General features: G+C 66.0%; 59 protein-coding genes (1 of these 59 only partly in view). 50 read left to right on the forward strand and 9 right to left on the reverse strand.

Annotated features, from left to right (window positions below; genetic code table 11):
• Positions 1-72: 72 nt before the first annotated feature.
• Together dhaL and BM075_RS07195 are read right to left on the reverse strand one after the other, a co-directional pair.
• Entirely contained in the window at positions 73-1,839 is a 1,767-nt protein-coding gene (dhaL, locus tag BM075_RS07190; protein WP_093359998.1) for a dihydroxyacetone kinase subunit DhaL, read from the reverse strand.
• Between the two features lie 38 nt (positions 1,840-1,877).
• Entirely contained in the window at positions 1,878-2,693 is an 816-nt protein-coding gene (locus BM075_RS07195) for a sugar phosphate isomerase/epimerase family protein (protein WP_093359999.1), read from the reverse strand.
• A 237-nt stretch (positions 2,694-2,930) separates the two neighbouring features.
• Between BM075_RS07195 and BM075_RS07200 the strand changes: the two genes are divergently transcribed.
• From BM075_RS07200 to BM075_RS07225, 6 genes are all read left to right on the forward strand, one after another.
• Positions 2,931-3,785 carry a transketolase gene (locus BM075_RS07200; RefSeq protein ID WP_093360000.1) on the forward strand — a complete coding sequence of 285 codons (855 nt, stop codon included), beginning with the start codon at positions 2,931-2,933 and terminating at the stop codon, positions 3,783-3,785.
• The gene (locus BM075_RS07205; protein WP_093360001.1) at positions 3,782-4,810 is read left to right on the forward strand and encodes a transketolase family protein; all 1,029 of its coding nucleotides are present in this window, start codon (positions 3,782-3,784) and stop codon (positions 4,808-4,810) included. Before BM075_RS07200 ends, BM075_RS07205 begins: the two co-directional genes overlap by 4 nt.
• Before the next feature lie 30 nt (positions 4,811-4,840).
• Entirely contained in the window at positions 4,841-5,593 is a 753-nt protein-coding gene (locus BM075_RS07210) for an SDR family NAD(P)-dependent oxidoreductase (RefSeq protein ID WP_093360002.1), read from the forward strand.
• Positions 5,594-5,696: 103 nt separating this feature from the next.
• Positions 5,697-6,668 carry a TRAP transporter substrate-binding protein gene (locus BM075_RS07215; protein ID WP_245758770.1) on the forward strand — a complete coding sequence of 324 codons (972 nt, stop codon included), beginning with the start codon at positions 5,697-5,699 and terminating at the stop codon, positions 6,666-6,668.
• Positions 6,665-7,237 carry a TRAP transporter small permease gene (locus tag BM075_RS07220; RefSeq protein WP_093360003.1) on the forward strand — a complete coding sequence of 191 codons (573 nt, stop codon included), beginning with the start codon at positions 6,665-6,667 and terminating at the stop codon, positions 7,235-7,237. Before BM075_RS07215 ends, BM075_RS07220 begins: the two co-directional genes overlap by 4 nt.
• 12 nt (positions 7,238-7,249) lie before the next feature.
• Positions 7,250-8,506, forward strand: a complete 1,257-nt coding sequence (locus tag BM075_RS07225; protein WP_093360004.1) for a TRAP transporter large permease — start codon at positions 7,250-7,252, stop codon at positions 8,504-8,506.
• Here BM075_RS07225 and BM075_RS07230 read toward each other — a convergent pair.
• A complete protein-coding gene (locus BM075_RS07230) occupies positions 8,500-9,516 on the reverse strand; it encodes a LysR family transcriptional regulator (protein WP_093360005.1) in 1,017 nt (338 codons plus the stop codon). The two genes, BM075_RS07225 and BM075_RS07230, sit on opposite strands and share 7 nt — an antisense overlap.
• 235 nt (positions 9,517-9,751) lie before the next feature.
• Between BM075_RS07230 and BM075_RS07235 the strand changes: the two genes are divergently transcribed.
• The 40 genes from BM075_RS07235 to BM075_RS07430 all read left to right on the forward strand — a co-directional run bounded on the left by BM075_RS07235 (position 9,752) and on the right by BM075_RS07430 (position 47,397).
• Positions 9,752-10,765: an ABC transporter substrate-binding protein gene (locus BM075_RS07235; protein WP_093360006.1), complete on the forward strand. Its 1,014-nt coding sequence runs from the start codon at positions 9,752-9,754 to the stop codon at positions 10,763-10,765.
• A 4-nt stretch (positions 10,766-10,769) separates the two neighbouring features.
• Complete coding sequence (locus BM075_RS07240; protein ID WP_093360007.1) at positions 10,770-11,549, forward strand: ABC transporter permease; 780 nt, start codon at positions 10,770-10,772, stop codon at positions 11,547-11,549.
• A complete protein-coding gene (locus BM075_RS07245; RefSeq protein WP_093360008.1) occupies positions 11,546-12,280 on the forward strand; it encodes an ABC transporter ATP-binding protein in 735 nt (244 codons plus the stop codon). The genes BM075_RS07240 and BM075_RS07245 overlap by 4 nt, the downstream gene beginning before the upstream one ends.
• A gap of 292 nt (positions 12,281-12,572) precedes the next feature.
• Positions 12,573-14,570, forward strand: coding sequence for an FAD-dependent oxidoreductase (locus tag BM075_RS07250; protein WP_093360009.1), 1,998 nt, complete (start codon positions 12,573-12,575; stop codon positions 14,568-14,570).
• 1 nt (position 14,571) lies between these two features.
• Entirely contained in the window at positions 14,572-16,428 is a 1,857-nt protein-coding gene (locus BM075_RS07255; protein ID WP_093360010.1) for a [FeFe] hydrogenase, group A, read from the forward strand.
• A gap of 124 nt (positions 16,429-16,552) precedes the next feature.
• The gene (locus BM075_RS07260) at positions 16,553-17,050 is read left to right on the forward strand and encodes a TRAP transporter small permease subunit (RefSeq protein ID WP_143089833.1); all 498 of its coding nucleotides are present in this window, start codon (positions 16,553-16,555) and stop codon (positions 17,048-17,050) included.
• On the forward strand, positions 17,043-18,659 hold the full coding sequence (locus tag BM075_RS07265) for a TRAP transporter large permease (RefSeq protein ID WP_245758771.1): 1,617 nt from the start codon (positions 17,043-17,045) through the stop codon (positions 18,657-18,659). Before BM075_RS07260 ends, BM075_RS07265 begins: the two co-directional genes overlap by 8 nt.
• 48 nt (positions 18,660-18,707) lie before the next feature.
• A complete protein-coding gene (locus tag BM075_RS07270) occupies positions 18,708-19,772 on the forward strand; it encodes a TRAP transporter substrate-binding protein (RefSeq protein WP_093360012.1) in 1,065 nt (354 codons plus the stop codon).
• Positions 19,773-20,194: 422 nt separating this feature from the next.
• Positions 20,195-21,946, forward strand: a complete 1,752-nt coding sequence (gene nifA / locus BM075_RS07275) for a nif-specific transcriptional activator NifA (RefSeq protein ID WP_093360013.1) — start codon at positions 20,195-20,197, stop codon at positions 21,944-21,946.
• 252 nt (positions 21,947-22,198) lie between these two features.
• A complete protein-coding gene (nifB, locus tag BM075_RS07280; RefSeq protein WP_093360014.1) occupies positions 22,199-23,686 on the forward strand; it encodes a nitrogenase cofactor biosynthesis protein NifB in 1,488 nt (495 codons plus the stop codon).
• Positions 23,687-23,713: 27 nt separating this feature from the next.
• On the forward strand, positions 23,714-23,908 hold the full coding sequence (locus BM075_RS07285; RefSeq protein WP_093360015.1) for a 4Fe-4S binding protein: 195 nt from the start codon (positions 23,714-23,716) through the stop codon (positions 23,906-23,908).
• A 4-nt stretch (positions 23,909-23,912) separates the two neighbouring features.
• Positions 23,913-24,680: a 4Fe4S-binding leucine-rich repeat protein gene (locus BM075_RS07290; RefSeq protein ID WP_093360016.1), complete on the forward strand. Its 768-nt coding sequence runs from the start codon at positions 23,913-23,915 to the stop codon at positions 24,678-24,680.
• Complete coding sequence (locus BM075_RS07295) at positions 24,667-24,960, forward strand: nitrogen fixation protein NifZ (RefSeq protein ID WP_093360017.1); 294 nt, start codon at positions 24,667-24,669, stop codon at positions 24,958-24,960. The genes BM075_RS07290 and BM075_RS07295 overlap by 14 nt, the downstream gene beginning before the upstream one ends.
• Positions 24,957-25,169: a putative nitrogen fixation protein NifT gene (gene nifT, locus BM075_RS07300; RefSeq protein ID WP_093360018.1), complete on the forward strand. Its 213-nt coding sequence runs from the start codon at positions 24,957-24,959 to the stop codon at positions 25,167-25,169. Before BM075_RS07295 ends, nifT begins: the two co-directional genes overlap by 4 nt.
• A gap of 5 nt (positions 25,170-25,174) precedes the next feature.
• Entirely contained in the window at positions 25,175-26,002 is an 828-nt protein-coding gene (locus BM075_RS07305) for an SIR2 family NAD-dependent protein deacylase (protein WP_093360019.1), read from the forward strand.
• A gap of 14 nt (positions 26,003-26,016) precedes the next feature.
• A complete protein-coding gene (locus BM075_RS07310) occupies positions 26,017-26,418 on the forward strand; it encodes a hypothetical protein (RefSeq protein ID WP_218152828.1) in 402 nt (133 codons plus the stop codon).
• Positions 26,419-26,610: 192 nt separating this feature from the next.
• Positions 26,611-27,495 carry a nitrogenase iron protein gene (gene nifH, locus BM075_RS07315; RefSeq protein ID WP_093360020.1) on the forward strand — a complete coding sequence of 295 codons (885 nt, stop codon included), beginning with the start codon at positions 26,611-26,613 and terminating at the stop codon, positions 27,493-27,495.
• 70 nt (positions 27,496-27,565) lie between these two features.
• Positions 27,566-29,065 carry a nitrogenase molybdenum-iron protein alpha chain gene (gene nifD, locus BM075_RS07320; protein ID WP_093360021.1) on the forward strand — a complete coding sequence of 500 codons (1,500 nt, stop codon included), beginning with the start codon at positions 27,566-27,568 and terminating at the stop codon, positions 29,063-29,065.
• 132 nt (positions 29,066-29,197) lie between these two features.
• Entirely contained in the window at positions 29,198-30,742 is a 1,545-nt protein-coding gene (nifK, locus tag BM075_RS07325) for a nitrogenase molybdenum-iron protein subunit beta (RefSeq protein WP_093360022.1), read from the forward strand.
• A 259-nt stretch (positions 30,743-31,001) separates the two neighbouring features.
• Positions 31,002-31,742, forward strand: a complete 741-nt coding sequence (locus tag BM075_RS07330; RefSeq protein ID WP_245758772.1) for a sulfite exporter TauE/SafE family protein — start codon at positions 31,002-31,004, stop codon at positions 31,740-31,742.
• Positions 31,743-31,917: 175 nt separating this feature from the next.
• A complete protein-coding gene (gene nifE / locus BM075_RS07335; RefSeq protein ID WP_093360023.1) occupies positions 31,918-33,483 on the forward strand; it encodes a nitrogenase iron-molybdenum cofactor biosynthesis protein NifE in 1,566 nt (521 codons plus the stop codon).
• A 1-nt stretch (position 33,484) separates the two neighbouring features.
• The gene (gene nifN / locus BM075_RS07340; protein ID WP_093360024.1) at positions 33,485-34,876 is read left to right on the forward strand and encodes a nitrogenase iron-molybdenum cofactor biosynthesis protein NifN; all 1,392 of its coding nucleotides are present in this window, start codon (positions 33,485-33,487) and stop codon (positions 34,874-34,876) included.
• Entirely contained in the window at positions 34,851-35,339 is a 489-nt protein-coding gene (nifX, locus tag BM075_RS07345) for a nitrogen fixation protein NifX (protein WP_093360025.1), read from the forward strand. The genes nifN and nifX overlap by 26 nt, the downstream gene beginning before the upstream one ends.
• Positions 35,336-35,806 (forward strand): NifX-associated nitrogen fixation protein, encoded by a 471-nt coding sequence (locus BM075_RS07350; protein ID WP_093360026.1) that lies wholly within the window; start codon positions 35,336-35,338, stop codon positions 35,804-35,806. Before nifX ends, BM075_RS07350 begins: the two co-directional genes overlap by 4 nt.
• Before the next feature lie 139 nt (positions 35,807-35,945).
• Positions 35,946-36,152, forward strand: a complete 207-nt coding sequence (locus BM075_RS07355) for a CCE_0567 family metalloprotein (protein WP_093360027.1) — start codon at positions 35,946-35,948, stop codon at positions 36,150-36,152.
• A gap of 3 nt (positions 36,153-36,155) precedes the next feature.
• The gene (gene fdxB, locus BM075_RS07360; protein ID WP_093360028.1) at positions 36,156-36,452 is read left to right on the forward strand and encodes a ferredoxin III, nif-specific; all 297 of its coding nucleotides are present in this window, start codon (positions 36,156-36,158) and stop codon (positions 36,450-36,452) included.
• The gene (locus tag BM075_RS07365; RefSeq protein WP_093360029.1) at positions 36,436-36,984 is read left to right on the forward strand and encodes a nitrogen fixation protein NifQ; all 549 of its coding nucleotides are present in this window, start codon (positions 36,436-36,438) and stop codon (positions 36,982-36,984) included. Before fdxB ends, BM075_RS07365 begins: the two co-directional genes overlap by 17 nt.
• Positions 36,985-37,131: 147 nt before the next feature.
• The gene (locus BM075_RS07370; RefSeq protein WP_093360030.1) at positions 37,132-37,608 is read left to right on the forward strand and encodes a hypothetical protein; all 477 of its coding nucleotides are present in this window, start codon (positions 37,132-37,134) and stop codon (positions 37,606-37,608) included.
• Between the two features lie 212 nt (positions 37,609-37,820).
• Entirely contained in the window at positions 37,821-38,141 is a 321-nt protein-coding gene (locus BM075_RS07375) for a HesB/IscA family protein (RefSeq protein ID WP_093360031.1), read from the forward strand.
• A 12-nt stretch (positions 38,142-38,153) separates the two neighbouring features.
• Entirely contained in the window at positions 38,154-39,188 is a 1,035-nt protein-coding gene (gene nifU, locus BM075_RS25095) for a Fe-S cluster assembly protein NifU (RefSeq protein WP_093360032.1), read from the forward strand.
• A 10-nt stretch (positions 39,189-39,198) separates the two neighbouring features.
• Positions 39,199-40,404, forward strand: a complete 1,206-nt coding sequence (nifS, locus tag BM075_RS07385; RefSeq protein WP_093360033.1) for a cysteine desulfurase NifS — start codon at positions 39,199-39,201, stop codon at positions 40,402-40,404.
• Positions 40,405-40,414: 10 nt separating this feature from the next.
• Complete coding sequence (gene nifV / locus BM075_RS07390) at positions 40,415-41,605, forward strand: homocitrate synthase (protein ID WP_093360034.1); 1,191 nt, start codon at positions 40,415-40,417, stop codon at positions 41,603-41,605.
• On the forward strand, positions 41,602-42,315 hold the full coding sequence (gene cysE / locus BM075_RS07395) for a serine O-acetyltransferase (RefSeq protein ID WP_093360035.1): 714 nt from the start codon (positions 41,602-41,604) through the stop codon (positions 42,313-42,315). Before nifV ends, cysE begins: the two co-directional genes overlap by 4 nt.
• A 28-nt stretch (positions 42,316-42,343) precedes the next feature.
• Positions 42,344-42,691: a nitrogenase stabilizing/protective protein NifW gene (gene nifW, locus BM075_RS07400; RefSeq protein WP_093360036.1), complete on the forward strand. Its 348-nt coding sequence runs from the start codon at positions 42,344-42,346 to the stop codon at positions 42,689-42,691.
• Positions 42,692-42,715: 24 nt separating this feature from the next.
• Positions 42,716-43,504, forward strand: coding sequence for a molybdate ABC transporter substrate-binding protein (gene modA, locus BM075_RS07405; protein ID WP_093360037.1), 789 nt, complete (start codon positions 42,716-42,718; stop codon positions 43,502-43,504).
• Entirely contained in the window at positions 43,501-44,196 is a 696-nt protein-coding gene (gene modB / locus BM075_RS07410) for a molybdate ABC transporter permease subunit (protein WP_093360038.1), read from the forward strand. Before modA ends, modB begins: the two co-directional genes overlap by 4 nt.
• The gene (locus BM075_RS07415) at positions 44,193-44,891 is read left to right on the forward strand and encodes an ATP-binding cassette domain-containing protein (protein ID WP_093360039.1); all 699 of its coding nucleotides are present in this window, start codon (positions 44,193-44,195) and stop codon (positions 44,889-44,891) included. Before modB ends, BM075_RS07415 begins: the two co-directional genes overlap by 4 nt.
• Positions 44,892-44,926: 35 nt before the next feature.
• Positions 44,927-46,204 carry an RNA polymerase factor sigma-54 gene (rpoN, locus tag BM075_RS07420; RefSeq protein WP_093360040.1) on the forward strand — a complete coding sequence of 426 codons (1,278 nt, stop codon included), beginning with the start codon at positions 44,927-44,929 and terminating at the stop codon, positions 46,202-46,204.
• Positions 46,205-46,419: 215 nt separating this feature from the next.
• Complete coding sequence (locus BM075_RS07425) at positions 46,420-46,788, forward strand: 2Fe-2S iron-sulfur cluster-binding protein (RefSeq protein ID WP_093360041.1); 369 nt, start codon at positions 46,420-46,422, stop codon at positions 46,786-46,788.
• Between the two features lie 69 nt (positions 46,789-46,857).
• The gene (locus BM075_RS07430) at positions 46,858-47,397 is read left to right on the forward strand and encodes a peroxiredoxin (protein WP_093360042.1); all 540 of its coding nucleotides are present in this window, start codon (positions 46,858-46,860) and stop codon (positions 47,395-47,397) included.
• Between the two features lie 88 nt (positions 47,398-47,485).
• Here BM075_RS07430 and BM075_RS07435 read toward each other — a convergent pair whose 3' ends face one another.
• The 6 genes from BM075_RS07435 to BM075_RS07460 form a co-directional block, all read right to left on the reverse strand.
• Positions 47,486-48,514 carry an FAD-dependent oxidoreductase gene (locus BM075_RS07435; RefSeq protein ID WP_093360043.1) on the reverse strand — a complete coding sequence of 343 codons (1,029 nt, stop codon included), beginning with the start codon at positions 48,512-48,514 and terminating at the stop codon, positions 47,486-47,488.
• A gap of 173 nt (positions 48,515-48,687) precedes the next feature.
• A complete protein-coding gene (locus BM075_RS07440) occupies positions 48,688-49,785 on the reverse strand; it encodes an FAD:protein FMN transferase (protein ID WP_093360044.1) in 1,098 nt (365 codons plus the stop codon).
• On the reverse strand, positions 49,782-50,252 hold the full coding sequence (locus BM075_RS07445) for a SoxR reducing system RseC family protein (protein ID WP_093360045.1): 471 nt from the start codon (positions 50,250-50,252) through the stop codon (positions 49,782-49,784). The genes BM075_RS07440 and BM075_RS07445 overlap by 4 nt, the downstream gene beginning before the upstream one ends.
• Positions 50,249-50,446: a 4Fe-4S binding protein gene (locus BM075_RS07450; RefSeq protein WP_093360046.1), complete on the reverse strand. Its 198-nt coding sequence runs from the start codon at positions 50,444-50,446 to the stop codon at positions 50,249-50,251. Before BM075_RS07450 ends, BM075_RS07445 begins: the two co-directional genes overlap by 4 nt.
• 108 nt (positions 50,447-50,554) lie before the next feature.
• Positions 50,555-50,842 (reverse strand): 2Fe-2S iron-sulfur cluster-binding protein, encoded by a 288-nt coding sequence (locus BM075_RS07455; RefSeq protein ID WP_093360047.1) that lies wholly within the window; start codon positions 50,840-50,842, stop codon positions 50,555-50,557.
• 31 nt (positions 50,843-50,873) lie between these two features.
• Complete coding sequence (locus BM075_RS07460; RefSeq protein WP_093360048.1) at positions 50,874-52,181, reverse strand: FprA family A-type flavoprotein; 1,308 nt, start codon at positions 52,179-52,181, stop codon at positions 50,874-50,876.
• A 500-nt stretch (positions 52,182-52,681) separates the two neighbouring features.
• Between BM075_RS07460 and rsxA the strand changes: the two genes are divergently transcribed.
• The 4 genes in view from rsxA to BM075_RS07480 are tightly spaced (at most 17 nt apart) and all read left to right on the forward strand, a layout consistent with a single transcriptional unit that may run on beyond the window.
• The gene (rsxA, locus tag BM075_RS07465) at positions 52,682-53,263 is read left to right on the forward strand and encodes an electron transport complex subunit RsxA (RefSeq protein WP_093360049.1); all 582 of its coding nucleotides are present in this window, start codon (positions 52,682-52,684) and stop codon (positions 53,261-53,263) included.
• Positions 53,264-53,280: 17 nt separating this feature from the next.
• Positions 53,281-53,838 (forward strand): RnfABCDGE type electron transport complex subunit B, encoded by a 558-nt coding sequence (locus tag BM075_RS07470; protein ID WP_093360050.1) that lies wholly within the window; start codon positions 53,281-53,283, stop codon positions 53,836-53,838.
• Positions 53,839-53,850: 12 nt separating this feature from the next.
• Complete coding sequence (gene rsxC, locus BM075_RS07475) at positions 53,851-55,398, forward strand: electron transport complex subunit RsxC (protein ID WP_093360051.1); 1,548 nt, start codon at positions 53,851-53,853, stop codon at positions 55,396-55,398.
• A protein-coding gene (locus BM075_RS07480; protein ID WP_093360052.1) for an RnfABCDGE type electron transport complex subunit D crosses the window boundary here: on the forward strand, positions 55,395-55,548 show its 5' portion. It continues 929 nt past the right edge of the window; 154 of the gene's 1,083 nt are visible here — the first part of the coding sequence; its start codon is at positions 55,395-55,397; its stop codon lies off the right edge, out of view. Before rsxC ends, BM075_RS07480 begins: the two co-directional genes overlap by 4 nt.

The following is a 55,548-nucleotide window of genomic DNA, read 5'->3' on the forward strand; positions in this document are numbered from 1 at the left end:
GGGCGGGGTGGCTTGGGGGTGTTGAGGGGTGCGGCGGCCGCCTTGGGGGGGCGGGCGCCGCGGTGGGTTGGGTCAGGCGGTGCCGGTGGCGAGCGCCTCGGTCATGGCGGCGAGCACCACGTGGGTGGAAGCGGCGCCGGGGTCGACGTGGCCGATGGAGCGGGTGCCGAGCTTTTTGGAGCGGCCGCGGCGGCTTTCCATGTCGCGGGTGGCCTCCGCGCCGGCCTTTGCGCCCTCGGCGGCCGCCTGAAGCACGCCCAGGGCGTCCGCCCCGTCTTTGGCCGCCTTGCGGGCGGCTTCGGCGGCGGGTTTCCAGGCGTCGATCATGGTCTTGTCGCCGGGGGCCGCGCCGCCGCGGCTCAGGATGCCGTCCAGCATCCCCTCGACCCAGGCCGCGGTGGCCTCCGCGTCGAGGTTGAGCCGGTCGGCCACCGCCTTGCCGGCGGTGTTGAAGGCGGTGGCGTAGAGCGGCCCGGAGGAGGCGCCGACAGCGTCGAGGAACGCCTTGGCCGCCCGGGTGCAGGTCTGGCTGATGGTGTCCTCGGGTGTGGCGGCGGCGAGTTCGGCGCGCACCGCGGTCCAGCCGATGTCCATCGTCACCCCGTGGTCGCCGTCGCCGATCACCCCGTCGAGTTCGCTCAGGTGGTCCTTCTCACGGGCGATCGCCTCGCCGGCGGCCTGCATCATCGCCCGGAAGAGTTCCGGCGTGACCGTGCCGCCGGCCTCCAGGCTAGCGCGGTCGACGCTCTCGGCGCGGGCGGCGGCGGCGTAGTCGCGGGCCGTGCGGGTGGCGCCGGCGACCGGTGCGGGCGGGGCGCCGACGGTGAGCGCGGGCGTCCGGCAGGGGTGGTCGAGGAGGCGCTTGAGGTCCGTGTCGAGCTTCATCAGCGTCACCGAGGCGCCGGCCATCTCCAGCGAGGTGCAGTATTCGCCGACCCAGCTGTGGTGGATCGTCACCTGCCGTTCGGCCAGGATCTGCGCCACCCGGCGGTGGACCAGGTAGAGCTCCATCGGGCCGGTGGAGCCCAGCCCGTTGACCAGCACCGCGACCTCGTCGCCCGCCGCGAGGGGCATCTCGCCCAGGATCTTCTCCATCATCTCGTCGGTGACGCTGTCGGCGGTATCGACCTTGGCGCGGCGCATGCCGGGTTCGCCGTGCAGGCCCATGCCGATTTCCATCTCGTCGTCGCCGATCTCGAAGTTGGGCTTGAGCGTCTGCGGCATCGAACAGGCCGAGAGCGCCACGCCCATGGAGAGCGTCGCGGCATTGGCGCGGCGGGCGGCGGCCTCCACCTCGAACAGGGAGAGCCCCATGTCCGCGGCGGCGCCGGCCACCTTGAAGACGAAGAAGTCGCCCGCGATGCCACGCCGTTCGCCCGCCCGTTCCGGCGGTGCGGAGGCCACGTCGTCGATCACCGCGACCGAGCGGACGTCGATGCCGATCTCGGCGCATTCCTCCGCCGCCATGTCGAAGTTCAGCACGTCACCGGTGTAGTTTCCGTAAAGAAAGACCACGCCCGCGCCGCCGTCGGCGGCCATCGCGGCCTCCTTGATGTGCTCCGGGCTCGGCGAGGCAAAGACGTTGCCGACCGCCGCCGCATCCGCCAGCCCACGGCCCACGTAGCCCGCAAACGCCGGCTCGTGACCGGAACCGCCACCCACGACGATGCCCACCTTCCCGTCGCGCGGCCCATCCACCGCCACAACGGCCCGGCCCGTCTCGCCCTCCAGCCGCAAAAGGTCCGGATGCGCCGACAGCATCCCCTCGATCATCTCGGGAATGATCGCCTCAGGCGAATTCATCAGCTTCTTCGTCGCGTGATCCCGGGTCTCAGACATCTCTCTCCTCCTCGTTTATTCAGACGGGGCGGGGCGTTTCAGCGCCCGTTCAGGTAGTTGCGGGCCGCTGCGACCGTGCGCTCCAGCCAGGGCTGTTCCTGGGCAATCGTTTCCTCCAGCGTCGCGCCGAGCGGCAGCCAATGCTCCACAATCACACTCATGTCGTCCGGGCAATGGGCCAGTTGGTCGAGAATCCACGGAATGTCCGCCCGCCCCTCACCCAGCGGCACGCCGCGGATACGGAAGCCCACCCCGTAGGGATCAGGCTCGATCACGTAGTCCTTCAGGTGCAGGTTGATCGTGTAAGGCGCGAGCATCGCGATGGTTTCTTCCGGCCATTCCTTGGCGCAGATCGAGTTCGCGACGTCCAGGCAGACACCGAGCGCGGGGTCGTTTACCGTGTCCAGCAACTCAACCATCCGCGGCGAGGGATAGTTGAAGTGGTTCTCGATGGCGATCCGGATGCCGGCGGACTTTGCATCCTCCACCAGCGGGCGCAGTTGTTGCGCCAGCTCCGACACAGGCATCTCGGCGTCGGCAGCATCCAGCGCCACGCGCATGATCTTCGATCCGATGACGCGGCAGATCCCCAGATAGCGGGAGACCTCTTCGGCATTGAAGCACTGGGTGCCGACCTCAAGCGTGATGCCCTTTTCCCGGGCCGTGGCGGCGAGGCGCTCGAGCTCTTCCGGCGACAGGCGGTCAAGCGGCATGTTGTCGGCGTACTGGATCAGGTCCAGCCCAAGCGCCTGTGCCGCGTCCAGCAGGTCGAACGGTGTCTTCGGGTTGGCCGGCACCTGATCCTTTATCCCGATGGACCAGCGATAGGCGTAGCTTCCCAGACCAAGGCGCATGACGTTTCCTCCCTTAGGATCTTGCGGTTTCGGGGTGCACCATTTTGGGACGCCTCCGAATGTCCTGTGCCCTGCCCGAACGACCGGGTGGGCGCGCAAGACAAAAGCAAAATTCCCGAGCGGTAGAAATTAAGCTCTCCTACACAGTGTTATAATTCTGGTTTGTATAACTTCCGATCCGAATGGCGCAGGGTGTGGCCCACCAGACGCAAGAGAGCGCGTCTCACGGGAGGTCACATGAATATCGGTTTATCGTCCGACCGGCGGTCGAACGTCTCATTGGCGCGTCGCGCCTACAACATCCGCCGCAAAGCCATCCAGATGGGCGAAGTGCAAGGCCAGGGGTATGTTGGCCAGGCGCTCGGGGTGGCCGATGTTCTCGCCGTCTCCTTCTTCCACGCCGCAGAGTACCGTCCCGAAGATCCGGAATGGGAAGGGCGCGACCGGTACCTGCTGTCCATCGGGCATTATGCCATCGCATTCTATGCCGCGCTGATTGAAGCGGGCATTCTTCCCGAAGAAGAACTGCCGACCTACGGGATGGACGACAGCCGGATGCCCATGTCGGGCATGGCCTCCTACACCCCGGGGATGGAAATGAGCGGCGGATCGCTGGGCCTGGGCCTGGGCATTGCGGTGGGCCGCGCCATGGGCCTGAAGCGGAAGGGCAGTTCGGCGCTGGTCTTCAACCTGATGTCCGATGGCGAACTGGGCGAGGGCTCGACCTGGGAGGCGGCGATGAGCGCCGCGCACCACGGGCTCGACAACCTGATCTGCATCGTCGACTTCAACAACCAACAGGCGGACGGCGCCTCGACCCGGATGCTGTCGTCCGAGCCGGTCGACAAGAAGTTCGAGGCCTTCGGCTGGTTCGTTCAGCGGGTTGACGGCAACGATATCGATGCGCTGGTCGCCGCCTTTGACGCCGCCCGCGGTCACGACAAGCCGCAGCCGCGCGTCATCATCTGCGACACGGTGATGTGCAAGGGCGTGCCCTTTCTCGAAAGCCGCGAAATCACCCACTTCGTTCGGGTTGAAGCCGACGAGTGGCAGAAGGCACTGGCCGTGCTCGACGAGGAGGCCCCCAAATGAGCGTCGCATCCCGCGCCCGCAAGTACCAACCCCGCACCGTGCCGGAAGGGCAGCAGGCCACCTCCGCCATGATCGCCTCGCTCGAAGCAGAAGGGTACGACACCGTCGCCGCGCCCTTCGGCAACGCCTTGGCGGACCTCGCGAAGACGGACGAGCGGATCGTCGGCCTGTCCGCGGACCTGTCGAAATACACCGACCTGCACGTTTTTGCGAAGGCCCATCCCGACCGGTTCTACCAGATGGGCATGGCCGAGCAGCAGCTCATGGCTGCCGCGGCCGGACTGGCGCACGAAGGGTTCATCCCGTTCGCGACGACCTATGCCGTCTTCGCCTCCCGCCGGGCATATGACTTCGTCAGTCAGGCGATCTCCGAAGAGGGCCTGCCGGTGAAGATCTGCTGCGCCCTGCCCGGCCTGACCTCCGGCTACGGCCCCAGCCACCAGGCGACCGAGGACATCGCGATCTTCCGCGGGTTGCCCGGACTGGCCATCGTCGACCCCTGCGACGCGACGGACGTGGCACAGATGGTGCCGGAACTCGTCGCCCATGACGGTCCGGTCTATGCCCGCCTCTTGCGCGGCCAGGTGGCCAACGTGTTGCAGAAGCACAAGCCGGACTACCAGTTCAAGCTCGGCAAGGCGCAGATGATCCGTGAGGGCAAGGACGTTCTTGTCGTCTCTTCCGGTATAATGACCATGCGTGCGCTCGATGCGGCGGACGACCTTGCCGCCGAGGGCATCGACGTGGCAGTCCTGCACTGCCCGACGATCAAGCCGCTCGACACCGAAACCATCCTGGCGGAGGCGTCCAAGGGCCGGCTTCTGGTTGTGGCGGAGAACCACACCCGCATCGGCGGCCTGGGCGAGGCCATCGCCGCTGCCTGCCTGACCGCGGGCGTTACGCCCACTTTCCGCCAAATTGGGCTGCCCGACGCGTTCCTGGAAGCCGGCGCGCTGCCCACCCTGCACGACATGTACGGCATCAGCCGCCGCGCCGTGGCCACTCAGATCAAGGGCTGGCTCTGACCGCCCTCCCAGAAGAACGGAGATACTACAATGGGACTACTTGATGGCAAGTTCGCTGTCGTGACCGGCGCCGCGTCCGCGCGCGGCCTCGGCAAGGCAACGGCTAAGCTGTTTGCGGAGCATGGCGCCACTGTCGCCATCCTCGACCTCGATCAGGCGCAGGCCGAAGCCGCCGCCGCCGACCTCGGCCCGAACCACGTGGGCATGGCCTGCAACGTCATCGACAAGGCGCAGGTGCAGCAGGTCATGGATGCGCTGATCGAGAAATGGGGCCAGATCGACATCCTCGTGAACAACGCCGGCATCACCCAGCCGCTCAAGTTCATGGAAATCGAGCCCGAGAACTACGAGGCGGTCACCGATGTCAGCCTGCGCGGCACGCTCTATTGCACCCAGGCCGTCGTGCCCCACATGCGCCAGCGCAAAAGCGGCTCGATCGTGAACCTCTCGTCGGTCTCTGCCCAACGCGGCGGCGGCATCTTCGGCGGCCCGCACTACTCCGCCGCCAAGGCCGGCGTGCTCGGCCTGACCAAGGCGTCGGCACGTGAACTCGCGCCCGATAACGTGCGTGTGAATGCGATCTGCCCGGGCTTCATTGCCACCGACATTACACAAGGCAAACTGACACCGGAGATGAAGGAACAGGTGCTCGCGGGCATCCCGATGGGGCGCGCGGGCGAAGCCATCGACGTCGCCGGTTGCGCCCTGTTCCTCGCCTCGGATCTGTCGGCCTATTGCACGGGAACCGAGGTCGATGTGAATGGGGGCTCCCTCATTCACTGACCCCGAAATTCCGGGTCGCCGCCAACGGAGGAACGGCGCGGCGGCCCGGTAGTCGGCGGATGAACCGCCGTATTGACCACTCATCATTCTGGAGGAGAAAATCGTGAAAATTTCCCTGATTACCGCCCTGATGGGGGCAACCATGCTGGCCGGTGCGGCCGCGCAGGCCGACGAAGTGATCTTTGCCCACGGCGCCAACCCCGGCAACCCGCGGTTCGAGGCAGCCGACAAGTGGGCCGAGATCTTCACTGAATGCTCCGGAGGGGCCCACACGGTCAACGTCGCGCCCTCCGCGACGATGGGCGACGACGCCGAAATGCTGACCTCTGCCGCGGCGGGCGTCATCCAGGTTACGGCCAACAGCCAGGGCCCGATGTCGCAAATCGTGCCGGAGATCGGCCTTCTGGGCCTGCCCTTCCTGTTCAAAGACCTGCCGACGGCCTGGGAAGTGCTTGATGGCGACGTGGGCACCATGCTCGACGAGCGTGCCCAGAACGCCGGCCTGAAGATCCTCGGCTTCTGGGACAACGGCATCCGGAACATCACTCATGTCAGCAAGACGGTTTCCGAGCCCGGCGATCTGGCCGGCATGAAAATCCGCACGCCCCCGGACCAGATGACTGTCGACATCTTCGAGGCCCTCGGCGCCGCCCCGGCCCCGCTGGCCTGGTCCGAACTGCCCACCGCGCTGCAGTCCGGCGTTTTCGACGGGCAGGAAAACCCGCTGGTCAACATCTACACGGCAAAGCTGCACGAAATCACGCCCTACATCACCATGACCGGCCACAAGTATGAAACGACTCCGGTCGTCGCGGGTCTCGCCTGGTGGTCCGGCCTGGATGAAGAAACGCAGAACTGCGCGCTTCAGGCGACGGCGGAAGCCGGCAAGATGCAGCGCCAGGCCGTGGCCGACAGCGACGCGGCGCTCCAACCCAAGATGGAAGCGGAAGGCGCGACCTTCGCGGAGGCCGACAAGGCCGCCTATCAGAAAGCGACCTCTTCGGTTTACGACAAGTACGCGGAGACCTATCCTGATCTGGTCGCAGCCCTGAAAAAAGCTGCAGGTCTGGAATGAACCGCGGGGACACATCATCCCCGACGCATGACGGGAAGGGGCGCACGCGCCCCCTCCTCTCCTGGGTCGTCGGGATCTCGACGCTCCTGGAATGGAGTGGCCGGCTCGTCGCCGCCGTTTGTCTCGCGTTCATGTTCTGCGCGCTGCTCGTGAACGTGATCTTGCGATACGCTTTCGGTTCCGGCATCGCCTGGGCCTATGAAATTCATGCGTTGCTGCTACCTTGGCTTGTGGCCGGCGGCATCGTCATCGCTGCTGCGCGTGGGCGCAACATCTCCATCACGCTGATGCCGGACATGTTGTCACCAAACAGCCGGCGCCTGCTTTTGCTAGCGGTCAACGTCACCATCGTGGTGATCTCGCTCAGCGTTCTGGAATCGAGCTGGCCGATCTTGAAAGCCTCTAAGTTTCAGGCGCTTTCGACGCTCGGCATCAAGCAGATCTGGGGGTACTCGAGCCTCGTCTACGCCTTCATCGGCATGGCGATCATCGCCCTCGTCGACATCATTCGCGCTCTGGCGGGCGAAGACATTCACGACGCCGGACCCGAGCGTGCCAGCCTGAGCTGATCGGAACCGACCATGACCGCTCCCCTGATCTGGATCTTCTTCCTGCTGCTGGCCTTCTCCGTCCCGGTGGCTCACGCCATGCTCGGCGGCGTCGCCGCGGCGCTCTTCCTCGAAGGCCGGCCAATGGCCGTGATCGTCCAACGCCTCTACACGCCCACCCAGAGCTTCCCGATGCTCGCGATCCCGTTCTTCATCATGGCGGGCAGCCTGATGATGTCCGGCAAGTTCGGGGTGTATCTCGTCAACATCGCCCGGCTGCTGGTCGGCAACTTCAAGGGCGGGATGGGCCAGGTGTCCATCATCGGCTCCGTGATGTTCGGCGGCGTCTCCGGTTCGGCGGTGGCGGATGCCTCCGCCCTCGGCAATGCACTCATCCCGGTGCAGCAGAAGGAGGGCTACCCCTCCGGCTTCGCGGCGGCGATCAACTCCGCCTCCTCGACCGTCTCGGTGCTGATCCCGCCGTCGATCCCGCTCATCCTCTACGGGCTGGTCTCCAACGTTTCCATCGTGGATCTCTTCGTCGCCGGCATCCTGCCGGGGCTGATGCTGGGCATCGGGATGTTCACGACCGTCTGGTTTGTCGCCCACCGGCAGAACCTGCCGCGCTCGCCGCTTGCAGGGGGGTTCGCCGCCTTCCGGTCGCAGATCTTCACGGCGATCCCCGCGCTCCTGATGCCGGTCTTCGTCATCGGAACGCTGCGCTTCGGCATCGCCACGCCGACCGAGGTCAGCGTGATGGCCGTGGCCTATGCGCTCCTCGTCAGCGGTCTCGTCTATCGCGATCTCAACTGGCGCGGCATCTGGGACGCTGCGGTGGAGACGGCGATGATGACGGGCGCGGTCATGTTCATCATCATGGCCTCCTCCACCATTCAGTGGGTGCTGACGGCCGAGCGTGTGCCGCAGGAGCTCGCGACGTGGGTGGCAGCCACCTTCTCCGAACCGTGGATGGTCATCCTGGCGCTGAACCTGGTGATGATCGTCGTCGGGGCCTTCCTCGACCTGCCGGCGGCCGTGCTGCTGCTGGGACCGCTCTTCGTGACCATCGGCCAGACCATCGGTCTGGACCCGGTTCAGCTTGGCCTGATGATGGTGGTCAACCTCTCGGTGGGGCTCTACACGCCGACAAAGGGCACGACGCTCTTCATCTCCACGGCCATCGCACGATGCCGGATCGGCGAGACGGTGCGCGCGCTGCTGCCCTTCTACCTGGTGGCCCTGGGCGTGCTGTTGCTGATCTCCTTCGTACCCGCACTGACCCTCTACTGAGCGTCATGCGGCATGGGCCGGGCCGGCCCCTCTCCTCCCCCCCAATCCTGGGCCGGCCCGCCCTCCAGAACAATCGGACAGCCCCGGTCCGTCAGGTAGGTTCTCACCTCCGCTTCGTGGCGTCCCCCCTCCTCCAGCATCCACTCGGTGAAAAGCCGCACGATCCGCCGGTTGGTGTGCCGCGGCGGGCAGACCACGTGGTAGCCGGAGAACTCGATCACATCGAGCCGGTCGGAGAGTGGCACAAGCGCGCCGGTGGCAAGCTCCCGCCAGGCCAGAACGGCGCTCTCCAGCGTCACCCCTGCCCCGTCCGCGGCGAGCTGAATCGCCATGGAGGACCGGTCGAACCGGAGCGCGTAGACGGAGGGCACGGTCGCCCCGCCCCGCTGGTTCAACCAGACGTCCCAGCGGTAGAAGGTCTTGACGCTGTCGATGAGCTGGGCGTGGCAAAGCTGCTCCATCGGGTCGTCGCTGAAGGCGCGCAGGGTCTCCAGGTAGGCCGGGGAGCACATCGGCAAGATGAAATCCTGCATCACGCACACCTCGTGCATGCCCGACCGCGGATCGCTGCCGTAGCGCAGATCGAGGTCGACAATTTCCGTCTCGAAGTCGGTGAACTCCGGGGTCGCGTCCACCCGCACGCTCCAATCCGGGTTCTGGTCAAGGAAGGACTTGACCCGAGGCCCAAGCCAGCGGACGCCGAATGACGGGCTGACGCGCATGATGAACTGGCGCATCTGGCGCTGCCGCACGATTGCCGAATGCACCTCGGCCACCATGCGAAATGCCTGCGACGTGGCGATGTAAAGCCGTTCGCCCTCCTCCGTCGGGATCAGGCGGCGGTTTTCGCGGCGGAAAAGGAGGACGCCGAACTGCTGCTCCAGCAAGCGGATCTGCTGACTGACGGCGGAGGTCGTGACGCGCAGCTCTTCCGCCGCCTTGGACACCCGGCCGCGCCGCGCGACGGCCTCGAAGTGCCGCAGCGCATTCATGTTCATATCCCTCAGCATCGTCCGCTCCTCGGCTGGCCGCCGAGCGGCGGTCCTTTCCGCGCATCCTAGCAAGCCGCAGCACCGCGAGCCATGACAACTCGGCGCGTCCGCGGCGCAGATGTGCCGCGTTGACAGCGCGCGCCGGTTCAGGCCTCACTTGGCGACAGGACGCCGCGGCGGAAGAGAGCGGGCCCGGTCCATGGCCGCGACGCTTCCCCGGCGGAGCCCGGGATCGACGGCGGAGGATCATCCCATGCCATCCTGTCACATAGCACCGTTTCGCAGGCGAGACGTTCTTCGCGGCGGCGCATTCGCAGCGGCGTCCTGCGCCCTGCCATGGGCATTCGGGCCTGCAATAGCGCGAGCGTCGGACCCGCTGACCATCTGGGGCATTCCCGCCACCCCATCCGCCGTCTTTGCGCGCGCCGTCGCCTCCGGCGCACTGGACTCCGTTGCGCCGGGCACTCGGTTCGATATCTGGAAAAGCACCGATCAGATGCGCGCGGGGATCGCGTCGGGCGGCTTCAAGCTGTTTGGCACATCCACCTACGCGGCAGCCAATTTCTTCAACCGGGGCGCGGGCACGACGATGGTCAACGTCGTCACCTGGGGCGTGCTCTACGTCATGGCCCGCGCGGAGGACGTGACGCAGATCGAGGATCTGGCCGGCAAAACCGTCCTTCTGTCCAACAAGAACGAGGCGCCGGACCTGCTGTTCCGGCTGGTGCTGAAATGGTCCGGCCTCGACCCCGACCGGGATGTATCGCTCGACTATGTTGGCAGCCCGGGCGAGGCGGTGCCGCTCTTTCTCGCCGGGCGGGGGGACGTCGCGGTCCTGCACGAGCCAGCCGCCACCGCGGCTCTCCTCAAGGCCAAACAGACCGGCATTCCGATCCGGCGCGCCTTCGACGTGACCGAGGTTTACGGCCAGCAAACCGGCCGCGGCCCGCGCATCCCGCAGGTCGGGCTCGCCGTGAACCCTGAGTTCCTGGAGGCGAAACCGGAGGTCGTGGCGGCCGTCCATGCCGCGACCGTCGATGCGGGGGCGTGGGTGCTCGATCATCCCGAGGCGGCCGGGCAACTGGCCAGCGAAACGCTTCCCCTTCCCGCCACGGTGATCGCGAAGTCGATCCCGTACGTGCACCTCGACGTCCAGTCGGCGGCAGAGGCGCGGGAGGATATCGAGGTCTATTTCGAGAACCTGATGCGCCTCGATCCGGGCATCGTGGGCGGCAAGTTGCCCGATCCCGCGTTCTATTGGGGCTAGCACCATGGCGGCGGGCCGCAGCAAAGGGGCGCGCGCGATCTGGGGGTCGCTGGGGATCGTGCTGCTGCTCGCGCTTTGGGCCCTCGGCCACCGTCTCTACGGGCCGCTCGTGCTGCCCGGGCTGGACGAAACGGCTTCGGCCCTTCTGCGCATGATGCGAGACGGAACTGTCGGCCCGGCACTCGCCGCCACTGCCGGTCACGCCGGTCTGGGCTGGTTCGCAGGTGCCGCCGTGGGGATCTTCGCCGGCACGCTCGCCGGCCTGCGGGAGGAGGTACGGCTCACCCTTCAGCCCGTCGCGACGATCCTGCTCGGCATTCCGGCCATTGCCTGGGTCGTGCTGGCGCTGCTTTGGTTCGGCGGGAGTTGGGCCGTCGTCTTTACCGTGGCGGTCGCGACCGGCCCGCTGGTCTTCGCCGCCGCGACGCAGGGCGCATGTAGCCTGGACGGCGACCTTGCGCGCATGGCCCGGGCGTTCCGTGCGCCTGCCTCCGCGATGGCGCTCGACGTCTACGGACCACACATGGCCAGCCACCTCTTCCCCGCCCTCACCACCGCACTCGCCATGTCGTGGAAGGTGTCCGTGATGGCCGAACTGCTCTCGGGGGCCGGCGGGATCGGGGACGGGCTCGCCGCGGCACGGGCACGGGTCGATACCGCCGAGACGATGGCCTGGATCGTAGTCGTGGTTGCCGTCCTGATCACCGTGGATCACCTCCTTGTGCGGCGGCTCCAGCGCCGGATGGACCTCTGGCGCGAAGATCCGCGAAGCACCGCGTCATGACCGCGCCTGCTCTCGCCTTCGAACGGGTCCATTTCTCTTACGGCGCGGACCCAATCCTTGACGGCATAGATCTCGAAGTATTGGCCGGGCACGTGACGGCGTTGATGGGCCCGTCCGGCTGCGGGAAAAGCACGCTTCTCGCCATCGGCGCCGGGCTGCTCGAACCGGCCTCGGGCCGCGTCTTGCGCACCGGCCGCCGGACGGCGATCGTCTTTCAGGACCCGCGCCTCCTTCCCTGGCGGACCGCATTGGCGAACGTCGCCTTCGCGCTGAAGGCGGACCGGCTGGCTTCGGCGGAGCGGCGGGACCGGGCGATGGCGGCGCTGGCCTCCGTCGGGCTGCGGGGGGATGACGTTCGGAAATATCCCCGCCAACTTTCGGGGGGGATGCGCCAACGGGTTGCCCTCGCCCGCGCGCTCGTGATCGAGCCAGACCTGCTGCTCCTCGACGAGCCTTTTGGCGCCCTCGACCGCCCGCTCGCCCGCCAGATGCAGTCCCTCGCGCGGGACCACGTGGACCGCCGGCGCGCGGCCGCCCTGGTGGTGACCCACGACCCACGGGAGGCCGCGGACATCGCGGAGCATGTCGCAGTCCTCTCACCGGCGCCCGCCCGGGTGACGTCGCAGCGCGCTCTTCCCGGCCATGTTGCATCGCGGACGGAGGCTGAGCGTGCCGCCGCCGCCGGAGCGTTGACGGGGGACGCAGAACGGTCCCCCGGCGCGGATCCGTGACCCCGATGCGACACGCGGTCGGATCGACACACCGCAAAATTGGCGGAGACTGAAGGAGGAAGGCCAGATCCCCTGCGCCTTGTCTCGCAGTAATCGGGCGGGCGCGTCCAGCGTCCGACAGGACGATGACCGCAGACATGCCGATGCGTCCACCGCGACGGCCGCCGCCATGGCCGTGCGCTCGATCTGCGCACGATTTTCACCGCACCACGCTCCATCGCATCCCGTCGGCACCGCCGTACCGGGGCAATCCGGTTTCGGCTCGCCTCGCTTCCCGAGAGGAGGACCCCGCATGACACACATCGTCTATGGCGTCTGGGACGGCGTGGTGCACGATTCCCGGCAATCGGCCGATGCGGCGCAGGCCACCCTGCCGGAACTCACAGATTTCGACGAGTTTGACGCCGGCAACCCGATCCGGGCGTTCTTCGGGGACCGGGGGTTTCTGGTGTTCGACGAGACGGTCAGCCTGGTCGATGCGCTGTTTCACTACATGGAGAAAGCCGCCGAGCAATCCTGCGGCGCGTGCACCCCGTGCCGGATGGGCACCGTGCTGGTGCGCGATGCGCTGGATAAGATGCGCCGCGGCCTGGAGTCCCCGCTGGGCTTCGACGACATCGAGATGCTGGGCGAGCAGATGCGGCAGACTTCGCTCTGCGGGCTGGGGCAGACCTGCGCCGTGGCCCTGCTCGATGCGTTGAGGAACTTTCGAAACAAGATGGAGGCGGAAACCGCGGATCACATGCCGATCCGGGCGCAGATCGGCATGGCCTACATGACCGCGCCCTGCATCGAGGCCTGCCCCAGCAAGGTGAACGTGCCGCGCTACATCGACTACATCCGCGACGGAAAGCCCGAGAACTCGCTGGGCGTGCTGCTTCAGAAGTACCCGATGGCGGCCACCTGCGGCCGGGTCTGTGTGCGCTACTGCGAGCAGGCCTGTCGGCGCAAGTTCGTGGACGAGGCTGTGGGGATCAAGACGCTGAAGCGCTACGTCGCCGACCAGCAGAAGGGGCCGAACGCGCTCAAGTTCACCCGCGACATGATCCGCAAGCCACTCGATCCGGCGATGCGGGTGGCGGTGATTGGCGCGGGACCGGCTGGCATCTCCTGTGCCTATCACTTGCTGCTGCACGGCTACCACGTGGATGTTTTCGAGAAATCCAACGAAGCCGGTGGCATGGCACAGATCGGCATCCCGTCCTACCGGCTGCCGAAGGATACGCTGGCGCTGGAGACGGACATCATCGTCGATCTCGGCGGGCGGTTCCTGTTCGGCCAGCAGCTCGGCCGGGACGTGACGATCGACGGGCTGTTCGCGCAGGGCTACAAGGCCGTCTTCCTCGGACTCGGCTGCCAGGCGGGCACCAGCCTGGGCGTGGCCGGCGAGGCGGAGGCGCGCGGCGGCTACTACAGCGGGATCGACTTCCTTCTGAGTGTCCACGACCACGTGGACGGGATCGCGCCGCTCGCGCTCGCAGGCGAGGTGGTTGTCGTCGGCGGCGGCAACGTGGCGATGGACTGCGTGCGTTCGGCGGTGCGGCTCGGGGCGGAGAAGGTCCACGTGGTCTATCGCAGGACGCTGGAGGACATGCCGGCCGATCACGAGGAGGTGGTTGCCGCGAACGAGGAAGACATCGCTTTCCACACCCTCACGAACCCGACACGCATCCTGACCCAGGCGGGCCGCATCACCGGCGTGGAGCTGGTACGCATGGAGCAGACCGAGCCCGACGAAAGCGGCAGGCGCAAGGTGCGACCGGTGCCGGGCAGCGATTTCACCCTGCCCTGCGACACCTTCATCTCCGCAATCGGCCAGCAGGTGGAGGACGGCGCGCTGGTGGAGGACGACGGCGTCACGCTGGACAAGTGGCGCTGCGTGGCGACGGACCAAACGCTCGCCACCTCGCGGCCGGGCGTCTTTGCGGGTGGGGACTGCGTCACCGGCCCTTCGACCCTGATCTACGCCATGGCAGCCGGGCTGAAGGCGGCGCGTAGCATCGATGACTGGATCCAGCGCGGCACGGTGCGGTTCTTCAAGCGCTCGAGGATGCGCAAGCTGATCGCGGACAACCGGATCCTGGCCAACGACGTGGTCGAGATGCCGGTGCGCAACGCCTACCGCGTCCACAACCCGGAGCTGGACCCGGAGCTGCGCAAGAAGATGTTTGGCGAGGTGGAGCAGACCATCAGCGAACAGGATGCCTATGCCGAGGCGCAACGCTGCATGCGCTGTTACCGGATCTACTCCGTCGTGACCAAACACCCGATCCCGGAAGGAGCCGCCTGACATGTGCACCGATCATTCGGACGTCCAGACGCGAGATCCGGCGGAGGCCACCATCTCGCTCACCATCAACAGCCACGCCTGCGCGGCCTTTCCCAACGAGACGATCCTGAGCTGCGCCCGGCGCCACGGCCTTTACATCCCCACCCTGTGCGAGTTGGAGGACATCGACCACGCGCCGGGCACCTGCCGAGTCTGCGTGGTGGAGATCGTCCAGTCGGGCCGCGCGGCGGCGCAGATCGTCACCGCCTGCAACACGCCGGTGCGCGAGGGGATGCAGGTGGCCACCCGCACCAAACGCGTGCGAAACATGCAGAAGCTGCAGGTGGAGCTGCTGATGGCCGACCACCTGCAGGACTGCGCCACCTGCGTGCGCCACGGCGACTGCGAGTTGCAGGATCTGGCGCAGTTTGTAGGGCTGACCGAAAACCGGTTTTTTGACCGGGCCCGCACGCTCGCCCGCGAGGTCGACGACAGCTCCCCGGCGCTGATCCGCGACATGCAGCGCTGCGTGCGATGTCAGCGCTGCGTCGCCGTCTGCCGTTATCATCAGAAGGTGGACGCGCTGGTCATGTCGGGCACCGGCGTCAATCGCTACGTCGACCTACGCGACGGCTACGACCAGAAGAACTCCACCTGCGTCACCTGCGGCCAGTGCGTGCTGGTCTGCCCCACCGGCGCCCTGGGGGAGCGCGACGAGACGGAGCGCGCGCTCGACTATATCTGCGATCCGGACCTGACGACGGTGGTCCAATTCGCCCCCGCCGTGCGCGTGGCCTTCGGCGAGGAGTTTGGGATGCCCGCCGGCACCAACGTGGAAGGCCAGATCATCGCGGCCTGCCGCAAGATCGGCGTCGATGTGGTGCTCGACACCAATTTCGCCGCCGATGTGGTCATCATGGAGGAAGGGACCGAATTGCTGGGCCGCCTCAAGCGTGGCCAGCGGCCGACTTTCACCTCCTGCTGCCCGGCCTGGATCAACTTCGCTGAGATCCACTACCCGGACATCCTGCCGCTGCTGTCCTCCACCAAGTCGCCCCAGCAGGTGCTCTCAACCATGGCCAAGACTTACCTGCCCGAGAAGATGGGCATCGCGCCCGAGAAGGTGCGGGTGATCTCGATCATGCCCTGCACCGCCAAGAAGGACGAAGCGGTGCGCCCGCAACTGGTTCACGACGGCCTGCCCGAAACCGACGTGGTGCTGACCACGCGCGAGTTCGCCCGCCTGCTGCGCCGCGAGGGGATTGACCTGAAGGATCTGGAGCCCTCCACCTTCGACAATCCGCTTATGAGCGAATATTCCGGCGCAGGGGCCATCTTCGGCACCACGGGCGGGGTGATGGAGGCGGCGGTCCGCACGATCTATGCCGTGGTCAACGGCCACGAGTTGGAGCAGATAGACCTGACCCAGTTGCGCGGCTTCGAAGGCGCGCGCTCCGCCACGGTGGACCTCGGCGGCCAGATCGGGGAGGTGAAGGTCGCCATGGTCCACGGCCTCGGCGACACCCGCGCCATTGTCGAGGCGGTGCGCGCGGGCGAGGCCGACTTCGACTTCATCGAAGTCATGGCCTGCCCCGGCGGCTGCGTCGACGGCGGCGGCTCGCTGCGGTCGAAGCGGGCGTACCTGCCGCTGGCGATGGCGCGGCGCAAGACGATCTACGACGTCGACCGTACCGCCCGCGTTCGCCAGTCCCACAACAACGAGCAGGTGAAGACGCTCTACCGCGACTTTCTGGAGGCGCCGAATTCCCGAAAGGCCCACGACCTGCTGCACACCCACTACACCGACCGGCGCCGCGAGATGGAGCACACGGTGAAGGAGATCTGGGACGACATCACGATGTCCACGATGGTCTACTGAACCGACCGCGCGGGAAGCAGGCCAAACACCGTAGCTGCACGATCACTTTGTCGCCGCCAAACGGCCGCCGAGCCTTGCGGACCTGAGAGGTTTTGGGCATTTGGCCGTGGACAAGGGGAAGCGGATGACTGTCCTGAACGGAATTGCGGCGCACGTGCATCGCGTGACGCAGCGAATTTGCCAATTGCTGCTGGGACTGATCTTCATCGGTCAGCTTGTCGTGGTGATCCTGCGCTACGTCTTCGGCATGGGGTTCATCGAGTTGCAGGATGCCGTGGCCTACAGCTTTGCCACGCTGGTGGTGCTCGGCCTGCCCGTCGCGCAGGCCCTAGACGTCCACGTTCGTGTGGATGTGCTCCGCGCCAACCAGACCCGGCAAACCCAAGCGCTGTTCGACCGCGTGGGCATCATCGCGCTCCTGATCCCGGTCTTCGGGCTGACGATCTATTGGGTCTGGCCCGACATCGTCTATAGCTGGTCGATCCGGGAAGCCTCCGCCGAGACCGGCGGCCTACCCGGCCTGTTCCTGGTGAAGTCCATGCTGCCGCTCGCCTGTGCCCTGATGATCCTGCAGGGCGTGGCGCAGCTCTTTTCCCTTGGGAAGGAGCCGGCGCGTGATTGAGCATTTCTGGCTGATCGTCCTCGGCCTCAGCCTGCTGGCCGGCATCCTGTCGGGCGTGCCCGTGATGCTGGTGTTGGCCGGCGTGCCGGTGCTGGTGGCCTTCGTGGCGGCCGGGTTCGGGGCGTTCGACCTGAGCTTCCTGCAAGCATATCCGCAGCGCGCCTTCGGGGTGATGTCGAATTCTCTGCTCGTCGCGGTGCCGCTCTTCGTGCTGATGGGTGTGATGCTGGAGCGATCGCGTGTCGCGGAGCGGATGCTGATGCAGGTGGGCCGCGTGCTGGGGGGCACGCCGCGGGCTCTGGCGCTGGCGGTATTGCTCGTCTCCACGCTCATCGCCGCCTCCACTGGCATCATCGGCGCCACGATCGTCATGCTGGGAATGATCAGCCTACCGGCAATGCGGCGCGTGGGGGTGCCCGACGAGACAGCCAGCGGCCTGATCTGTGCCGCCGGCACGCTGGGCCAGATCATCCCGCCCTCCATCGTGCTGATCCTGCTGGGCGACCAGGTGGCCAATGCCTATCTGGAGGCGCAGCAGCAGGCCGGGAACTTCGCCCCTGATGCTGTCACCGTGGGCGATTTGTTCGCGGGATCTTTGCTGCCGGGGCTGGTGCTGGTTGCGCTTTACGGCGTCTTCATCTTCTTCAGGCTCTCGAACATTCCCGCGCACACCGAAGCCGACACGGCGCCGTCCAACTGGTGGGACGTGGCGCGCGAAGTCCTGCCGCCGATCTTGCTGATCCTGGCCGTTCTGGGCTCCATCCTGACCGGCGTTGCAACGCCGACCGAGGCCGCCGCTATCGGGGTCGCGGGCACGCTGCTAATCACCGCGGCCCGCGTTTCGGCCGCGGGCGACGAAGATGCACTGCCCGGCGGCACGCACGCCCACGCGCCGGAACAGCGGCGCACGGCCGGTTGGCTGCGGCATGTGATGACGGCGACAGGGGCAGTCGGCTTCGCGCTGGTGGCCCTGCGACTGACCGGCGTCGGCCGGGTGGACCTGTCTGCGGCTCAGGTCGGCCTGAGCCTTGGATCGATGCTGGCGATCGCACTGACCGGTCTTCTGGTCGCCGGTCTCGTCGTCGCCGTGGTTGTGCTGACCCGCGCCGGCATCTTCGGGGCCGCGATCGGGCGTGCGGTACAGACATCGGCCATGATCTTCGGCATCGTTCTCGCCGCTTCGATGCTCAGCCTCGTCTTTCGCGGCTTCGGCGGGGACGACTGGGTGCGCGAGGTGCTCACCGGCCTGCCCGGCGATCACCGGACGATGCTCGTCTTCACGCTGCTGGTGATTTTCCTGATGGGCTTCATCCTGGAGTTCGTGGAAATCGTCTTCATCGTCGTGCCGCTGGTCGGCCCGATCCTGCTGCAGGACGTGGACCCGGTCTGGTTTGCCGTGCTGGTGGCGTTGAATCTGCAGACCTCGTTCCTGACACCGCCGTTCGGCTTCGCGCTCTTCTATTACCGCTCGGCAGCGCCAGCCGATATCCGTACCGGCACCATCTATCGCGCCATCATTCCCTTCGTGCTGATCCAGATCGTCACACTGGGGATCGTTTTCCTCTGGCCGCCGCTTGCGACCTGGCTGCCAAGCGTGTTGTTTGGCTGAGACAAGTATCGGGGCACGACGCGCCCCGCAACAACTGGGAGAGAGATCATGAAACGTCGTGCATTCCTGAAGTCCGGAATGGTCGCCGCCCCCGCCGCGGCACTTGCCGCGCCCGCCATCGCGCAGGGGATCATCGAATGGAAATGCCCCACGTCTTTCCCGGCGAAAGCGCCGGGCGTGGGCACCAACGCGGTCACCTTCGTGGATCGCGTGAACGCCATGGCCGACGGGCGGCTGCGGCTGAAACTCTATTCCGGCGGCGAGCTGGTGCCGCCGTTCGCCGTGGAGGACGCCGTTCAGCAAGGCACGGCGGAGATCGGGCATGGCACGGCCTATTACAGCGCGGGCAAGAACTCCGCACTGCACTTCTTCACCAACATTCCCTTCGGCTTCACCGCCTCCGAACTGTCCGGCTGGCTGCGCTACGGAGGCGGACAGGAGATCTATGACGACCTCTATGCCCAGCGGAACATGATCCCGCTCTACTCCGGCAACTCCACCGTGCAGGCGGCGGGCTGGTTCAAGAACGAAATCACCAGCGTCGCCGACCTGTCTGGGCTGAACATGCGCATCGCCGGCCTTGGCGGCGAAGCGATGCGGAAGCTCGGCGTGAACGCGGTGCTCATGCCGCCGACCGAGATCTTCCCGGCCTTCCAGTCCGGCGCGATCGACGCGGCGGAATGGGTCGGGCCGATGCTGGACCAGGCCTTCGGGCTCAACAAGGTGGCCACCTACTGCTACGCGCCTGCCTTCCACGAGCCGGGCGCCGGCCTGCATGTGGTGGTCAACAAGGACGCCTGGGAGAGCCTGACGCCCGACCTCCAGGCGATCTTGCGTAGCGCCGCCGGTGCCGCGGAATCCGAGACCATCAGCCAGTTCGAGTATTTCAACGCTCAGGCCTTCAAGGCGCTGCAAGATGCGGGCGTCGAGTTCAAGGCCTTCCCCGAAGACGTTCTCGCGGCGCTGAAGCAGGCCTCGACGGAAGTGATGGACGAGCAGGCCGCGGCCAACCCGGACTTCCAGCGCTGCCTCGAGAGCGCCAATGCCTACCTCGAAGTCGCCCGCCCCTACGGCGCCGCCTTCACGGCTCAAACGATGTTGCAGCGCGTCTGATCGCGCGCGAGGCTCGCCGCTCCGGCGGCGGGCCTCCTGCCCTGCGCCGGCACCTACGGCCGCCTGATCCGCCGAACCCTATTGGCAGACGGCCACACGCGCGGACCAAATCCATAGCCCCCCTTGTCAGCGTCAGGCCGAATCGACCCGGCCCACGGCGGACGGTCCTGCCGACCCCTCCTGCATAGCTTTAGCGCAAACAGACGCCTTTTCGGGCAGCACGCGTATCGTCGCGAGCCACCATATGCACGGATTGCGCGCAGACGGGGCAAATCATGGGGCGAGATCGCGCAGCTTGCCCTGAGGGCAATCTCCCTGACTGGACATTCCGCCCGTCGCTTGGCGAACATGCAGGCAGGGAGGAAGCACAACTTTTAGCTTGGTTGGGCCCATCAGATATTTCCTAGGAAGGACGTATCTCCATGCACATCGACGTTGTAGAGCCAGTTCGTCTGATTTCCTCCTCAGCCCGTCGGCGGGCGAAAGCGGCCGCGCGGGAGTCCGAACAGACATCGCTCGAAACTGTATTTGAAATTGCAAAGCTGCTGACCGGCGCCGTCGACCCCGTGGCGGCCATGCCGAGCGTCTTCAGCATCCTCGGCTCCTTCATGGGGCTGCGGCACGGGGCGCTGTCGCTGCTGTGCGACCCCGAGGCCGGGCAGAGCCCGCACCCCGGACACAACCCGTTCGCCCTGGCGGCGACGGTGCGCGGCGTCGCGCCGGATCTGCCAAGCGCGCGGGGCAATGACCGGGTGACGGAAATGGTGTTTCTCACCGGCGTGCCGCTGGTTTCGCTCGACATCGAGAACGAGTTCGGCGTCGACGCGCTTCCGGACCAGACGACTGACGGAAGGCTGGCGCTGATCGCCGTGCCGATCCGGGCAGAAACGCATCTGCCGCTTGTGATCGGCGTGCTGAAAGTGTTCCGCCCCTTCACCGATGATCCGGCCCGCGAGGTCTCAAACGACCTGCGCGTGATGACGATGATCGCCTCGCTGCTCGAGCAGGCGCTACGCTTCCGCCGCGCGGTCGCGCGGGACAGGGAACGGATGTTCCGCGAAGCCGGAGAGGCGATCAAGGCGGCGCATGATGCGCGCGAGGATGTCGAGCCGCTCCTGCCCGACCAGGGCATCGTGGGCGAAAGCGCCGCGATCGGCGCCGTCGCGAAGCGGATCCGAAAGGTGGCAAAGACCAGCACACAGGTTCTGTTGCGTGGCGAGAGCGGGACCGGCAAAGAGCTGTTCGCCCGGGCCATCCACAGCCTGAGCGACCGCGCCGACAAGCCCTTCATCAAGGTCAACTGCGCGGCGCTGAGCGAGTCCCTACTGGAAACCGAGTTGTTCGGTCACGAGAAGGGGTCGTTCACCGGCGCAACCGGGCTGAAAAAAGGCCGGTTCGAGCTTGCGAACGGCGGAACGCTTTTTCTCGACGAGATCGGCGAGATCAAGCACGAGTTTCAGACCAAGCTGCTCCGCGTGCTTCAGGAGGGCGAATTCGAGCGTGTCGGTGGGACCAAGACGCTGAAGGTCGACGTCCGTCTGATCACGGCGACGAACCGGGATCTGGAGGAGGCCGTCGCCCGTGGCAAGTTTCGTGCGGACCTCTATTTCCGGATTTGCGTGGTGCCGATCCACCTTCCGCCCCTGCGCGACCGTCCGGAGGACATCCCGCAACTGGCGCGGACCTTCCTCGACCGCTTCAATGAGGAAAACGGCACCGCCCTGGAATTCGAGCAGGATGCCCTCGGCACGCTTCTGGGGTGCCGCTTCCCCGGCAACGTCCGGGAGCTGGAAAACTGCATCCATCGCAGCGCGGCACTGTGCGACAGCGACGTGATCCGGGCCGAGGATCTGGCCTGCAATCAGGATGCCTGCCTCTCCGCGCAACTCTGGCGACTGCAGAACAACGCCTTTTCGCCGATCGGCGGGCTGGCTGCGGGTGAGGTGATCCAACCGATCGTACGGAGTATCTCCGCCCCGGTTCGGCCGATCCCAGAGCGCCCTGCCCCGCCGCCCGTTCCCCGCAAGACCGCCAACACAGAGCGCGAGGAGCTGATCGATGCGATGGAGCAGGCCGGTTGGGTTCAGGCGAAGGCCGCGCGCCTGTTGGGCATGACCCCGCGCCAGATCGGCTACGCGCTCCGAAAGCACGACATCGAGATAAAGAAAATCTGATCACCGCAAGAACGAGGGACAGAAGGGAGCGGGCTTGCCCGCTCCTTTCGCGTTCAGGGGCTGCAATCCATGCCCGTCCGGACGGTTCCGCGAATTGTCGCGTTCGCGACGCTTTGTCGGAGCCACGACGGCGGAACCGGGAGCGCATTCCCTATCATTTTGAAATCACATCAAAAACAGTCCTGGCACGCCGGTTGCTTGATGAATCGAGGGTGCATCCCCTCGAACCGCGTGGACAGAAAGGACGAGCGCATGACCGGCAATGTCGTTTCCCTCGGAGGGCTGCAAGTGGCCAGCCGCGACACCCTCAGCAAGGCGATGGAGAGCGAGGGCTGTAGCAGTTCCGCCTGCGGCTCCTCCGATGGCCCGGCCGACATGGCGCCGGAGATCTGGGCGAAGGTGAAGGACCACCCCTGCTATTCCGAAGAAGCACACCACTACTTCGCGCGAATGCACGTGGCGGTGGCGCCGGCCTGCAACATCCAGTGCAACTACTGCAACCGCAAGTACGACTGCGCCAACGAGAGCCGCCCCGGCGTTGTGTCGGAGCGGCTGAGTCCGGAAGCCGCCGCGCGCAAGGTCATCGCCGTCGCCAACGAGGTGCCGCAGCTATCGGTTCTGGGCATCGCCGGCCCGGGCGACAGCGCCTACGACTGGCGTAAGACCAAGGCGACGTTCCAGAAGGTCGTGCAGCAGCTTCCAGACATCAAGCTCTGCATCTCGACCAACGGTCTGGCCATGCCGGACCACGTGGACGAGCTCCTGGACATGAACATCGACCACGTGACGCTGACGATCAACATGATCGACCCCGAGATCGGCACGCAGATCTACCCATGGATTTTTTACGACCACCGCCGGATCACCGGGCTGGAGGCGAGCCAGATCCTGCACGAGCGGCAGATGCAGAGCCTCGACATGCTGGTGGAGCGCGGCATTCTGGTGAAGGTCAATTCCGTGATGATCCCCGGCATCAACGATGCGCACCTGCTGGAGGTGAACAAGGAGGTCAAGAAGCGCGGCGCGTTCCTGCACAACATCATGCCGCTCATCTCCGCCCCCGAGCACGGCACGGTTTTCGGCCTTAACGGTCAGCGCGGCCCGACCGCCGCGGAGCTGAAGACGTTGCAGGACGCCTGCTCCGGCGGGGCGAACCTGATGAAGCATTGCCGCCAGTGCCGGGCCGACGCCGTGGGGCTGCTGGGCGAAGATCGCGGGCAGGAGTTCACCATGGACCAGGTGCCCGAAGAAGTGACCTACGACCCTTCCAAGCGGGACGCCTACAAGGAATGGGTCGCCGGTGAGCGCGAGGAGCGACGCGCCGCCGCCGAAGAAGCCAAGGCGGAGACCGTCGCAACCGTTGCCGAGGACGCCGACGCCCTGCTGGTCGCCGTCGCGACCAAGGGCGGCGGGCGGATCAACCAGCACTTCGGGCACGCCACCGAGTTCCAGATCTTCGAGGTGGATGCCGAGGGCGTGCGCTTCGTCACCCACCGTCGGTGCGACAACTACTGCGTTGGCGGCTACGGCGAGGAAGACAAGCTGGAACTGGTCATCAAGACGCTGGAGGGGATCGACACGATCCTTTGCGCCAAGATCGGGGACTGCCCGCGCGAAGACCTCGCCGCGGCCGGGATCGAGGCCATTCAGGACTACGCCTACGACTACATCGAAACGGCCGTCTCCGCCGTCTACCGCGCCCGCATGGGCCTGCCCGCCGCCTCCGCCGAGATCGCCTGATCCGGCCTCGCGAAGAAAGGACCGCCCATGTCGTACAAGATCGTTCAGGAGAACTGCACCGTCTGCGGGGCGTGCGAGTTCGAGTGCCCTAACGCAGCCATCAGCTTCACCAACGACACCTACGTGATCGACCCCGATCTGTGTACCGAATGCGAGGGCAGCTTCGACACGCCGCAATGCGCCGCGGTCTGCCCGGTGCCCGAAACCTGCGTCCCAGCCTGAGCCGATGGAGGGGCCCGATCCGGTCGACTGGCACGGCGACGCACTCGACTGCGCGGCCTGCCGCTTCCAGCACCGGCTGGAGGCGGGCCAGTGCGGGTTGGGCTGGGCCTGCGTCCACGACCGCTATGCCAAGCGGATCGAGCGCTTCTTCGTGCTGAACCCGGCCCTGGCGGACGATTGCCTGCGGATGCCCTATTTCGAGACGCGCATCAATGCGGCGCGGGTGGCGACGCTCTTTCGCCTGCCGCCGCTTCTGAACGATGCCGACGCGGGCGTGCGCGCCATGGCGGTTCTGCGCCTGCCGGTGCGCCACGCCAAGGCCCGGATGCGCGACAAGGACCGCCGCGTCCGCGTCGCGGTCGCGCACCGCCTGCCAATCGACGAGTTGCTGCCGATGCTGTCGGACCCTGATCCCTACGTGCGCCAGATCGCCGTACGACGGGCCGATCCTGGCATGTTGCCCACCATGGTCTACGACGACGACCCCGAGATCCGCCGCATCGTGGCCCGCCGCATCCGCGAGGACTGGCTCACGCATTTCATCACCGATGCCGAGCCGCTGGTACGCCGTGAGGCGGCGCAGCGGATGGCACCGGACAAATTGCACGGCTTCGCCCGGGACGATGACATCCGGGTCCGTCACGCGGTGGCAGAACGGGCGCCAGCGGACGTTTTGCATCTGCTGCTGGAAGATGCGGAGGACCTTGTCCGCGAGACCGCCGGCACTCGCCTCTCACAACTCGAAAAGGAGACGCATGATGTCGACCGATGACCGCGAGATCGAAGTCTACAAGCCGCCCGTCTTCCTGCCCGGGGACAAGGTGATCTCGAAGAAGCACATCAAGAACGACGGCACCATGTTCGGCCGCGAAATCGGCGAGGTCGTCGTGAAGAAGGGTGACGTGGGCTACGTCCGCGACATCGGCACATTCCTGCAGCAGTTCTACATTTACGCCGTCGATTTCATCGAGCGCGGCAACATCGTCGGCATGCGCGCGCGCGAGCTCGACGGCGTGACGGAAACGGTTACAGAAACGGAGAATTTGCAATGAAAATCATGGTCCGCGACACGCCCAAGGGAACGGAAATCTACGTGCCCAAGAAGGATCTGGAGGAGATCGTCGTCGAGTCCGAGAAGCCCGGCATCTGGGGCGGCTGGGCGAAGCTCTCGAACGGCTGGATGCTGGAGATGCCGGAATTCGCCGAGCCGCCGAAGCTGCCGATCACTGTCGACGCCCGCCGACTGGCGGATGCGGAGTGAATGGGATGAGCGACCAAGCCAAACTGAGCGAAGCGCTGGACGCGGTGGCCGCGGGAAGGATGATCCCCTACCTCGGCCCCGGCGTCTCCGGCCTCAGCCCCGATGTGCCCGCCTCGCCCGATGCGCTGTGCGCACATTTGGAAGCCGAGGTGCGGGTGCCCAAACGCGCCTCCGGCAACCTCTGGTCGGCCGCGCAATACGTGGAGAGCCGCAAGTTCCGCGCGACGCTGAACGACATCATCGAGCGGGCCTTCGCCCCCGGGCTCGGCCAGCCGAACGCGGTTCAGAGGGCGATCGCCACCATGCGCCCGGCGATGATCGTGGACACCTGGTACGACGACGGCCTTCTGGCGGCGATGCAGTGCCAGGCGGACTGGGGCTGGGTTCAAGGCGTTAGCCGCAACGGCGAGTGGATCGAGATCTGGACCCGCGCCTACGACACCACCGGCGCCGAGCGCCCCGAGGGGCCGGACACGGGCTGGGACACGCTGGTCTACAAACCGCACGGGATGGCGCGCAAAGGCTCCAGCTTCCTGATGTCCGACAGCGACTATGTCGAGGTGCTGACCGAGATCGACATCCAGACACCGATCCCCGAGGAGGTCCGCGCCCGCCGGACGGGGCGTGGGTTCCTGTTCCTCGGCTGCCGGTTCGACGACCAGATGCTACGCACCTTCGCCCGGCAGATCACCAAACGGTCCGGCGGCGGGCACGTGGCTGTCATCGATGGCGCGCTGACGCGGATGGAGGGGAAGTTCCTCGATGAGATGGGGATTACCCGGCTGGATCTGCCGCCGGAGGAGGTCACGGCAGCTCTTTCGGCCCCGGTCTGACCCCAGTTGGGGCCATGACCGAAAGGTCTCTGCATACCCAGCCCGTTGCGCTCTCTCCGGCGCAGCGGGCTTTTCTTTTGCGCCTCTCCCCCGCCGAGGTCGATTGCGCGATCGCGGTGATGCTCAAGATCCTCGACGGCAAGTGCAAGATGCCGCCGCACGAAGCCCGCATCATGACGGCGGTCTACGACGTCGTCCGCCATAGGCCCGCCCTCGCTCTCGGAGCCGACTGCCACAGGATGATCGCCACCGCTCGCGCGGAAAACGCCCAACGGTATCGCGCCGACGTCTACGAGGCCCGTGTGCTGGCCGAAACCCGTATCTCCCGGCCGGTCATGAAAGCCTTCAAGGCCACGTTGCGGATGCACGGCGTTCTGCCCGGTCGAAACCATCAGACCTCGCCCGGCTCTTTCTGACGCGGCGTGCGGGATTTGTCGGGGAAATGTTGTGTTCGACACAATCCCGCGAAATCCGTCGCTCCTCCGAAGGCATTGTTTCTCCAGCACAATCCGACTTCTCCCGCTTGGCACGGTCCCTGCTTAGAGACCGGCAGGGGCGGAGATCGCCCTTCGATGGACAAAACAGACCTGCAACAAGGACCATTACCCATGAGCGGACTCCGACAGATCGCCTTTTACGGCAAGGGCGGGATTGGCAAATCCACCACCTCCCAGAACACACTCGCGGCTCTCGTCGAGCTTGGTCAGAAGATCCTCATCGTCGGCTGCGACCCGAAGGCGGACTCCACCCGCCTGATCCTCAACTCCAAGGCCCAGGACACCGTGCTACACTTGGCCGCCGAGATGGGCTCGGTCGAAGACCTCGAACTCGAGGACGTGCTGAAGATCGGCTACAAGGATATCAAGTGCGTTGAATCCGGCGGCCCCGAGCCGGGCGTCGGTTGCGCCGGCCGCGGTGTCATCACCTCCATCAACTTCCTCGAAGAAAACGGCGCCTATGACGACGTCGATTATGTCTCCTACGACGTCCTCGGCGACGTTGTCTGCGGCGGGTTCGCCATGCCGATCCGCGAGAACAAGGCCCAGGAGATCTACATCGTCATGTCCGGCGAGATGATGGCGCTCTACGCCGCCAACAACATCTCCAAGGGCATCCTGAAATACGCCAACTCCGGCGGCGTGCGCCTCGGCGGCCTGATCTGCAACGAGCGCCAGACCGACAAGGAACTGGAACTGGCCGAAGCCATGGCCGCGAAGCTGGGCTCCAAGCTCATCCACTTCGTGCCGCGCGACAATATCGTCCAGCACGCCGAACTGCGCCGGCAGACGGTTCTGCAATACGCCCCCGACTCTGCGCAGGCCGACGAATATCGCCAACTCGCGCAGAAGATCCACGCCAACTCCGGCAAGGGCGTGATCCCGACCCCGGTCACGATGGACGAGCTGGAAGAGATGCTGATGGAGTTCGGCATCATGCAGTCGGAAGAAGAGCGTCTGGCCGCCATCGCCGCGACCGAGGCCGAAGCCGTCTGAACCGACCGCTGGAGGCCGGTTCGCGCCGGCCCCGTTTCACGCAACCGCAAGTGAACAAGGAGCCAAAAGGATGGCCAAAGATCACGTCAGCGGCCCGGAAGACTACGAGAGCCTGATCGAACAGGTCCTCGAAGCCTATCCCGCCAAAGCGAAGAAGAAGCGCGCGAAGCACCTTCAGGTGTCGCAGCCCGACCCCGAAGCGACGCCCGATCCCGAAACGGGCCACGCTTCCAAGTGCGACACGACCAAGTCCAACATCAAGTCGATCCCCGGCGTGATGACCGTCCGCGGCTGTGCCTACGCCGGCTCCAAGGGCGTGGTCTGGGGCCCGGTGAAGGACATGATCCACATCTCGCACGGGCCGGTCGGCTGCGGCCAGTATTCCTGGTCCCAGCGGCGGAACTACTACATCGGCCAGACCGGCATCGACAGCTTCGTCACGATGCAGTTCACCACCGATTTCCAGGAAAAGGACATCGTCTTCGGCGGCGACAAGAAGCTGGGCAAGATGATTGACGAATTGGAGGAGTTGTTCCCGCTGTCCAAGGGCACCACGATCCAGTCCGAATGCCCGATCGGCCTTATCGGAGACGATATCGAGGCCGTGGCCCGCGCGAAGAACAAGGAACATGAAAAGACCATGGTCCCGGTTCGTTGCGAGGGCTTCCGCGGCGTGTCCCAGTCGCTCGGCCACCACATCGCCAACGACGCCGTCCGCGACTGGGTGCTGGACAAGGGCGACGTGGACTACGAGCCCGGCCCCTACGACGTGAACATCATCGGCGACTACAACATCGGCGGCGACGCGTGGTCTTCCCGCATCCTGCTGGAGGAGATCGGCCTCAACGTCGTCGGCAACTGGTCCGGCGATGCGACGCTTGCCGAAATGGAGCGTGCGCCGAAAGCCAAGCTGAACCTAATCCACTGCTACCGGTCGATGAACTACATCTGCCGCTACATGGAAGAGAAGCACGGCGTCGCCTGGATGGAGTACAACTTCTTCGGCCCCACTCAGATCGCCGCCTCCCTCCGCGCCATCGCCGCGAAGTTCGACGAGACGATCCAGGCCAATGCCGAAACGGTCATCGCCAAGTACCAGCCGCTGGTCGACGCGATCAACGCGAAGTACCGTCCGCGCCTCGAAGGCAAGTCGGTCATGCTCTATGTCGGCGGCCTGCGCCCGCGCCACGTCGTCACCGCCTATGACGACCTGGGGATGAACGTGGTCGGCACCGGCTACGAGTTCGCCCATGGCGACGACTACAAGCGGACAGGCCACTACGTGAAGGACGGCACCCTCATCTACGACGATGTCACCGGCTACGAGCTGGAGAAATTCATCGAGGGCATCCGGCCGGACCTCGTGGGTTCGGGCATCAAGGAGAAGTACCCGGTGCAGAAGATGGGCATCCCGTTCCGTCAGATGCACAGTTGGGACTACTCCGGCCCCTACCACGGCTACGACGGCTACGCGATTTTTGCCCGCGACATGGACCTGGCAATCAACAACCCGGTCTGGGGCCTCTACGACGCGCCCTGGAAAGGGCCGGAAGCGATCGCCGCCGAATGAGCCCGAGGGTGCGCGCCAGCGCGCACCTGCACCCCCCGCAGGGGGATGGTTCCCTCGCCCCCTTGCGGTTTCCCCCTTTCCTCCCCCCCGGCGCGTCTCGGAATGCGGACGGCCAACAGAAGGATCTAAGCCATGCCACAATCGGCAGACAAGGTACTCGACCACGCCCCCCTGTTCCGCGAGCCGGAATACCAGGAGATGCTTGAGAACAAGAAGCTCAAATTCGAGTGCGGACACCCCGACGAGCTGGTCAAGGAGATCGGCGACTGGAGCAAGTCCTGGGAATACCGCGAAAAGAACCTCGCCCGCGAAGCCGCCACGATCAACCCGGCCAAGGCGTGCCAGCCGCTCGGGGCCGTCTTCGCCTCCGCCGGCTACGAGAAGACCATGAGCTTCGTGCACGGCTCGCAAGGCTGCGTGGCCTACTACCGCTCGCACCTGAGCCGTCACTTCAAGGAGCCGGCCTCCTGCGTCTCCTCCTCCATGACCGAGGATGCGGCGGTCTTCGGCGGGCTGATCAACATGGTGGACGGTCTCGCCAACACCAAGGCGCTCTACGACCCCTCCATGATCGCAGTGTCCACGACCTGCATGGCCGAGGTCATCGGGGACGACCTGAACTCCTTCATTATCCAGGCCAAGGAAAAGGGATCGGTCGAGGCCGACTTCAACGTGCCCTACGCCCACACGCCCGCCTTCGTCGGGTCCCACGTGGACGGCTACGACAACATGCAAAAGGGCATCCTCAGCAATTTCTGGGACAAGGCCGAGACACGCGTCGCCAACGACAGCATCAACATCATTCCGGGCTTCGACGGCTTCGCCGTGGGCAACGTGCGCGAACTGAAGCGCGTTCTGGCCGAGATGGGGATCGGCGACTACACGATCCTGTCCGATGTCTCCGACGTCTACGACACGCCCTCCGACGGCGAATTCCGGATGTACTCCGGCGGCACCAAGATCGAAGACATCCCGAAAGCGCTCAATGCGAAAGCGACACTGTCCCTGCAACAGTACTGCACACCCAAGACACTGGCTTACTGCAAGGACAAGGGCCAGGAAACGGCGTCCTTCCATTACCCGATGGGCGTCAAGGGCACCGATGGGTTTCTGATGAAGCTGTCGGAACTGACCGGCAAGGAGATCCCGGAAAGCCTGCGGCTGGAGCGTGGTCGCCTGATCGACGCCATGGCCGACAGCCAAGCCTACCTGCACGGCAAGACCTACGCCATCTACGGCGATCCGGACTTCGTCTACGCCATGGCGGCCTTCATCCTTGAGACCGGCGGCGAGCCGCGGCACTGCCTTGCCACCAACGGCTCCAAAGCCTGGGCCAAGCAGATGCAGGAACTTCTGGACAGCTCGCCCTTCGGCAAGGAGTGCCAGGTCTGGGCCGGCAAGGATCTGTGGCACATGCGCTCGTTCCTGAACACCGAGCCCGTGGACATCCTGATTGGCAGTTCCTACGGCAAGTACCTTGAACGCGACACCGGCACGCCGCTTCTGCGCCTCGCCTTCCCGATCTTCGACCGTCACCATCACCACCGCTTCCCGACGATGTTCTATCAGGGCACGCTGACGGTTCTGGTGAAGATGCTGGACCTGATCTTCGACAAGCTCGACGACGATACGATCGATCCGGGCAAGACGGACTACTCGTTCGACCTGACACGCTAAGCTCCCTGTCGCGTACCGGTTTCAAACGCCGGGTTCGCAAGCACCTTCGGCCGGCCGCTTTCCCGCGGCCGGCCTTTTTTGCGGCACGGCGATGCCGGAGCGGCCGTTTACTCATGGGCACGAGAGCGGAATTTCCAATTGGACCCTTAGTCTTACCCCGCCCCCCCGCATTGCATGTCCCCGTGCAGCGGCGTAAGCGGAGGGCGTATGCTGACTGTGACACCGGGCTCTCCGGCAACGCGCGCAACGGAGGTTGGCCTTGGAATTCTGGTTCGTGGCGGGTTTGGCGGCCTTTCTGATGGGGCTTTCCAAGGGTGGCGTGCCCATGCTCGCCATGCTCTCGGTGCCGCTCATGTCGCTGTTCATGGACCCGGCCATGGCGGCAGGCCTGTTGCTGCCGCTGTACATTGTGGCCGACTGGTACGCCGTCTATCTCTTCCGCAAGTCGTTTTCACTGAAGAACCTGAAGATCCTGCTGCCGGGCGCCGTCGCCGGCATCCTGATCGCGTTCTTTGCGGTCACGGTCGTGCCGCGCGACCTGATCAAGCTGGTGGTCGCCGGGATCGGCCTGTTCTACCTCGTGGACGCGTTCCGCACCCGTTACCTGAAGATCGAGCGGCCTGTGAAGCGTGCCGACGTGCCGCGCGGACTGTTCTGGGGGACGGTGGCCGGCTTCACCAGCTACATCTCCCACGCCGGCGGCCCGCCCTTTCAGGCCTACGTGTTGCCGCAGCGTCTGGACAAGATGACCTATCTCGGCACGACCACGATCTTCTTCTCCGTGGTGAACCTGCTGAAACTCCCCCCTTACGTCATCGCCGGGCAGATCACGTCGGAGAGCCTGTCCCACGCCGTGTGGGTGGCGCCTCTCGCGCTGGCCGGCGCATGGAGCGGCGCGAAGATCTCGCGGATCCTTCCGGAACGCGCGTTCTACCTGCTGGTGGAGGTCGCGCTTGGCGTCGTGTCGCTCAAGTTGCTCTACGAAGTGTTCTTTACCTGACTGCCGCCGGTGTCGGCCTGTCGTGTCGCATCCGCGACATTCGGTCTGACACGCCGATTGGCTTTGGATCAACGAGTCTCTTACGCTAGTAATTTCAGTCGCTTAACGGCCTATTCCGGCGTCAGAACGCTTGGCACGCCCCTTGCTTTGCTTATGCAAAGCACAGGGAGTTCCCATGGCCGACGCTCTCAAGTCCAAAATTGCCGACGTGTTCGACGAGCCCGCCTGCGGGACGAACCGCGGCAAGAGCGAGCACCAGCGGAAGAAGGGCTGCGCCAAACCGCTCACGCCGGGTGCCGCGGCGGGTGGATGTGCATTCGACGGCGCGAAGATCGCGCTGCAGCCTATTGTCGACGTTGCACACCTCGTCCACGCGCCTCTGGCCTGCGAGGGCAACGGCTGGGACAACCGCGGCGCGGCCTCGTCGGGCTCGGAGCTCTACCGCACAGGGTTCACCACCGATCTGACCGAGCTCGACATCGTCATGGGCCACGGCGAAAAGAAGCTGTTCCGTGCCATACGCGAGGTGATCGAGCGCCACCACCCGCCGGCAGTCTTCGTCTACTCTACCTGCGTTCCAGCGCTGATCGGGGACGACATCGACGCCGTCTGTAAGGCCGCGGCGCAGAAATTCGGCACCCCCTGCATCCCGGTGAACGCCCCCGGCTACGAAGGCTCCAAGAACCTCGGCAACAAGCTCGCCGGCGAGGCGCTTCTGGATCACGTCATTGGAACGATAGAACCTGAGGACTCAACGCCTTACGATGTAAACATCATCGGCGACTATAACTTGTCGGGCGAGCTCTGGCAGGTCAAGCCGCTGCTCGACCGGCTGGGCATCCGCATCCTTGGCTCCATCACCGGCGATGCGCGATACCGGCAGGTCGCCATGGCGCACCGGGCGAAGGTGACAATGCTGGTATGCTCCAAGGCGCTCATAACCCTGGCGCGCAAGCTGGAGGAGCGTCACGGCATTCCGTTCTTCGAGGGGTCCTTTTACGGCATTACCGATACGTCGGAGGCGCTGCGCACGCTTTGCCGGACGTTGGTGGAGCGCGGCGCGGATGCGGAGTTGCTTGACCGCTGCGAGGCGCTCATCGCCGAGGAAGAAGCCAGGATCTGGGACGCGCTCGCCCCCTACCGCCCGAAAGTGGCCGGCCGCAAGGTGCTGCTCTACACCGGGGGGCACAAGTCTTGGTCCGTGGTTGCGGCGCTGCAGGAGTTGGGCATGGAGGTCATCGGCACCTCTGTCCGCAAGGCAACCGAGGAGGACAAGGAGCGCGTTACGGAGATCATGCAGACCGACGCGCACATGTTTGACAACATGGCGCCCAAGGACATGTACCGCCTGCTGAAGGACGCCGGTGCCGATGTGCTGATGTCCGGCGGTCGCTCGCAGTTCGTGGCGTTGAAGGCAAAGGTGCCGTGGGTCGACGTGAATCAGGAAAAGCACGAACCCTATGCGGGTTACATGGGGATGCTCGACCTCGTTCGCGCCATCGACCGGGCGGTGAACAACCCGATGTGGGCGGATCTGCGCAGCCCGGCGCCATGGGACGAGCCGCTACCGGACTTCGGCACCTACGTGCCGCCGCTGCGCGGCACCTGCCCGGTGACACATGCTTCTACGGAAGGAGCCGGGACCTCGCCGACCCGCGCCGCCACGGCGCGGTCCGAGGCGCCCGCGGAAAACGGGCTGACCGGGTTTGCCTCTTCACAGACCGATTTCGAGGACTGCTGACATGGCCCGTATCACTCATCCCAAGCGCGCGCTGTCCACCAACCCGCTGAAATCCTCCGCGCCCCTCGGCGCGGCGTTGGCCTACCTCGGAATCGAGGGCGCGGTGCCGCTTTTCCACGGCTCCCAGGGCTGCACGGCATTCGCCATGGTCCACCTTGTGCGGCACTTCAAGGAGGCCGTGCCGCTGCAGACCACGGCGATGAACGAGGTTTCCACAATCCTCGGCGGCGCCGAGCAGATCGAGGAAGCCATCGAGAACCTGCGGAAGAAGTCCAACCCGCGCTTCATCGGCATCGCCTCCACGGCGCTGACCGAGACACGCGGCGAAGACGTCGTGGGCGAGTTGAAGGAGATCCTGGGCCGCCGCACGGATTTTGCGGGAACGGCGGTCGTCTATGCCTCCACGCCGGATTTCGCGGGGGGGCTGGAGGACGGATGGGCGAAGGCGGTGGAGGCGATTGTCGATTCCTTGGTCCCGGCCATCGACCCGGTGTTTCGCAAATCCGACCCGCGGCAGGTGAACCTGCTTTGCGGTTCCTACCTCACGCCGGCGGAAGTCGAGGAGCTGGTCCGGATGATCCGCGCCTTCGGCCTGGAACCCATCGTGCTGCCGGACATTTCCACCTCGCTGGACGGTCACGTATCCGAGAACTGGAGCGGCACGTCGCTGGGCGGCACCCGGCTGGCCGACATAGAGCGGATGGTGGAAAGCGCCTTTACCCTGGCCGTCGGCGAGAGCATGCGCAGGGCGGCCAAGCTGATCGAGGACCGCGCCTTCGTCCCCTACCGCGTCTTCCACTCCGTCACGGGGCTCAAGCCGGTGGATGCCATTGTGCGAACCCTGATGGAGCTGGCTGCGCAGAATGACGCGCCGCCCTCCATCAAGCGCGACCGCGCCCGCCTGGTCGACGCCGCGCTCGACGCGCATTTTCATATTGGCGGTCTGAAAGTCGCCCTGGGCGCGGACCCGGACCTGCTGTTCGCGCTGTCAAACTGCCTGGCGGGGCTCGGCGCCGAAATTGTCACCGCTGTTACAACGACCACAGCCAACCCGGTTGCCGGGCGTGTGCCGGCGGCGGAGGTCCTGGTGGGCGATCTTGGGGACTTCGAGACGAGCGCCGCCTCAAACGGGGCGCAGATGCTTGTTACCCACGCCCACGGGCGCCACGCCGCCCATAATCTGCACCTCCCGCTCCTGCGCGCGGGTTTCCCGATCTTCGACCGCCTTGGCGCGCAGGACATTTGCCGCGTCGGGTATCGCGGCACGCGCGCCTTCCTTTACGAGGTCGCCAACATCGCCCAGGCCCAGCATCACCGCGCGTCTCCGACAGACTTCGGAGCCGCCCCCATCCCCGAGGAGTTCGACCATGTCCCGCAGATTGCGACTCATTGAGACCGAGGCGCAGGCCAGCGCGGAGAAGCCCCTGCGCGTGGCCATCGCCACCAACGACCTCGAGAGCCTCAACGCCCACTTCGGATCGGCAAAGAAATTCGCCATCTATGACGTGACGAGCGGCGACGCGAGCTTCGTTGAGGCGATCGCCTTCGATGATGTCACCGCGCAATTGGGCAAACACGACGACATCGACGACAAAATCACACCCAAAGTCGAGGCGCTTGGGGGCTGCGCGCTCCTGTTCGCGCTCGCCATCGGCGGCCCCTCCGCCGCCAAGGTCGTGAAAGCTGGCATCCACCCGATCAAAAGAAAGGACCCCGAGCCGATCTCCGCCGTACTGGAGCAGGTGCAGACGATGCTGCAAGGCACCCCGCCTCCCTTCCTGCGCAAGATCCTCGGCCGGACCGGCACGCCGAGCTTCATGGATGACGATTACGAGACCGAGGAATGTGCCCAATGAGCGAGATCGCCGAGGCCCCCCGCGGGGGCGAGATGACCGACAGCCCGTTTCTGAAGCAGCTCGCCGCGGTGATCCGGGCGGAGGACAGCTACGGCACCTGGGACGAGAAAAGCGACTCCGAGATCATGGCGGAATTCATCGTCACCCGCGAGGAACGGCGCGATATTCCGATCATCGGCGACCCGGACCCGGACGTCATGTGGCGGATCGGCAAGTTCTATGACGCCATCGGGTTGATGATCGAGAAGGACACCGGCTGCATGGCCAGCCAAATGCAGAAGATGAGCCACGAGGGCTTCGGCCGCATCGTCCTGATCGCCGGCAAATTGGTGGTGGTGTCGAAGCACCTTCGCGACGTGCACCGGTTCGGTTTCGAGACCTATGCCAAGCTGGCGGAGGCCGGCGAGAAGCTGGTCGCCGACGCCGTCGCGACGATCGAACAATTCCCCGACGCGGCGCGGGCGTGATGGTCCGGATCTCCCCCATTCACCGGCCGGCCCAAGCGCCCAAGCCTCTGCCGCCGCTGAAGCTGAAACCCGCAACCGGGCGCACCCCCGCCAGCCGGTGGCTGCGCACCGCCACCGTCAAACCGAAGAGGATCGAGGCATGAGCATCGAAGATCTGCAGGACAAGGTGAAGAAGCTCTCCATGCGGTCCACCACCGCCAAGATGAATCTGCATGACCTGTCCGAGGAACTGCCGACCGATTGGGAAAAGATCCCGGAGGTGGCGCAGGAAACGTTCGAGGTCTTCAAGGCGTTGGCCGCCGCCCGCAAGGAGCTGAAAGCGGCCAAGAAGGCGGAGGGAGTCTGAGACATGCCGATGGTGGCCTATAACCGCGGCGGTGCGGAATACACGCCGGAATTCCTGATGTCGATCGACGGCACCAAGTGCATCGGCTGCGGCCGGTGCTACAAGGTGTGCGGACGGGACGTGATGACCCTGAAGGGCATCACGGACGAGGGCATGGTTGTCGATCTGGACGACGAGGAGTACGAGGACGACATCGAACGCCGGGTCATGGTGATGGCGAATGCCGACAACTGCATCGGTTGCGGCGCCTGCAACCGCGTTTGCCCGTCCGACTGTCAGACCCATGCTCCTCTCGATTGACTCGCTCTCGTCGGAAGCGCCGGACCCGCGTGCGCTGATCCGCTCGGACCTTGCCTGTATCCTGTCCCATGCCCTGGATGAGCGCGAAGCCGGGCGCGGAACCCTGCCGGACCTGCTCGGCCTGTTGCCGGCACAACTTGCCGACCTGTCGGAAACCTGGTTTCCCGGTCTGATCCTGCCGGATCTGGACGCGCCCGACCCCGCGCGATTGCCCGACCAGGATGCAATCGCCCTGCTCCTGCTCTGGCGCGGCGGGCACGCCACCCCCGAAAGCCACTGGTTCGCGGCAATCATCGGCCGCCGGGCGATGGAGACGCGTCACCTGTGGGAGGATCTTGGCCTTCCCAGCCGACGGGCGCTCGGCCATTTGATCGACCGCCATTTCCCGCGCATTCACGCCGCGAACACACAGAATATGCGCTGGAAGAAGTTCTTCTACCGGCAGATCTGCTCGGATCAGGACTTCGCGCTGTGCCTGTCGCCGACCTGCGACGACTGCGCCGAACGCGCCGACTGCTTTGCGCCGGATTAAGGCGACAGGGCTGCGCGGCCCGGCGGACCACTGGGTGGAGGGGCCGGAATTGGGTATTTTTACCAACAAGAAGACCTGTTGGCATCCCCGTCCTTGGCCGGGCTGCGTGCGTTCCGGTTATGCAAGGGGGATCGAGGCAGGCGCGGGATGAGCGGGCCGTCCGACCATGGCGCGGCCGCGCTGGATCTGCTGGCGCGGAAGGCAGACGCGGCCCGGAGCGATCCGGAGCGGACAGAGGCCGCGTTGGCGGAGGCGCTGCGCCTGGCACCCGAAGACCTCGACGTCCGGCTGGGGGCGTACCGCTTCTATTTCTACAACCACCGCTATGAACAGGCGCTTGTTCATTGCGAGGCGCTGATCGGCCATGCGGCGCGGCGGCTCAACGTCGCCATCGACTGGCGCGATGTGGGCCCGGGCGATGCGGCGTTCACCGAGGTCGCGTTCGCACCGGGGCTTTACCTTCAGGCGCTACTCGCCTGGGGCTATTGTCACCTCCGCCTCGGCCGCCACGCCCCCGCCCGTGAGGCACTCTCGCACAGCGCGCGGCTCGATCCGACGGACAGGTTCGGCGCTGCGGTCATCCTGGGGTACCTGAACGATCGCGAGATGGGCGGAGAGGTTTGAGCCGTGCTCGGAGGACTCCCGTGCGCGATGTCGCGCGTGAGGTGCCGCGCCGACACCGTATCTGTCGCAAAGCCTTCAATGTCGCTGTGGAGATGTCGCGGCGGTCGCGGACCGCGCCGCCGCCAAGCTTTTGTTAAGTCACGCCAAAGCAAGTTGGCACGGGCTTTGCTGTAGGTGATCCAAAGCTTGAGTATGCCACACGGGAGACAAGAATGCTCGAACTGACCGACAGCGCCAGGGAGGCCATCCGCGCCGCCATCGAGGGCGCGGGCCAGCAGATCGCCGGATTGCGCGTCATGGTGCAGGACGGCGGCTGTGCAGGCCTGAAATACGGCATGGCCCTGGAGCTCGATCAACAGGACGACGACGCGGTGATCGATGCCGATGGTGTCCGGGTTCTGATTGACCCTGCCAGCCAGCAGCACCTGACGGGTACGACGATCGACTACGTGAGCTCGCTCGAAGGGTCGGGCTTCGTCTTCAACAACCCCAATGCCACGAAGAACTGCGGCTGCGGGAAGTCTTTCTGCTGAGGAGCGACGCGCATGTGGGACTACAGCGAAAAGGTCAAGGATCACTTCTTCAACCCGCGCAATGCTGGCGCGCTGGAAGATGCCAATGCGGTGGGCGAAGTCGGCTCGATCTCCTGCGGGGATGCGCTGAAGCTCATGCTGAAGGTGAACCCGGAGACGGAAATCATTGAAGATGCACGCTTCCAGACATTCGGGTGCGGCTCGGCTATCGCGTCGTCCTCCGCGCTGACGGAATTGATCAAGGGCAAGACCATCGTCGAGGCCCGCGCGCTGACCAACCAGGATATTGCGGAGTTCCTTGGCGGACTGCCGCCGGAAAAGATGCATTGTTCCGTCATGGGTCAGGAGGCGCTGACCGCAGCCGTGGCTGCCTGGACGGGTGAAGCAGTGGACGAGGATGACCACGAGGAAGGCGCGCTGATCTGCAAGTGCTTTGCCGTGGACGCCGGGATGATCGAGCGCGCCATTCGTACCAACAAGCTGACGTCTCTGGAAATGGTGACTTTCTACACCAAGGCGGGCGGCGGCTGCTCCTCCTGCCGGGAGCCGCTGGAAGAGCTGCTGGCGGACGTCAACGCCGCCATGGTCGCGGACGGCACACTTTCCGCCGCAGAGGCGTTCGTGTTCGGGGCTGCCCCGGCGCCAACGCCCAAGGCCAAGGCCACAGGTTTCGTGATCCCCGACCTGCCGCCCGCGCCGCCCGCTGCGCCGGCGCCATTGCAGGAACCGATCGCGATCCAGCCGATCCGGGTGAAACCCGTCACCGCGGCAAAGCTGCCGCCCGCACCGGCCCCTGCTCCCGCAGCGCGCACGTCCGCGCAGGAGGCAATCGCGATTGCCCGCATACTCGAGGAGATGCGCCCCACCTTTCAGGCGGACGGCGGCGATGTGACCCTGCTCGACGTCGACGGCAATCGGGTGAGCGTGGAAATGACGGGCGCCTGTGCCGGCTGTCAGATCGCCTCTCTCACTCTCGGCGGGCTGCGCAAGCGCATCCGCGAGCAACTCGGGCGCGACTTCATTGTCGTGCCGGCCCCCCGCAACTGAGGACGCCGCCATGACACTTGCCCCGATCTACCTCGACAACAACGCCACCACACGAGTCTTTCCGGAGGTCGTGCAGGAGATGGTGCCGTTCTACACCGAGCAATTCGGCAACGCCTCGTCCATCCATGCCTTCGGTGAGGAGGTCGGCGGTGCGCTCCGGCAGGCCCGCCGCTCGTTGCAGGCGCTGATCGGGGCCGAATTCGACCACGAGATCATCTTCACCTCGGGCGGGACGGAATCGAACAACACCGCCATCCGCTCGGCGCTGGCCGCCAATCCGAAGCGGACCGAGTTCATCACCTCCAAGGTCGAGCACCCCGCGATCCTGTCGTTGGCCGATTGGTTGGAGAAGCACGAGGGCGTCACAGTTCACCGCATCCCGGTGGACAACGAGGGCCGGCTCGATATCGACGCCTATCGCGCGGCGCTCGGGCCGAAGACGGCGCTGGTCAGCTTCATGTGGGCCAACAACGAGACCGGCACGATCTTTCCCGTCGATGGGCTGGCGGAACTGGCCCACCAGGCCGGGGCGCTCTTTCACACCGATGCCGTTCAGGCGGTGGGCAAGGTGCAGATCGACCTCAAGGCGACCGAGATCGACATGCTCTCGCTCTCGTCGCACAAGCTGCACGGGCCGAAGGGGCTCGGTGCGCTTTATGTCCGCAAGGGCACTCGGTTCCGGCCGCTCCTGCGCGGCGGGCATCAGGAGCGTGGCCGTCGTGGCGGCACCGAGAACGCCCCGGCGATCATCGGGCTCGGCAAGGCGGCGGAGATGACGCTGGCCACCATGGAGCAGGACCTGCCCCGGATCGTGGCCCTGCGGGACCGTCTGGAAGCGGGCATCGTTTCGCAGGTCAGCCACTGCTTCGTCACCGGGGACCGGCGGGACCGGCTGCCTAACACCACGACCATCGCGTTCGAGTACATCGAGGGCGAGGCGATCCTGATGATGCTGAACAGGCAGGGCATCGCGGCCTCCTCGGGTTCGGCCTGCACCTCCGGGTCGCTGGAGCCGAGCCATGTGCTCCGGGCGATGGACATTCCCTTCACTGCTGCACACGGCGCGATCCGCTTCTCCCTCTCGCGCGAAACGACGGAGGCGGAGGTCGACCGGGTGATCGCGGCGGTTCCGGCGATCATCGACCAGTTGAGGGAGATGTCCCCGTTCTGGTCCAGCGATGGCGGAAAGGCCCAGTTCAATCCCGAATACGCGTGAGGACATCGCCATGACGCTTGCCGCATTCAGCTTCCCCGTCGCCCCGGCCATCGGATCGGTGACGCTTTGTGACACGACCCTTCGGGATGGAGAGCAAACCGCCGGGGTGGCTTTCACCCTGTCAGAGAAATGCGCCATCGCGGGTGCGCTCGACGCGGCGGGCGTAGCCGAGGTAGAGATCGGCGTTGCCGCCATGGGCAGCGCGGAGATCGCGGAAATGCGCACGGTGGCGGTGTGCCTCTCTTCAGCGCGGCCAGTCGTCTGGACCCGGCTGCGGCAGGGTGACATCGAGTTGGCGGAGCAAACCGGCGTGCGCCGGCTGCACATCGCCATACCGACCTCGGATCGGCAGGTGGAGGGAAAGCTGCGGGCCAGCCGTGTCTGGCTTCTGGCGGAGACAGCGCGCCTTGTGGGCTACGCGGTCGGTCGGGGGTTCGAGGTGTCCATCGGCGCGGAAGATGCGAGCCGCACCGATCCGGCCTTCCTGGCAGACATCGCGGCAGCCGCACAATCGGCCGGCGCGATCCGGTTTCGGCTGGCCGATACGTTGGGCATCCTGAACCCGTTCGCCGCCCATGCGCTCGTCACCGGTATTGTCGGGCGGATCGGGCTGGACCTGGAATTCCACGCCCACAACGATCTTGGGCTTGCAACGGCAAACACGCTGGTGGCCGCCGCCGCCGGGGCCACGCACCTGTCGGTCACGGTGAACGGGCTGGGCGAGCGGGCCGGCAATGCCGCGCTGGAGGAGGTCGTCGCCGCGATGGAGGCTTCCGGTGTCGCCTGCGGGATCGACCTTGGCGCGCTGCCCGCGCTGTCCGCAATCGTGTCTCAGGCCTCGGCACGGCCGGTGCCGGTCTCCAAGCCGATCGTGGGGGAATATGCCTTCACTCATGAATGTGGAATTCATGTCGACGGGATGCTGAAAGACCGCCGGACTTACGAGGCTGACACATTCGCCCCCGGCCGGTTCGGCCGTGCGCACAGCTATGTCGTGGGCAAGCACTCCGGCCTGGCGGGCGTGCGCAATGCCCTTCGGGAGGCAGGCCTGCCCGACGACCCCGCAACCGCCTCGGCCTTGATCCCGTTGCTGCGGGAGTGGGCCAACACCGCCAAACGCCCGGCCCGCGCCGAAGATCTGGCAATGCTGCTCGACCAGCTCTCAAAGGACGTCTTTGCTGCCGTGAAGGGCGCGGCATGAAGCCGGGTCTTCGCAGCCTCCTGGCGCGCGATTTCGCGGCCATCCGCAGCCGGGACCCGGCAGCCCGAGGGGCGTTGGAAACGGCGCTTTGCTATCCGGGCCTGCACGCCACGGTCGCCTACCGGCTGGCCAACGTGCTCTGGCGGCGCGGCTTCCGGTTCGGGGCCCGGATCGTCTCCTATCTCGCCCGAGCGGTGACAGGCATCGACATCCACCCCGGCGCAACGATCGGCCCCGGGTTCTTCATCGACCATGGCGCCGGCGTGGTGATCGGCGAGACGGCGGAAGTCGGCGCGGACGTCACGCTGTATCACGGGGTAACGCTGGGCGGCGTGTCCTGGTCCCCCGGCAAGCGCCACCCGACGTTGGGCGACGGGTCGATGGTCGGCGCGGGAGCAAAGATCCTCGGCCCCGTGACCATCGGTGCGGGCGTCCGGGTGGGGGCGAATTCGGTCGTCGTTTCCGACGTGCCGGACGATGCCACCGTGATCGGCATCCCTGCCCGCATCGTGCGGACCGAGATTAAACCCTCTGCAGACCCGCTGCGGGTCAATCTCGACCACCACCTGATGCCGGACCCGGTTGGGCGCGCGCTTGCCCGGCTGGCCGACCGGGTGGCGTTCCTCGAGGCGCGTCTGAACGCCCGGCAGGGCCCCGTTCCTCCCGTGGGCGACCCCGAACGCCCGCGCCCGATCAATTGCCACCACTGACCCATTGCCAGCCAACAGGAGAAAGCAAATGACGAAGCGTTACGAAGAGAACGGCGTGATCGCGCACATCGCCAGCCTGTCCTCGGCGGAGGACATCTTTACCTACCTGCTGCTGCCCTATGAACAGGGTGTGCTGAACGTCTCCCGCCTGCACATCATGAAGCGGATGGGCCAGTACCTGCGTGGCACCGACTTCTCCGGCTACGACGAGGAGGAGATCTTCCTCGCCACCCGCCAGCACCTGAAGCGCGCCTACACGGATTTCGTGGACTCAACACCGCTCAAGGAAAAGGTGTTCAAGGTCTTCACCGACAAGGCGGCAGAACACGCGGCGCGTTTCGTCAGCATCGACCAGATCGGCCTGGCGGCCAAGTGACAGGTGCCCCAAGGTGACAACCCCATGACACCCCCGCCCGTGTTCCCCCGACGTATGCGTTTCGCCCAGCTTGGCGCGACGCTCTCGATGCTCGGGCTGCTGGGGGTCGGTTCTGCAGTGGCGGAACCCGTGGTCTTCGCCGCTGCCTCCACCCGCGCGGCACTCGAGGCCGCGCTGGACGCGGGGGGACAGGTAGCGGTCGTTTCCTACGGGGCATCGGGAACCATCGCCCGGCAGATCGCCCAGGGCGCCCCCGCGGACGTTTTCGTGAGCGCCAATCCCAAATGGATGCAATACCTCGTTGAAGAGGGGCTGGTTCAGGCCGAGGCGGTGCAAGTCCTCATCTCCAACCGGCTGGCCCTGATCGCACCGTCCGGCACGCCGTCGGTTGAGCTCTCGCCGGACGCCCTCGCCGACCGCCTGTCCGGGGAGTTTTTTGCCGTGGCTGATCCCGACGTTGCACCGGTGGGGCAATACGGGCGCGAGGCGCTTGTCACTCTCGACCTCTGGCCGAGCGTGGCGCCTTCGCTTTTGCCCACCCGCAACACCATCGCCACGGTCGCGGCCGTCGCCAGTGGCGAAGCGGCGCTCGGCCTCGTCTATCGCAGCGATGCCACCGGCGTGGATGGCATCTCCGTAGCAGCGGAGATCCCCGCCGAGAGCCACCCGCCGATCCATTACCTTATTGCCCCGCTCTCGCAGGGCGACGACCCTCAGGGCGCGGCAGCGCTGATCGGTTACCTCACCGGACCGGAGGGCGAGGCCGGGTTCGAATCCTTCGGGTTCGAAGCAATTGGCGAGGGCGGGTCATGACCTGGGGCCTGACGGAGTTGGAATGGCAGGCGCTCGCGCTCAGCCTTCGGTCGTCGGTGCTGGCGGTGCTGGTCTCCCTGCCGCCCGCGCTCGTGTTGGGCTGGCTGCTTGCCCGCCGCCGCTTCCCCGGCCACGCCATGCTCAACGCCGCCCTTCACTTGCCGCTGGTCCTGCCGCCGGTGGTGACGGGTTACCTCCTTTTGCTGCTCCTCGGGCGTAACGGACCCATTGGGCGGCCGATGGAGGCACTCTTTGGCATCCGCCTTGCCTTTTCCACGACGGCTGTGGTCATCGCCTGCGCTGTGGTTTCCTTTCCGCTGATGCTGCGGGCCATTCGCCAGTCCGCGGAGGCCGCCGATCGCCGCCTCGAAAAAGCGGCCCGCAGCCTCGGCGCGGGGGAGGCGCGGATCATGGCGACCGTCACACTGCCGCTGCTGGCGCCCGGTATCCTGACCGGCATGACGCTGGCCTTCGCACGGTCGGTGGGAGAGTTCGGCGCGACGATCACGCTTGCCGCCAATATCCCAGGCAAGACACAGACGCTTCCGCTCGCGCTCTTCTCGGTGACTCAGACACCCGGGGCCGACGCCGCCGCGGCGCGGCTTTGCGTTCTGTCCATCCTGCTTGCCGGCGCAGCGCTGCTCGCCTCCGAATCCATAGGCCGCCGATTGACCTGGGAGCCGCAGACATGATCGAAATCCGTGTCACGAAACGCCAGGGCGCCTTTCGCCTCGACATCGACGCCACGCTCCCCTTCCGCGGCATTTGCGGCCTGATCGGCCCGTCGGGATCGGGCAAAAGCTCGTTGTTTTCTATCCTCGCCGGGCACGATCGGCCCGATGAAGGGGTGATCCGTGCAGACGGCCGAACGCTCTTCGACTCCGCGGCGGGGATCGACGTGCCACCGGCGCAGCGCGGCATCGGGTTGGTGTTCCAGGATGGCCTGCTGTTTCCGCACCTGAGCGTCCGGCGCAACTTGCTTTATGGCGCCCGCCCCGGCGCGGCCGCACGTCTGGAATCCCTGTCCGAGGCGCTCGGGCTCTCCGGTCTGCTCGGTCGACGCCCCGGCCGGTTGTCCGGCGGCGAACGGCAGCGCGTTGCCATTGGGCGGGCCCTGATGGCCGAGCCGCGGCTGCTTCTGCTCGACGAGCCGGTCTCGGCGCTCGATCCGGCGCTGCGGGAAGACGTGCTCGGCCTTCTGGAGACGCTCCACGCCCAGACGGGAACGCCGATGATCTATATCAGCCACGCCCCGGAAGAGATCCGTCGGCTGGCAAACATCGTCGTCACGCTCAACAATGGGGCAGTCGCGGACATTTCGCACCACCCCAGCCCCTACCTGCGTGGCCACACCGCTGTGCCGAGCGATATGCTCAAGGCGGGCTAGAACCTTGAAAGGACCGGATCGGGAAGGCTGACAGCATGCAACTGGCCCAGACGCTCGAGACCCGCACCACGCTGGTGATGACCCAGCGTATGCAGGCGAGCCTGCGCATCCTGCAAATGAACAACGCCGATCTCGCGGACTTCCTGGCCGAAAAATCGCTTGAAAACCCCTACGTGGAGTTGCGCCTGCCCGGCAGCGGCGCATCGAGCGAAGAGTTCGACAGGATCGCGGCGCTGCGCGCCGACGGACCGAGCCTCTATGCTCATATTGCCGAGCAGATCGACCTGGAGTTTTCCGATCCGCGCCTGCGGGAAGTCGCGTATGGATTTCTCGAAGCCCTGGAGCCAAGCGGCTGGATGACCGTCAGCCTGGAGGCGGTGGCCCTCGCGCGCGGCGTCCCCGTCACCGTGGCCGGATCGGTGCTGAAACGGATGCAAGCGTTCGAGCCGACGGGGATCTTCGCGCGCTCGCTTTCCGAATGCCTGATGCTTCAGGCCGAGGAGGAGGGCCTGCTGACCTGGGAATTGCAGGCGCTGATCGAGAACCTGCCACTCCTCGCCGAGGGACGGACGGCGGAACTGGCCGACATCTGCGACTGCGAACCGGAGGACATTCCGGAGATCGCGGCCACGCTGCGCCAGTTCGATCCGAAGCCGGGGCTGCGCTTCGACGACGACCGCCCGCCGGTCTTCCCGCCTGACCTGACCGCACGGCGCGAAAACGGGAACTGGCGCGTGGAACTCAATCGCTCCACCCTGCCCGCCATAGAGATCTCGAACGCCACGCCGGTCCAAAGCGGCGAGGCGGAGGCCCGGGCCTTCCGCGCTCGCGCCCTCTCCGAAGCGCGGTGGCTGGCCAGCACGTTGCTGCGGCGGCAGACGACGCTGTTGCAGACGGCCACGGCCATCGTCGCGCACCAACATGGTTTTCTGGAGCGCGGCCCCGGCGCGCTGGAGCCGCTCTCGCTGAGCGACATCGGGGAGGTGCTGGACCTGCACCCCAGCACCATCAGCCGCGCCATCGCCGGGCGGATGATTGATACGCCCATCGGCGCGCTGCCCCTGAAGGTGTTCTTCAGCCGCGCCTTCCCGACTGGCGCGGGGGGTGAAACGGCCTCGCAGGACGCGGTACTGGACCTCGTGCGCCGGATCGTCGATGGCGAGAACAAAACCCGCCCGCTGAGCGACGTCGAAATCGCCGACCTTGCGGCCAAGCAAGGGGTGAAGATCGCCCGCCGGACCGTCGCCAAGTTTCGTGGCATCCTCGGAATCGGCACGTCCTACGCCCGGCGCAAGGAACCGAACGCCGCCTGAGTCCTAGGCCGCTGCGGGACGCCGACAGAAGGACTGTCGGGTTTGCGACACGCGCCCTCAGGTGGCGTACAGAACAATGATCTTCCTACATAATTCCCTTGGCACAGGGCTTGCTTGGCATAGCCGCAGGCGCTTGCGCGGGTGCCTGTCGGCCGAAACTGGGGCGGGCCCTGGACCGGAGCGCCTCGCAGACATATCCGAGAGGATCCATTTATATGGCGAATATCACTTTCACCTCCCCCATCATGCACCGGGACAAGACGATCTACGCCGTCGCCGGAGACACCAAGACCATCCTGGCGCTTGCGGAAGAGCATCAGATTCCGATCCCGTTCGAGTGCCGCGATGGCAATTGCGGCTCCTGCCTGATCGAGGTCAGCTACATCGACGACAAGCCCAAGATGAGCATCGCTCTGACAGAGAAGGAAAAGGCCCGGCTGAAGGAGCTTCAGGTCGTGACGGCGGAGGAGATTGCCGACGCGGAAGTGAGAGACATGCCGCCGCGCTACCGGCTCGCCTGCCAGTACATCGCCCGTGACGAAGAGGTGCGCATTCGCTTCACCGGCACACCCGGCGGGTCCTGACAGCGCCCGCTCCCGGGAGGCTCCAGGGGCGCGCGACTTAACCGACTTTCAACACCAAGGAGACCATCGATGAAAACAGGATTCCGGCTGCCTGACGTAACCTTTCGTACCCGTGTGTACGATGAGAGCGTCGGCGGCCCCAACCCATACCGCTGGCAGGATCTGACCACGGCCGACTACTTCGCCGGCAAACGCGCGATCCTGTTCGCCTTGCCCGGAGCTTTCACCCCCACGTGCTCCACCTACCAGTTGCCGGGGTTCGAAATGAATGTCGAGCGCTTCAAGGCGGCGGGGATCGACGCGATCTATTGCCTATCGGTGAACGACGCTTTCACGATGAACAAGTGGGCGGAGATGCAGGGGATCACCACCATCGGCATGATCCCGGACGGATCGGCCGAATTTACCCGAAAGATGGGAATGTTGGTCGCGAAGGACAATCTGGGGTTCGGTATGCGGTCTTGGCGCTATGCGGCCGTTGTCGACGATGGCGTGATCGAGGCCTGGTTCGAAGAGCCGGGCATCGTGGACAACTGTGCGGACGACCCCTACGGCGAGTCGAGCCCGGAGACGATCCTGGCCTATCTGGAAACCGCCGCAGCGGCGTGATTTCCTCCGTCAGAACGAACCGCCAACAGCTTCGGGGCCCTAGGGGGCCCCGTTCGCGTTCCTGAGGGAGTGTCTGGGGTTTGGACTGTCACACCATCAGCGAGGCGCGGGCCGTGGCGCGGCCTTGTTCCAGCGCCCCGCTAACGCTCCGGCGTGCGCCCTTGCGAGCGTCGCCGACCACGAAAGCGGCGGGTCTTAAGCCGGACCGCCCATCCGGCGCGCAGGGGCACCAGCCGCTTTCGTCGGCGAGGCCCGCAAGGTGCGCGATGGCTGCCGCGCGACGCGGAGTGACGAAGTTCACAACGTCGGCGGTCACCGCGCCGAGGGGCGTCTCCAGGCGCCCACGGCGCGTGTCCACGGCCAGCACAGTGCCCCCCTCAACCGGTCCGCACCAGGTGACACGCTTCGCCGTGAGTGTGGTTTCCGGCAGGAGGGCCGCAAAGGTCGCAGCGGTCTCGGACTGTTCTGCCGCGTCCAGAACGGTAAGGCGCGCATCAGGCCGATTCCGCTCCAGGTCTTGGGCAATGTACAGGGCGCGGCGTGCCGCCTCATCGGGATTGCCACCGGCGTCTGCCGGGAGCCGGAGGACGACGTGCCCCCTCTCCGGCAAAGCGGCGAGCTGCCCGGCAAAGCGCCGCGCCTCCCGCGCGCTGCCCCATACGGCAGGCCATTGATGGCCAGCGACGGCGTCGAAGCCGGGGATGGCCTCCGCGCGGGGCGCGGTGCCAGGAGCGACGACGAGGGTTCCGAATGGGAGGCGCCGGCCGCTGAAAAGCTCCAGCCGGCGGTTTCGCCAGTCGAGGCCGACAACCTCGTCGATCACGATACCGACGCCGGCCTGCGCCAGCGCACCGTAACCGACGGCGGATGGGCGCATGAGCGCGGCCGGGGCGTCGACGTTCCCCGCCAAGCGGGTGGGGTCGCGTTCGACGAGCGTCACACGCGCTTCCGGGCGGGCGGCGCGGATCGCCAGCGCCGTTGCCGCACCCGCAGGGCCGCCGCCGATGATCAGGCTGGGCTCACCCGCCCCGGCGGTTGCGACTAGTCCGGCGGTGGCGAGCGCTACACCTCCGGCAAGCGAGTGTCCCAGAAAATGGCGGCGGGTCAGGTCCTTCATGGCTACCTCTCAGTCAGACGTCTTGTGGGGGGCCGCGATGGCGAATGCCCCGGGGGCCAGAGTGCCTCGTGAAAACAAAGCAATGGCCGTGCCATCCATCCGACCGCCGAAGCGACTGCGGGGAGCATGGATAACAGGTTCGGCACGCCCGCAAGCGGCGGCTCCATTCACGCTCATAGCGCCCCTCCGGGCCGAGGAAGCTCTAAAACAGTCAAGCGCAGGGCTTGGTCGGCGCTCCCACCGGGAGGCAGCTCAAGTCGCTCGGCCATCGCGGGCGTCGCGTACATGCGGCCCTCGCGGTCGATCAGCAGGGCCGCCTCGATCCCCATGGCGACGGCGGTCGCACCCCATTGCTCCAGCCCGGCGACGCTGAGAGCGGTCGCGGCGGCATCCGCCCGCGCCCCGTTGGTGTCGAGCACCGTGGCGGAGACGATGTCGCCCACGGGCCATCCGGTTCGGGGGTCGAGGATGTGGGAAAATCGCGCCCCGTCGTGCTCCAGGAACCGTTCATAATTACCGGAGGTGTAAACGGCCTCGCCGGGGTGAACCGACAGCGCCGCCACGGCCCCCCAGCCGAACGGATCGCGGATCGCCAGCCGCCATTCCCGCGCGCCGCGGGTGCCGATCACGTTGATGTCCCCACCGGCGTTGAGCACCGCATTGTTGATCCCCTCATCCGTCAGCCGCGCGGCGGCAAGATCGAGTGCCGCACCCTTGGCGTAGCCACCGAGATCGAGCCGCACCGCTGGGTTGACCGACCAGACGCGGTTGCCGTCGAACCGAAGATCCGCCATGCGCGGGCGCGCTTCGCGCAGCTCCGCAATCCTGCCCGGATCAGGCAATGGGCCGTCGGGAGGCAGGTCGTCGTGAAAGCCCCACAGGGCAATGAGGGCGCCGATGGCGGGCTCGAACAGCCCGCCGCTCGCCTCCGAGAGTGCTTTGCCCTGACGCAGAACGTCCGCCAGATCGTCCGAAACCTCCATCGTCCGGCCGAGGGCAATGGCGTCGTTCAGCCGGCCCAATTCGCCCGGGTCCCAAGCGTGCCAGTCCCGGTGGAGACGGCGGAACTCCTTTTCGAGGGCAGCGGTCGCTGCGCGCGCCTTGGCTTCGGGAACGCCCTCGATCACGACCTCGACGAGGGTCCCGAAGACGTAAAGCGTTTCGCTGTGTACCGGCGCGGGCCGGCTGGCGCGCCCCACCCCAGTGACGCCGATCACGAGCGCGACACAGAGCGCGGCGAGCAGCGCTGTCCCCCTGCCCGCTCGCGTCATAGCGCACCCTCCTCCCCGATCCGACCCTCGATGCGCATGTTCGCGCGCTGGCGCTCGCGGCGGTCGGCCCGCGCAAGGGGCAGGAAGGACAGGGCCAGTGCCGGAATGCAAAGTGCAGCCGTGGCTGCATCCGGCAGGCCGGCTGCGAGCGAGGCCATCGCCGTTGCCGCCAGGGCGGCCGGCGGCAGCAGGTAGGCGCGGATCGCGGCCCCGAGAAAGGCACCGCTCTCCATCGCCACCACTACCTCGTCGCCCGGCGCGAGCGGCATGGCGGACGGCAAGCGCACCTTCTGCGTCCCCCCGACCATCTCCGCCAGCGCGCCCGCACCACACCCCAACCGGGCCGAGCAGTGAACGCAGGCGGAGGCGCGTTTCCCCGCCAGGATGGCCTCACCGTCCTCCCAACCGGCAACCCGCAGCCGCCGGCGCAAGAGGGCGTCGGACTCGTCGAGACCGGAGGGGGTCATTCCGCCGGGACGATGCAGCCGTCTTCCATGCAGACGCTCACACACTGGGGGATGTCATGATCGGGCTCACACTCCGTGCAAATCGCCGCGTTGATCGTAAAGACCCCTTTCTTGGGAAAGATCGCGCCGGTCGGGCAGACCGGTTCGCAGTCGTTACACGCTGTGCAGAGATCGCCCATGATTTGCATAGCCATTCGGATTTCCTTTCGCTTTTTGAATGCCCGCCGCTTGGCGCGGAGAGCGGCTCGGCGCCCGGATCCTGGGAGGGGACTGAGGACGCCCCGGGGTTGGGTGCCGTCCGATCAGGCCGGGCGGACCCTGATGTCGCCGCCCAGCACCTGGCATTGACAGGCCAGGCGGTCATTCTGGCCCGCGAGGTTTTCTTTCAGCACGCGCTGCTCGAGGACCGATGGCTCCGACAGGTTCTCCTGCCCCTCCACCACGCGGGTCAGGCAGGTGCCGCATTCGCCCTCGCGGCAGCCGTAGGTGATCCCGGAGCCGATCTTTTCCGAGATCTCGATGATCCGGGTGCCCGAGGGGACATTCACGGTGAGCGCCACGTCATCAAAGGTCAGTTTTGCATGGGCCATGTCGGGCTCCTTGTGGTTGCTTGACGCCGGTTCATTGGAGATCCGCGAAGTCGATCTCGCGGGGGCCCGCTTGCCCGGTCAGTTGGGCGGCCAGGCGGCGGCCGAAGTCCCGGCACGCGTCAAGTTCCTCCTCGGTCGGGTGCAGCTTGATCTTCAGGCCCTTTTCGGGGACGCGCATCTTCAGCCCTTGAAGGCGGGCTTCCACCATTGCCACCGCCTCGCCTGTCCAGCCGTAGGAGCCGAAGGCGGCGCCGAGTTTTCCCTTGGTGTCGATATCCACGAGGCCCGCCAGCAGGTCCCAAACCGTCTTGACCGCGTCGCCGTTGATGGTCGGCGTACCGAAGGCGAGACCGTCGGCCTCCTCGATCAGGTCGACGAACGGGGTCACCTCGCCGACCTGAAGATCGAAGAGCGACACCCGGACGCCCGCGTTCTCCGCCGCGCCCTCATAGACGGCTGAAGCCATCTGCGAGGTCGCGCCATAGGCGCTGAGGTAGAAGATCAGCAACGTCTTTTGCCCGCCCACCTCGCTGGCGAGCCGGGAGGTTACCAGACGGCGGTAGTGGGCGATATATTCGCGGGGGTGGGCCCGGAGGATCGGCCCGTGGCCCGGCGCGATCATCTCGATTTCCAGCGGCTCGATCAGGTCCAGCGCCTCGACGACGTAGCCTTTGAACGGCCGCATGATGTGATCGAAGTAGTATTCGAAGGAAAACCGGAAGTCGCCGACCTGATCGTTGAACAGCCGCTCGTCGCAGAAATGGCAGCCAAGAAGGTCGCAGGTGAAAAGCAAGTCCTGCTCTTCGAGGTAGGTGCACTGGGTATCCGGCCAGTGAACGTATGGCGTGGTCAGAAATCGAAGGGTGCGGTCCCCGAGGGAGACGGTGTCGCCGGTGCGCACGACCGTCACTGAATAGTCTTCAAACCGGTCCTTCAGCAACGCGCGCAACACCTGCACCCCGCGCGGAGAAACGCAAATGTTGAGGTGGGGCGCCCGGCGGAGCAGTTCGGGCACGGCGCCCGTGTGGTCTGGCTCAAGATGATTGAGGACCAGTGTCGTGATTTCGTCGTATGAGGCGACGGATTCCAGATTGCGCAGGAAGGTCTCCGTGAATTCCTGCTTGACGGTATCGACGATCGCCACACCGTCACTGCCCCGCACGGCATAGGCATTGTAGGTGGTGCCGTTGGCCGTCCGCAGGATGATGTCAAAGCTTCGCAAGTGCGGATCGAATGCGCCAATCCACGAAACGCGATCAGCAACGGCAACAGGCGCGCCCACTGCCGGAACACGCGCGGTGCCGCGCGCGGCGTTGGAGCGAAGTTCATGGGCTGGCACGATGAGCTTCCTTCGTCTCACGACTGCAACCTTTGGCCCACCACGACGGAATGGGACCTCACAGGCGATGTGAAGCAACGATCATGCCATGCGTGGGGACAGGTCGATCTGTGAGCTGAGGCGGTGCTCCGGGGCGAAGTTGCGCTCCACCCTCCCGACAACGCTCCGACAATTGTCGCAAACGCGACCTTGCCCCTCGAGCCGCCCGCGCCGGGGCAGTAGGCGCGGGGAGGCACGCGGAAGGCCGAGTCTTTCACCTGACAATGCGGGGGAAGGAACGCGCGCGCGGCGGAAACGGCTTAGCATGGTCCTGCCTGAGGGACCGTTCTGCGCCGTCCCGCCCGCCTCTGCCGTCTTGCGCGGCGGGCATCAGACCGGTCGCCCGCCGCAGGATGGCACGGCGGTTGCTTCCTATCCGATGAGCCCCGCCTCGCCGTCCGGCCGACGCCGGACCCGTCCCGCGAGGGGTGCCAGTGGCCGAAGATCCGCGGAGCGACGCAATGGAACATTACCTGGTCATCCTGCTTGGCACTGCGCTGGTGAATAACGTGGTGTTGGTGAAGTTCCTCGGCCTTTGCCCGTTCATGGGCGTGTCCCGGCGGGTCGATGCCGCCATCGGGATGGGTCTGGCGACCACCTTCGTGCTGACGCTTGCCGCCGCGGCGAGTTGGGTCATCGAAGCGCTGATCCTGGTGCCGCTCGACCTGGGCTTCCTGCGCATCCTCAGTTTCATCCTCGTCATCGCCGCCATCGTGCAATTCACCGAGATGGTCATTCGCAAGGTCTCCCCAACGCTCTATCGCGCGCTTGGTATCTACTTGCCGCTCATCACCACCAACTGCGCCGTGCTCGGCGTGGCGCTGCTCAACGTGCAGGGGAACCACTCATTCGCTGAGAGCTTGCTTTACGGCTTCGGCTCGGCGGCAGGGTTCACGCTCGTACTGGTAATCTTCGCCGGCCAGCGCGAACGGCTGGCGCGCATGGCAGTGCCGGGCCCGTTCCAGGGACCGCCGGTTGGCTTCATCACCGCTGGTCTGCTGTCCATGGCCTTCATGGGCTTTGCCGGCCTCGTCGCCAACTGACGCCAAGGAGACATTCCGTGATCCAAGCCCTTGCTACCATGACTGCCCTGGGTGTCGGTTTCGGCACGATCCTCGGCATCGCCGCGCGCCGCTTCCACGTGGATTCCCCAGCCATCGTCGACGAGATCGAGAAGATCCTGCCCGGCACGAACTGCGGTCAGTGTGGGTTCGCCGGATGTCGTGGGGCAGCCGAAGCGGTGGCCGCAGGCGATGCGCCGGTCACGCTCTGCCCGCCGGGAGGGCGCGATGTTGCGATGCAACTGGTCGAGGTTGCCGGGCCGGAGTGCGGCGGCGGGGTCGCCGACCTGTCCAGCCTCGCCGAAACGGAGCCGATGGTCGCCTTTGTCTTCGAGGATCACTGCACCGGCTGCACCAAGTGCTTCAAGCGTTGCCCGACCGACGCCATCGTCGGCGCGGCCAAGCAGATCCATACCGTTATCAACGATGCCTGCACCGGCTGCGAGGCTTGCATGGAGGTCTGCCCGACCGAGGCGATCATCCTGCGCAGCAAGCCGCGCACCTTGCGAAACTGGCACTGGCCCAAGCCCGGCGGCACCGTCGGGACGGCCGCTTAGGGACACCATTCCATGAAGCTTTTCTCACTTGCCGCCCTGAAACGGACCTCCGACATTTTTGCCATTCGCGGCGGGATACATCCGGAGACGCGGAAATACCTGTCCGCGCAGAGTGCCATAGAGCAAATGCCGCTGCCGTCGTTGATCCGGGTGCCGCTGCAACAGCATGTGGGCGCCGAGGCGGTTGCGCTGGTCAAGCGCGACGACCGGGTGCTGAAGGGCCAGTTGATCGGCAAGGCCCGGGGCGCGATTTCGGCCAACGTGCACGCGCCAACGTCCGGGCGGGTAATCGCGGTCGGCCATTTCGCGGCGCCACACCCGTCCGGACTGCCGGTCGCAACGATCACGATACGGCCGGATGGGAAGGACGAGTGGGGCCCGCGGATGCCCCGCCTTCGGCCGGAGGACGCTGACCCGAACGAGATCGCGGAGCGTGTGATGGAAGCCGGCATCGTCGGCATGGGCGGCGCGGTCTTCCCCGCGGCGGTGAAGCTCAACCAGCGCGAGCGTTACGATCTGCACACACTGGTCATCAACGGCTCCGAATGCGAGCCCTATCTCACCTGCGACGACCGCCTCCTGCGCGAGCGCGCCGAAGAGATCGCCGACGGAATCCGCATCCTCGCCAGGGCGGTCGGGGTTAAGAAGGTCATCATCGCCATCGAGGCCAACAAGCCCGAAGCAATCGAGGCCATGCGGCGCCACACCTTCGCCATCGGGCCGGAGGCGCGGGTGACGAAGGTGCCGACCCTCTACCCGATGGGCTCAGCCCAGCATCTGGTCAAGGCGGTGACGGGCCTGGAGGTGCCGGCGCGCGCCCGTACGGCCGAACTTGGCGTTTTGGTCCACAACGTCGCCACGGCCTACGCCGTTCACAAGGCGGTGCGCTACGGCGAGCCCCTGATCTCGCGGGTGATGACCGTCTCCGGACAGGGTGTGAAGCGCCCCGCGAACGTTGAGGCACTGATCGGCACGCCGGTCTCCGACATCCTCAAACAATGCGGCGGCCTGACGGGAGAGCCCGACCGGTTGCTGCTGGGCGGCCCGATGATGGGCCTGCCGATTCTGAGCCTGCGGGTACCGGTCATCAAGGGCACCAGCGGCATCCTGGCACTGATGCGGACCGAAACGCGGCCGCGCGCGGAAATGCCCTGCATCCGCTGCGGCGGCTGCGTGAAGGTTTGCCCCTGCGGGCTGATGCCGATGGAAATGCACGCGCGTATCCAGGCCGACGACCTTGACGGCGCGGTCGATCTCGGCCTGCCGGACTGCATCTCCTGCGGCTCCTGCTCGTTCAACTGTCCCTCCAACATCCAGCTCGTGCAGGGCTTCAACTACGCTCTCGGACGGCTGGCCGTGAAACAGAGCCAGAAGCACCAACAGGAGGAGACGAAACGCCTCGCAGCAGCACGCACGGCCCGCATGGACGCCATCGCGGAGAAGAAACGCGCCGCCATGGCCAAACGGAAGGCGGAAATGGCCGCCAAGAAAAAGCGGGAGGCTGAGGCGGCTGCGGAGGCTGGAGCGGCCAGACCCAATCCGCAGGAGGCTGCCGAATGATTCCGCAGGCCATTGTCAGCGGGCCCCATGCCCATTCCAAGTTCTCGGTCGCCGAAACGATGGCGTCGGTCATGGCGTGCCTGACGCCCGCAACCTGCCTGGGCTTCTACCAGTTCGGCTGGCCGGCGATTCTGCTGTTCTCCGTCACGG

Source organism: Tropicimonas isoalkanivorans (assembly GCF_900112335.1).
GTDB lineage: Bacteria > Pseudomonadota > Alphaproteobacteria > Rhodobacterales > Rhodobacteraceae > Tropicimonas > Tropicimonas isoalkanivorans.

What these genes read in the sequence shown, in the direction of transcription:
- dhaL (WP_093359998.1), bottom strand. Translation starts at nt 1,839, where the DNA reads ATGTCTGAGACCCGGGATCACGCGACGAAGAAGCTGATGAATTCGCCT.
- BM075_RS07195 (WP_093359999.1), bottom strand. Translation starts at nt 2,693, where the DNA reads ATGCGCCTTGGTCTGGGAAGCTACGCCTATCGCTGGTCCATCGGGATA.
- BM075_RS07200 (WP_093360000.1), top strand. Translation starts at nt 2,931, where the DNA reads ATGAATATCGGTTTATCGTCCGACCGGCGGTCGAACGTCTCATTGGCG.
- BM075_RS07205 (WP_093360001.1), top strand. Translation starts at nt 3,782, where the DNA reads ATGAGCGTCGCATCCCGCGCCCGCAAGTACCAACCCCGCACCGTGCCG.
- BM075_RS07210 (WP_093360002.1), top strand. Translation starts at nt 4,841, where the DNA reads ATGGGACTACTTGATGGCAAGTTCGCTGTCGTGACCGGCGCCGCGTCC.
- BM075_RS07220 (WP_093360003.1), top strand. Translation starts at nt 6,665, where the DNA reads ATGAACCGCGGGGACACATCATCCCCGACGCATGACGGGAAGGGGCGC.
- BM075_RS07225 (WP_093360004.1), top strand. Translation starts at nt 7,250, where the DNA reads ATGACCGCTCCCCTGATCTGGATCTTCTTCCTGCTGCTGGCCTTCTCC.
- BM075_RS07230 (WP_093360005.1), bottom strand. Translation starts at nt 9,516, where the DNA reads ATGCTGAGGGATATGAACATGAATGCGCTGCGGCACTTCGAGGCCGTC.
- BM075_RS07235 (WP_093360006.1), top strand. Translation starts at nt 9,752, where the DNA reads ATGCCATCCTGTCACATAGCACCGTTTCGCAGGCGAGACGTTCTTCGC.
- BM075_RS07240 (WP_093360007.1), top strand. Translation starts at nt 10,770, where the DNA reads ATGGCGGCGGGCCGCAGCAAAGGGGCGCGCGCGATCTGGGGGTCGCTG.
- BM075_RS07245 (WP_093360008.1), top strand. Translation starts at nt 11,546, where the DNA reads ATGACCGCGCCTGCTCTCGCCTTCGAACGGGTCCATTTCTCTTACGGC.
- BM075_RS07250 (WP_093360009.1), top strand. Translation starts at nt 12,573, where the DNA reads ATGACACACATCGTCTATGGCGTCTGGGACGGCGTGGTGCACGATTCC.
- BM075_RS07255 (WP_093360010.1), top strand. Translation starts at nt 14,572, where the DNA reads ATGTGCACCGATCATTCGGACGTCCAGACGCGAGATCCGGCGGAGGCC.
- BM075_RS07260 (WP_143089833.1), top strand. Translation starts at nt 16,553, where the DNA reads ATGACTGTCCTGAACGGAATTGCGGCGCACGTGCATCGCGTGACGCAG.
- BM075_RS07270 (WP_093360012.1), top strand. Translation starts at nt 18,708, where the DNA reads ATGAAACGTCGTGCATTCCTGAAGTCCGGAATGGTCGCCGCCCCCGCC.
- nifA (WP_093360013.1), top strand. Translation starts at nt 20,195, where the DNA reads ATGCACATCGACGTTGTAGAGCCAGTTCGTCTGATTTCCTCCTCAGCC.
- nifB (WP_093360014.1), top strand. Translation starts at nt 22,199, where the DNA reads ATGACCGGCAATGTCGTTTCCCTCGGAGGGCTGCAAGTGGCCAGCCGC.
- BM075_RS07285 (WP_093360015.1), top strand. Translation starts at nt 23,714, where the DNA reads ATGTCGTACAAGATCGTTCAGGAGAACTGCACCGTCTGCGGGGCGTGC.
- BM075_RS07290 (WP_093360016.1), top strand. Translation starts at nt 23,913, where the DNA reads ATGGAGGGGCCCGATCCGGTCGACTGGCACGGCGACGCACTCGACTGC.
- BM075_RS07295 (WP_093360017.1), top strand. Translation starts at nt 24,667, where the DNA reads ATGTCGACCGATGACCGCGAGATCGAAGTCTACAAGCCGCCCGTCTTC.
- nifT (WP_093360018.1), top strand. Translation starts at nt 24,957, where the DNA reads ATGAAAATCATGGTCCGCGACACGCCCAAGGGAACGGAAATCTACGTG.
- BM075_RS07305 (WP_093360019.1), top strand. Translation starts at nt 25,175, where the DNA reads ATGAGCGACCAAGCCAAACTGAGCGAAGCGCTGGACGCGGTGGCCGCG.
- BM075_RS07310 (WP_218152828.1), top strand. Translation starts at nt 26,017, where the DNA reads ATGACCGAAAGGTCTCTGCATACCCAGCCCGTTGCGCTCTCTCCGGCG.
- nifH (WP_093360020.1), top strand. Translation starts at nt 26,611, where the DNA reads ATGAGCGGACTCCGACAGATCGCCTTTTACGGCAAGGGCGGGATTGGC.
- nifD (WP_093360021.1), top strand. Translation starts at nt 27,566, where the DNA reads ATGGCCAAAGATCACGTCAGCGGCCCGGAAGACTACGAGAGCCTGATC.
- nifK (WP_093360022.1), top strand. Translation starts at nt 29,198, where the DNA reads ATGCCACAATCGGCAGACAAGGTACTCGACCACGCCCCCCTGTTCCGC.
- nifE (WP_093360023.1), top strand. Translation starts at nt 31,918, where the DNA reads ATGGCCGACGCTCTCAAGTCCAAAATTGCCGACGTGTTCGACGAGCCC.
- nifN (WP_093360024.1), top strand. Translation starts at nt 33,485, where the DNA reads ATGGCCCGTATCACTCATCCCAAGCGCGCGCTGTCCACCAACCCGCTG.
- nifX (WP_093360025.1), top strand. Translation starts at nt 34,851, where the DNA reads ATGTCCCGCAGATTGCGACTCATTGAGACCGAGGCGCAGGCCAGCGCG.
- BM075_RS07350 (WP_093360026.1), top strand. Translation starts at nt 35,336, where the DNA reads ATGAGCGAGATCGCCGAGGCCCCCCGCGGGGGCGAGATGACCGACAGC.
- BM075_RS07355 (WP_093360027.1), top strand. Translation starts at nt 35,946, where the DNA reads ATGAGCATCGAAGATCTGCAGGACAAGGTGAAGAAGCTCTCCATGCGG.
- fdxB (WP_093360028.1), top strand. Translation starts at nt 36,156, where the DNA reads ATGCCGATGGTGGCCTATAACCGCGGCGGTGCGGAATACACGCCGGAA.
- BM075_RS07365 (WP_093360029.1), top strand. Translation starts at nt 36,436, where the DNA reads ATGCTCCTCTCGATTGACTCGCTCTCGTCGGAAGCGCCGGACCCGCGT.
- BM075_RS07370 (WP_093360030.1), top strand. Translation starts at nt 37,132, where the DNA reads ATGAGCGGGCCGTCCGACCATGGCGCGGCCGCGCTGGATCTGCTGGCG.
- BM075_RS07375 (WP_093360031.1), top strand. Translation starts at nt 37,821, where the DNA reads ATGCTCGAACTGACCGACAGCGCCAGGGAGGCCATCCGCGCCGCCATC.
- nifU (WP_093360032.1), top strand. Translation starts at nt 38,154, where the DNA reads ATGTGGGACTACAGCGAAAAGGTCAAGGATCACTTCTTCAACCCGCGC.
- nifS (WP_093360033.1), top strand. Translation starts at nt 39,199, where the DNA reads ATGACACTTGCCCCGATCTACCTCGACAACAACGCCACCACACGAGTC.
- nifV (WP_093360034.1), top strand. Translation starts at nt 40,415, where the DNA reads ATGACGCTTGCCGCATTCAGCTTCCCCGTCGCCCCGGCCATCGGATCG.
- cysE (WP_093360035.1), top strand. Translation starts at nt 41,602, where the DNA reads ATGAAGCCGGGTCTTCGCAGCCTCCTGGCGCGCGATTTCGCGGCCATC.
- nifW (WP_093360036.1), top strand. Translation starts at nt 42,344, where the DNA reads ATGACGAAGCGTTACGAAGAGAACGGCGTGATCGCGCACATCGCCAGC.
- modA (WP_093360037.1), top strand. Translation starts at nt 42,716, where the DNA reads ATGACACCCCCGCCCGTGTTCCCCCGACGTATGCGTTTCGCCCAGCTT.
- modB (WP_093360038.1), top strand. Translation starts at nt 43,501, where the DNA reads ATGACCTGGGGCCTGACGGAGTTGGAATGGCAGGCGCTCGCGCTCAGC.
- BM075_RS07415 (WP_093360039.1), top strand. Translation starts at nt 44,193, where the DNA reads ATGATCGAAATCCGTGTCACGAAACGCCAGGGCGCCTTTCGCCTCGAC.
- rpoN (WP_093360040.1), top strand. Translation starts at nt 44,927, where the DNA reads ATGCAACTGGCCCAGACGCTCGAGACCCGCACCACGCTGGTGATGACC.
- BM075_RS07425 (WP_093360041.1), top strand. Translation starts at nt 46,420, where the DNA reads ATGGCGAATATCACTTTCACCTCCCCCATCATGCACCGGGACAAGACG.
- BM075_RS07430 (WP_093360042.1), top strand. Translation starts at nt 46,858, where the DNA reads ATGAAAACAGGATTCCGGCTGCCTGACGTAACCTTTCGTACCCGTGTG.
- BM075_RS07435 (WP_093360043.1), bottom strand. Translation starts at nt 48,514, where the DNA reads ATGAAGGACCTGACCCGCCGCCATTTTCTGGGACACTCGCTTGCCGGA.
- BM075_RS07440 (WP_093360044.1), bottom strand. Translation starts at nt 49,785, where the DNA reads ATGACGCGAGCGGGCAGGGGGACAGCGCTGCTCGCCGCGCTCTGTGTC.
- BM075_RS07445 (WP_093360045.1), bottom strand. Translation starts at nt 50,252, where the DNA reads ATGACCCCCTCCGGTCTCGACGAGTCCGACGCCCTCTTGCGCCGGCGG.
- BM075_RS07450 (WP_093360046.1), bottom strand. Translation starts at nt 50,446, where the DNA reads ATGGCTATGCAAATCATGGGCGATCTCTGCACAGCGTGTAACGACTGC.
- BM075_RS07455 (WP_093360047.1), bottom strand. Translation starts at nt 50,842, where the DNA reads ATGGCCCATGCAAAACTGACCTTTGATGACGTGGCGCTCACCGTGAAT.
- rsxA (WP_093360049.1), top strand. Translation starts at nt 52,682, where the DNA reads ATGGAACATTACCTGGTCATCCTGCTTGGCACTGCGCTGGTGAATAAC.
- rsxC (WP_093360051.1), top strand. Translation starts at nt 53,851, where the DNA reads ATGAAGCTTTTCTCACTTGCCGCCCTGAAACGGACCTCCGACATTTTT.